We start from the raw sequence: 55,664 nt of genomic DNA, 5'->3' as shown, positions 1-55,664 counted from the left end.
CCCGCCTTGGCCGCGAGCAGCGCCTGGTTGGCGCTGAAACACAGCGTGACATTGACCATGGTGCCATCGCCGGTCAGCGCCTTGCAGGTCTTGAGCCCGTCGATCGTCAGCGGCACCTTGATGCAGACGTTGTCCGCAATCTTGCGCAGGACTTCGGCCTCTTTCATCATCGTGTCGTGATCGAGCGCGACGACTTCCGCCGAGACCGGACCATCGACGATGGCGCAGATTTCCTTCGTCACTTCCATGAAGTCGCGGCCCGACTTGTGGATCAGCGACGGGTTGGTGGTCACGCCGTCGAGCAGGCCGGTCGCCGCCAGCTCCTTGATGTCGGCGATTTCGGCGGTGTCGGCGAAGAATTTCATTGCGGGTACGCTCCAGCGTCAGGGTTTGCGATTCCCTGACGCTATAGCGCGCTCGCCGCGCGAGGCCACCCCGCCTGCGCGCCAAGTCTTGTGGGAATTGCACTTCGACGAGCGTGTAGCCAAGCCCGACGAACGACCGCCAGACCCCTTGATCGTTGGGCCTCAGCCTTTATGCAAAGACGCCCAACTACAGCTGTAGACGGAGAATTCGATGTCATTTCGCACAGCTTTCCTGATCGGTCTTTCCAGTCTTGCCGTACTCTCCCAGCCAGTGCTTGCGCAGGTAGAGGTGGAAACCTCTGGCACCCCGGAAGGCGCCGAGGCGGAGGAAGTTGTCCTGCGGAGCGACGGCCTAGAGAGCCAGCTGGACGCGATCTATGCGGAACATGATTTTGCAGGCGTTCTCTACATTAAGAAGGACGGCGAGGTCCTGCTGCAGAAGGCGTTTGGCGAGGCAGATCCCGCCAGCGGTAGATTCAATCAGGTCGATACGATCTTCGGCATCGGATCGCGACCGATCGATTTCACCATTGCCTCGATCTACCTTCTCGCACAGCGCGGCCAGCTCTCGCTCGATGACACACTAGCAAAGTACTACCCCCAAGCGCCTGCCGACCGCGCCGGGATGACGCTCCGCCACATGATGACCGGCAAATCGGGACTGCCCGACTTTCCTGCGCGGCCGGGTGTCGACTGGGACGCCGACCTGGCATGGATAGAACGCAGCGAGTTCGAGCGCCGCACGATGGAGATTCCCCTGCTTTTCGCACCCGGTGCTGGAGAGGAGCATTCGCATTGGGCCTTTGGCGTGCTGGCCGCGATCGTCGAGCGGGTGAGCGGCAAGACCTACGAGCAATTCCTGCAGTCCGAGTTCTTCGATCCGGCCGGCATGAGGCAAACGGGAAGCTACGGCCAACGCGGCGATCACAAGATCGAGGACTTCGCGGTCGGCGGCGGGGTACAGCGCGGATTGCCGAATATTCCCCCCAATTGGGGCCCGACCAGCTGGCTGGTGAAGGGCAGCGGCGGCATGTATTCCTCGCTCGGCGACCTGCTGAAATTCTATGCCTTCGTGACCGATGGCGGAGTGCTGGAAAAGCAGTATGCCGACCACTTTCGCCAGCCCGCAGCCAATGTCGACGGGTCGGAACGCGGCTTCGAGCTGTTCAGTTTCTCGAGCCAGGATCGCGACGACGTGACATTCGGCTTCTTCAACAAGAACGGCCAACAAGCGGTCGGAAAATTGCTGCGCCCGCTGATCGACTTCCTACGCGCCGACTAGATCACGCTTCCCGCGCCGAACACGCCGATAATCACCGGATCGCGCGTTTCGCGCGGATTGGCGCGGATCTGTTCTTCCTCGAAGCCCATCTCGTCCCAGATCGAATCGTTGATATTGCCTGCGAGGCGGTTGGCGATGCCGCTGATGTTCGTCCCGGCGGCTGCGTCGATCAGCTGGCCGACGAGCGGGTCGGAGGCGATCTCGATCGCGCGACCAAGCTCGGGCACCATCGCCTCGATCAAGCGCCCGCCCATTTCGCCGCGCAGGAAGCTGGTGGCCGCGCGCGGACCGCCGCGCACCAGGTCGACCGCGTTCTCGAAGCCGATCACGCGCACCGCGTCGGCGACCACCGGAGCGGCACGCTCCGATCCCTCGATCGCGATATCGGCAAAGGCGTCCTCAAGGCGGTCCTTGAACAGCGCCGAGGTGAGGATGCGGGTCAGCACATCGCCGCGCGTGCCGAGCAGATTGCCAAGCCCGACGCGTCCGACCTGCTGGTCCCAATAGCCGTCCGGCGCGGTCAGGCGGGCGAAGGCGCGCTCGCTCGACAGCAGCAGCATCCGGCGGATCGCATCGGTGAAGCTGAAGCCGGGGAGACTGCTGCAGGCTGGCAGCGCCAGCATGGCGCCACCCGCCAGCGCACCGGCAATAACGCTGCGGCGCCCAATCGGTCTGGCGGCGGACTGGGTCAAAAATCGGGACATTTCCTGTTCTCCTTCACTTGCCGTTTCCACCATGCGGCACTCATATGTGGCGCGGCAGATGAACCGCGTCCGACTCCTTGTTTTCAACGCCGCGCTCGGCGCGCTCGACTACCGTGTGCCCGAGGGCATGCGGGTCGAGCCGGGTTCGGTCGTGCTCGCCCCGCTCGGTCCGCGCCAGATCACGGGTATCGTTTGGGAGGAAGAACGGCTTCCTGCAAACGACGTTCCTGACAGCAAGCTGCGCCCGCTGCTCGAACTGATGCCGGTGCCGCCGCTGTCGGCGCCGCTGCGCCGCCTCGTCGAATGGACTGCCGACTATTATTGCGCGCCGATGAGCGCAGTCGCACGCATGGTGATTTCTTCGGGCGGCGCGCTCAATGGCCCCGCCACAATGACCGAATACCGGCTGTCGGGCGGAATGCCGGAGCGGATGACGCCGCAGCGCGAGCTCGCAATGGCAGCGCTCGAAGGCGAGCAGGCGACGATTCGCGAGCTGGCGGGGATAGCCGGGGTGTCGGAGGGCGTCTTGCGCGGGCTCGTGGGCCAGGGCGCGATCGAGCCGGTGACGGTGGCTATCGACCGCCCGTTCGAGCCTGCCGATCCAGACCACGACCTGCCCGAACTCTCGCCCGACCAGCGCGAGGTCGCCGACCGGCTGGTCGAAGCGGTCCGGGCGCGGAAATTCGCGCCCTTCCTGCTCGACGGTGTGACCGGATCGGGCAAGACCGAAACCTATTTCGAACCAGTCGCCGAATCGATCCGCCAGGGGCGGCAGGTGCTGGTGCTGCTGCCCGAAATCGCGCTGACCGAGAATTTCCTCAAGCGGTTCGAGCATCGCTTCGGCGCGCCTCCGGTGCTGTGGCACAGCTCGCTGAAATCGACCGAGCGCCGCCGCGCCTGGCGCGCGATCAGCGAAGGCACGGCGCAAGTCGTCGTGGGTGCGCGTTCGGCGCTGTTCCTGCCCTATCGCTACCTCGGCCTGATCGTGGTCGACGAGGCGCACGAGGTGAGCTTCAAGCAGGACGACGGCGTGCGCTACAACGCCCGCGACGTTTCGGTGATGCGTGCGCGCTTCGAAGGTTTCCCCGTGGTGCTCGCCAGCGCCACGCCTGCACTCGAGAGCCTGCAGATGGCCGAGAGCGGCATCTACGAGAAGCTCGATTTGCCGAGCCGGTTCGGCGGGGCCGAATTGCCCAGCATCGACACTGTCGACCTGACCGAGGAAAAGCCCGGATCGGGTCGCTGGCTCGCCCCGCGACTGGTTGAAGCGCTTGAGGACCGGCTGGCCAAGGGCGAGCAGTCATTGCTGTTCCTCAACCGGCGCGGCTTTGCACCGCTGACGCTGTGCCGCAATTGCGGGTTCCGCTTCAAATGCCCCAATTGCAGCGCCTGGCTGGTCGAGCACCGCCTCTCGCAGCGTCTCGCCTGCCATCACTGCGGGCACGAGACGACGCCGCCTGCGACCTGCCCCGAATGCGGTGAACCCGATTGCCTCGTCGCCTGCGGTCCCGGGGTCGAGCGCATCGCCGACGAGGTAGCCGAGCTGTTTCCCGAAGCGCGCGTCGCCATCGCCACTTCCGACACGCTCAATTCGCCCGAACGCGCCGCGCAGTTCATCGCCGAGGCCGAAGCGGGCGCGATCGACATTATCGTCGGCACCCAGCTCGTGACCAAGGGCTTCCATTTTCCCGAACTGACGCTGGTGGGCGTGGTCGATGCCGACCTCGGCCTCGAGGGCGGAGACCTGCGCGCGGGCGAGCGCACCTATCAGCAGGTGGCGCAGGTCGCCGGACGCGCAGGGCGCGGTTCGAAACCCGGCGAAGTGCTGATCCAGACCCGACACCCGACCGCCGCGGTGATCGCTGCGCTGGCGGAGGGCGACCGCGACGCCTTCTACGAAGCCGAGACCGAGGCACGGCGGATGGTCGGTGCCCCGCCCTTCGGCCGCTGGGCAGCCATCATCATCTCCGCCGAGGATGACAAGGAGGCGCGCGAGGCCGCCAATCGGCTTGGCGATAGCCGCCCGAACGAGGACGACCTGATGATCCTCGGCCCCGCTCCTGCCCCGCTCGCCCTGCTGCGGGGGCGCTATCGCTATCGATTCCTCGTCAACGCCCGCCGCAGCGTCGAATTGCAGAAGATCATCATGCGCTGGATCGGCACCCAGAACTTCGCGCCCGGGGTCCGCGTCGGCGTGGATATCGACCCCTACAGCTTCGTCTGATCAGCAGGCGTCTGCCTCGGCCGCGTCGAACTGGCTGCGCGCGGTTTCGATCGCCCCGATATTGTCCATCGCCCATTCGCCGAGCATCGCAACCGGCCCGGTCAGCGATGCGCCGAGCGAGGTAAGCGCGTAGTCCACGCGCGGCGGGACCGTGGGCGTCACGGTCCGGTCGACCAACCCGTCGCGTTCGAGCGCGCGCAGCGTGCGGGTCAGCATCCGCTGCGAGATGCTGTCGATCTCGCGCCGCAATTCGTTGAAGCGCTTCGAGCCCCTGGCAAGGCTCATCACCACGCGCACCGACCACTTGTCGCCAATGCGCGAAAGGACGTCGTTCACCGCGCGGCAACTGGGCTGGTCCGGGACATGCATGGTCACACCGGTGTTCCTATCGGACAAGAAAGTGCCTTCTTGCGCGTTCCGTGTAGCAGTATCCATATGGCCTCCAGGTTATCGAAAGTAACTATGGAGTACCGAATATGCAAATCCTTCGCATTGATAGCGCCACGACCGGCGAACAGTCGATCTCGCGCCGCCTGACGCAGATGATCACCGATCACTACGCCGCCAAAAACCCAGAGGCGCAAATCGTCACTCGCGACCTCGTTTCCGAACCCCTGCCCCACATCGATCCGATCACCACCAAGGCGATCCGTACACCGACCGAGACCCACGAAGAGGCAGTCCGGGCCGCCTATCCCGCCCAGCGCGCCGTGCTTGACGAGTTCCTCGCCTCCGACGTGGTGGTGATCGGTGCGCCGATGTACAATTTCTCGATCCCGAGCCAGCTCAAGGCATGGCTCGACCGCCTCGGCGTCCCCGGCGTCACCTTCAAATATTCCGAGAAAGGCCCCGAAGGCCTCGCCGGCGGCCGCAAGGTCGTGATCGCCTCCGCCCGCGGCGGCGCCTACGAAAACGGCACCATGGCCGAGAACCAGGAAAGCCTGCTCAAGACCTTCCTCGAATTCATCGGCGTCGACGATCTGACCTTCATCCGCGTCGAGAAGGCGGGCTTCGGGCCGGAGGCCATCGAGGCGGAATTCGCCGCGGCCAAGGGCGAAATCGCCAGGCTTTGAGGCACCGAACGGGCAGCCGGGCATTGGTTGAGCAATGCCCGGTTCCCCCGACAAGCCCATCCTCGTCCCCATCCTTGGCGACCAGTTGACCCGCACGCTCGCGAGCCTGCGCGGGCGCGCGAAGGACGACACCGTCATCCTGCTGATGGAGGTCTGGGACGAGGCAACTTACGTCAAGCACCACAAGCAGAAGATCGCGCTGATCTTCTCCGCCATGCGCCACTTCGCCGCCGAGCTGGCAGCTGCCGGTTGGAACGTCGACTATGTCAGGCTGACCGATGCGGACAACTCGGGCAGCTTCACCGGTGAGGTCGCGCGCGCGGTCGAGCGCCACGATCCCCGCGCGATCCATGTGGTCGGGGCGGGCGAATGGCGGGTCCTGCAGGCGCTCGAGGAATGGCCCGACAAGTTCGCCTGCGACGTCGAGATCTTCCCCGACGACCGCTTCCTGTGCAGCCACGATGAGTTTCGCGACTGGGCCGATGGGCGCGACCACCTGACGATGGAATATTTCTATCGCGAAATGCGCAAGAAAACCGGCCTGCTGATGGACGATGGCAAGCCGACTGGCGGAGAGTGGAATTACGACAAGCGGAACCGCGAGAGCCCCGACGGCGATCTGGCCCCGCCGCCGCGCCCGCTGTTCGAACCCGACGAAATCACGCGCGACTGCATCAAACTGGTCGAGGAGAAATTCCCCGACCACTTCGGCTCGCTGGAGAAATTCGCTTGGCCGGTCACCCGCGCCGAGGCCGAGCAAGCCGCCGATGCCTTCTTCGCAGAGCGGATCGAACAGTTCGGTCCCTATCAGGACGCGATGGTCCACGGGCAGGACGACCTCTACCACTCGATGCTCTCGACCAGCATCAATCTCGGGCTGCTCGACCCGCTCGAACTGTGCCAGCGCGCCGAGCAAGCCTACCGGGATAGCAAGGCGCCGCTCAATTCGGTCGAGGGCTTCATCCGCCAGATCATCGGCTGGCGCGAATATGTCCGCGGCTTCTACTGGTACTTCATGCCCGATCTTGAGCGCCGCAATGCGCTCAATGCCCAGCGTAGCCTGCCCGAGTTCTACTGGACCGGCGAAACCGACATGCGCTGCATGGCCGATTGCGTGCGCTCGACGCGCGACAATGCCCATGCCCATCACATCCAGCGGCTGATGGTGCTCGGCAATTTCGCCCTGCTCGCCGGGATCGACCCGCGCCAGGTGCAGGACTGGTATCTCGCGGTCTATGCCGATGCCTATGAATGGGTCGAAATGCCCAACGTGGTCGGCATGATCCTCTATGCCGATGGCGGGATACTCGCGACCAAGCCCTATGCCGCCTCGGGCAATTACATCAACAAGATGAGCGATTACTGCAAAGGTTGCCGCTACTCGGTCTCAAAGAAGACCGGCGACGGCGCCTGCCCCTTCAACCCGCTCTACTGGCATTTCATTCATCGCCACCGCGACAAGCTCGAAAGCAACCACCGGATCGGGCGGATTTACGCCAATTGGGACCGGATGGGCGAAGCGAAACAGCGCGAATATCTGGCGAGCGCGGAGAAATTCCTCGACTCATTGACGCCCGCCAGCAAGGGTTGGGCGAGATATTCCTAGGGAGAGCCATGCCATGCTGACCGTCCACCACCTGCGCCTGTCGCAATCCGAACGCATCGTCTGGCTGTGCGAGGAAATGGGCATCGACTACGAGGTCAAGCTCTACAACCGCCGCGAGGACAACCGGTTGGCACCCGACGAGTACAAGGCGCTGCACCCGATGGGCATCGCCCCGGTGATCACCGATGGCGAATTCGTGCTTGGCGAGAGCGGCGCGATCATCGACTGGATCGTGGCGCAATATGGCGACCGCGGGCTGATCCCCGACAAGAACCACCCCGATTTCGCCGACCACCTGTTCTATTACCACTGGGCCAATGCGACCTTCATGACCAACGGCATGATGGCGCTGGTGGCGAACTTCATGGGCGCCAAGGAACTGCCGCCCTTCGTCGCCGACCGGGTGCAGAAAGGCTGGGCGATCGTCGAGAAGCGGCTGGGCGAGGCCGACTATTTCGGCGGGTCGCAGCTCACCACGGCCGACATCATGATGGGCTTCCAGCTCACCACCAGCCGCGCGATGAGCGGGATGAACATCGAGGGGATGCCCAATTTGCAGGCGTACCTGAACCGGATCGGCGAGCGCGAGGCCTACCAGCGCGCGATGGCCAAGGCCGAACCGGGAATGCCGCCGAAACTGGATTGAGGTGCAGGTCTGCTTTTGGGTGGCAAGCGGACTTCGCTAGATATCGGCGACCAGGCATTTCGCCTGCGTCGAGCAATCGCAACCGGAAAGCGCTTCCAACTTGTCGGCTAGAACCGATAGCTCGGCGATGGAAGTTCGCAAAAACAATGCCTGCTCGTGCGCAAGTTCCTTCCTGCCATCCTGATCGAGATCGGCCAGTTCGCGCAATTTCGAAATCGAGAAGCCCAGCTTTCGGCCAGCTATTATCGTTTCGAGCCTAAGCAAGTCTTCCATATCGTAGATACGCCTGCCGGACCGCCTGGCCGGCCTCGGCAACAGGCCCTCGGATTCGTAATACCTAATCGCAGAGGGTTTTACCCCTAACTTCGTGGCAAGTTGCCCTATCCCTATCCCGCTTGACATGAAGTGTGCTTTAAGTGGCAACTGGGGTGTCCATCAACTGAAAGGTTTCTACAAATGGACACAATGGAGTTCGGTCAGCTGCCGTTTTTGGTGAAGTTCTCTTCCCTTCTAACGCTGTTCCTCGCATGGGTCGCATTCGCAGAGATCATCATCGATAGGCATGGTTTGGACAAGTACTTGCCATACTACCGGGTCGGCAATTTTTGCCCGTACGAATTGGTGGTCCTTGGCTTACTTGTCGTGGTCTGGATCGCTTTGCATCGGTGATGTTCTAGCTAAAGCAGAATGTCCGCAATCGCGTCGTTAGCGGACATCTCCAAATTTGCCGTCATCCCCGCGAAAGCGGGGAGCCAGACTAGCCACGGTGCAGGCTTGCCATGGATTCCCGCCGACGCGGGAACGACGAAGTGTAGCGGTGCGCGCATTTCCTACACGGGCGCGAGGCGATACCGTGCATGCCGCTCTTTGCCATTGTCTTTGCCATCTCGCGGTGCCGACCACCCGCCAATCGCGGGTCTCACTTTCGCAATGCGCGGGTGACACTTCGCGCGATGTAAGGTGACACTCTACCCCGCGTAGAGTCACACTTCGGCGCGCAGGGTGACACTTTGCCCCGCTACAGTCACGGAAAGGGGCTTTTCGCCTTTAGACCGTGTTCCATGTGTTCCATCGAGTAGGATTTCGCGTCCAGATTCAGCCCGCGTCGTAGGGCGGCGCATCTCCGTCCAGCACAAGCTTCGCCGCCTCCGCCAGCCAGTCCATCGCCGCCGCCCAGGGCCGGTGGCCGTGGCTGATCCGCGCGGCGCCAAGCTCGGCCAGTTCCTGCCGGCTGGCGTAGCCCCCCGCCGAGGCCGGGGTCCAGATGATGTTGACCGGCAGCGGCGAGCCTTCGCAGATCGCCGCGATGCATTGGCGATTGGTCGTGAAAGGTACGAACAGGCTGCCCGCGCCCGCATCGGCATAGGCCCGCCCGCGTTCGAGCGTCGCCTCGACCAGTTCCGGCCCGTGCGCCTCGGCCGGCTGGCCGCGAAACACGTCGCAGCGCGCATTGACGAACATGCCCGTATCGGCGGCGGCCCTGACTCGGCGCGCCTGCTCTTCCACCGGGATCAGTTCGGCCTCGCCCGGCATGCGGTCTTCCATATTGATGCCGACCGCACCCGCCTCTAAGGCCCGCGCAACCGAGCGCCCGACTTCCTCCGCCGTTCCGCCGTAACCCGATTCCATGTCGATCGAGACAGGCAGGTCCGTAACCCGCAGTACGCCCGCCAGCACCTCCAGCGCGCGGTCGAGCGGAAAGGTCTCGCCATCCTTGAAGCCCTGCGCCTCGGCCACGCCATAGCTGCCGGTGGCGATCGCCCTCGCCCCCGCTTCTGCCACCGCGCGGGCGCTCCCTGCATCCCAGATGTTGAACAGCACCAGCGGATCGCCGGGGACATGCAGCGCCCGGAATGTCTCGACCTTGTTACTCATTTCGCCTCCCTCTTGAGGAGTTCCTGCTTGATCGCGAGCCCATAGGCATAGCCGCCCAGGGTTCCGTCTGCGGCGATTACCCGGTGGCACGGGATCAGCACAGCGATATTGTTGGCGCCGTTGGCCCCGCCGACCGCGCGGCTCGCCTTGGGGTTGCCGAGCATAGCGGCCTGTTCGCCATAGCTGCGCGTCTCCCCCGCTGGGATCTCGCGCAGCGCTTGCCAGCAACGCTGCTGGAATGCGGTGCCCTTAACGTCGAGCGGAATATGCGAGTTGTCGAGCGCAGGCTCCTCGACTGCGGCCACGACCTGGTCGAATAGCGCGGCGAATTCGCCGGAGCCCTCGACCAGTTCGGCCTGGGGAAAACGGGCGCGCAGTTCCGCCTCGCCTTCGTTGAAGCTGAGGCAGCACACGCCCCGATCGGTCGCCGCGACGAGCATCTGCCCGAGAGAGGTTGCGATCTGCTTCCAACGGATCACCCGCCCCTTGCCGCCGTTCTTCCAGTCGCTTGGGCTCATGCCGAGCCTTCCTTTCGTGTCTTCGTAGAAGCGGCTCGGCGCCTCATATCCCGCATCGTAGATCGCGTCGGTCACCCGCCCTGCATTGCCCAGCGCATCGCGGACCCGCTCCTCGCGCAGCGCCCTGGCATAGGCATTGGGCGAAAGCCCGGTTGCGCGCTTGAACACGCGCTGGAAATGCGTCGGCGAATAACCGGTGATAGCGGCAAGCTCGTCGAGCGTAGGGCTTCCTTCCGACTGCTTGATCTCCTCGATCGCCGCCATCACCGCGGCCTCGTCGCGGCCGACATCATCGGGCAGGCAGCGCTTGCACGCCCTGAGGCCTGCCGCGCGCGCCTCGGCCCCGGTAGCAAAGAAGCGCACGTTCTGGCGCGAAGGATGGCGGGCAGCGCAGCTCGGTCGGCAATAGATGCCCGTGGTGAGCACGCCAGTGACAAAGCGCCCGTCAAAGCTGCGGTCGCGGCGGAGGACGGCGGCCCAGGCGGTGCTGGCTTCGGGGAGCTTACTCATCGTGACCACCATCATAGCGGTTGATGCGCGCAGCGAAACAGCCATGCATGGCATTGTGCGCGTCGATATAGGCGACTTCAGGTATTGTCAGGAGCGTCCGCAGTTGCGCATCGACATCGTCAGCGAGCGCGATCCCTGCGGCGACAAGATTGCCCGCCTCGCTATAGCAGCGCAGCGAGATCGGCCTCCCGCGAAGGATTGGCGGAACCCTGTCGATGTATCTCGCAGGCGCGCACGCCGCCTCGCGCACATAGATCGCAAAGCTGTTGCGATATGGCGTCTCGACATCGTGATTGGTGAAATGGACGAGCGCAAGTTCATCGCCGGGCGCAGCGTCTTCCAGGCTGACGCGGCAGGGATACTTTCCCTCTGCACCCGCCGCCATGCGAGTCGCGCGAGCATCTCGTAATTGGCCCGCATCCATCGCAAACAGCGGCCGGAACTTTTGCGGGTCGAGCCCTTCGATCATGTAGGCCATCTCTGTCTCCTTGGTTGGACCCAAGTGATGCCGCTATTCGTGGCCGGCCACATCCCGAAGCTTGCGATCAAAGTGATTGCCCGTCAAACACGCAGCCCATGACCCGTATTCTCTGCCTCCTGGCGCTGTTGCTGGCGCTAGCCTTCCCCCAGACCACCAATGCCGATCCTGCTGACATCGATGCAGCGGCGCGCGGCGTAGTGCGCGTGGTCATCATCGGCAGCAGCGGCGAAGAGGTCTATCCGGTCAGCCACGGCAGCGGCTTTGCCGTCAGCGCGACCAAGGTGGTGACCAATGCCCACGTCGTGCGCGAGGCGCTGCTCGACGACACGTTGCGGATCGGCATCGTGCCGAGCGAGGGCGAGGAAGCCGCCTATGGCAAGGCGGTATCGGTCAGCCCGCGCAACGACCTCGCCCTGATCGAGATCACCGAAGGCAGCCTGCGCCTGCCGCCGCTGACGATCGCCGGCGGCGCGGCGGGCGACATGGGCGAGGTTTCCTCGGTCGGCTACCCGATGAATGTCGATCGCGCGCAGGGACTCGACATCGGCGACATCTTTCGCGCCCAGCCCCCGGTCAAGAGCCGCGGCTTCCTGTCGGGCGCACGGCCCAGCCGCCAGTTCGACACTATCCTCCATACCGCGCCGATCGCACGCGGGAATTCCGGCGGGCCGCTGCTCGACGCATGCGGCAGAGTGCTCGGCGTCAACAGCTTCGGCGCGGATTCGGACGGTTCGGATGCGGAATTCTACTTCGCCGTCTCGAACCGCGAGCTGCTGCCGTTCCTGCGCGCCAATGAAGTCGAACCGCGCACCAATTCACTTCCCTGCAAGAGCATCGACGATCTCGACGCGGCCGAGCGGGCGCGGCTCGAACAGCAACGCTCCGACGCCCGTGAGCGGCTCGAGGCGCGGGAGAACGAACTGCGCGAGAAGCGCGATCGCGCCCGGTTCGAGGCGCAACTCTCGGTCATGGACGAGCGCGAGAACGCCCTGGCGCTGGCGCTGATCCTGCTGATGGTCGCATCGGCGGCGGGCTACATCGGCTGGAATGCCCGCCAGCAGGAGGAATCCGAACGCCGCGCAATGATCGGCTTCGCGGTGGCGGGCCTGTCGCTCGTCGGCGCGATCGTGTTGTGGATCACTCGCCCGGGCCTCGAGGAAATCGATCGCCGCGTGCAGGCGGCCACCGGCAGCGAGAACCAGGACGGCGGCCAGAACCCCGATTCACTTGCCAGCGAGGGGACCTTGCTGTGTTCGCTCCTTCCTGATCGCAGCCGCGTCACCAGCGCGCGGACCGACGATGTCGAATTCGACTGGGCGGCCGATGGCTGCGTTAACACCCGCACCCAGTACGGTTACCTCAACGGCGACTGGACGCGCGTGCTCGTGCCCGATGATGAAGACGCGGTTTCGGTCAACCACTACGACCCGAAGACGCGGACATTCCGTACCGATCGCTATTTGCTGGGGCGCGCGGCGATGTCGCAGGCGCGCGAAGCCCGCGGCGAGTATTCTCCGCCAAGCTGCGGGGTGACCGACGCCGCGCGGACCCTGGGCGAGCAGCAATCGGGCGTGCTCTCGTTGCTCCCCAATCGCCCGAACGAGCGGCTGGTCTATAGCTGCGAGCCTTCGCCGACGCGGCGAGCCACGTCCTCAACCGGGGACAGCGAAGAGTAGCTCAGCGAACGAGTACCTCGGGGCAAGCTAGGCGGCCAGCGCGTCCCCGCTCAACGTAATGCGGTGCATCTCGCGCGCGTGCCCCTGGTAGTCGTTCAGAGCATTGTGCCAGGTCGTCCGGTTGTCCCAGATCGCGACCGTGCCCGGCTGCCACACAACGCGGCACTGGTTGTCGGCACTCACCGCCGCATCGTAGAGCCGATGGAGCAGCGGCAGGCTTTCCTCGCGCGTGCGCCCAACGATGTTCACGGTGAAGGCAATGTTGACGTAAAGCAGCCTGCGCCCGGTGTGCGGATGGCGGATCACCACCGGATGGACAGCCCCGGTCTTGAGATCCTGCCCGCGTAGCTCGCCGCCCATGTCGGTCTGCGCATAGAGCCCGTCGGCCTTATATACATGGTCGGCGGTGTGAAACGCCTCCAGCCCTTCGATCTCCTTCTTCAGATCGTCCGGCAGCGAATCATAGGCCGCACCCATATGGGCATAGAGCGTGTCGCCCCCCTTGGGCGGGAGCACGCGCGCCACCAGGATCGATCCCATCGCCGGGATCTGGTCATAGGAATGGTCGGTGTGCCACGCCCCGCCGATATTGGTCTGCTGGTCGGGGGCCTTCCGCACGATCGCGATCTCGGGATGCTGATCCGTCAGCGGGAAATAGTTGTTGATGTCGATCCCGCCCCAGCGCTTTGCGAAAGCGATGTGTTCCTCTGGCGAGAAGTCCTGATCGCGGAAGACTGCGACCCCATGCTCGTAGATGGCGTGCTTGATCCGGCCCATCTCGGCATCGCTGCAATCGCTGAGCGAAACTCCGGAGATTTCGACCCCGCATTTGGGGGCCATCGGGGTAATTTCCATCATGCCTCTCCCGCGCTTGATCGCGCATTTCCGCTGCATCCTACGACATAGGTACAATGAGTCCATAGAATCGCCGCCAATCGGGTTGCATCGCAGCATGCTCGGTGCTAGGCGCGCGCCAGCTTTGCCGGGGTGCCTTCTGCGCACCCGGATCGGCCAAAGCGATGCATCGTTATTTTCCGGATCCAAGAGGACCTCAGACGCGTGGATATTTCCGCCGGTATTCAGGCTAGCCTGGCAGGGCGTTACGCAGTTGCCTTGTTCGAGCTCGCAGCCGAAGATGGCACCGTGACAGCGGTCGAATCGGACCTCGAGAAGCTCGAGGCCGCGCTCGCCGAATCGGTCGAGCTGCGCAACGTCACCACCAACCCCGAACTCAGCCGCAAGGCGCAAGGCGCCGCGATCGATGGCGTCGCCGGCGTGCTCGGCCTGACGCAGCTGACGCAGAAGTTCCTCGCCGTGCTGGCGCAGAACCGCCGCCTTGGCGCGCTGCCCGAAATGATCCGCGCCTTCCAGACCATCGCCGCTGCCCAGCGCGGCGAAGTGACTGCCGAAGTGACCAGCGCCCACGCGCTCACAGACGATCAGCTTGCCACGCTCAAGGACAAGCTGACCGCGCGCGAAGGCCGCACCGTAAAGCTCAAGCCGAGCGTCGACCCAGATCTTCTGGGCGGCCTCGTCGTAACCATTGGATCGCAGCGCATCGACGGCTCGATCCGCACCCGTTTGAATTCCCTCGCGAACGCGATGAAAGGCTAAATGATGGAAATCCGCGCCGCAGAAATCTCCAAGGTCATCAAGGACCAGATCGCCAATTTCGGCACCGAGGCCGAAGTCAGCGAAGTCGGCTCCGTTCTCTCGGTGGGTGACGGCATCGCCCGCATCCACGGCCTCGACAAGGTCCAGGCCGGTGAAATGGTCGAATTCGCCAATGGCGTTCAGGGCATGGCCCTCAACCTCGAAGCCGACAACGTTGGCGTCGTGATCTTCGGCTCCGACGCCGAAATCAAGGAAGGCGACAGCGTCAAGCGGACCGGCACCATCGTGGACGTCCCTGTCGGCAAGGGCCTGCTCGGCCGCGTGGTCGACGCGCTCGGCAATCCGATCGACGGCAAGGGCCCGATCGAGTCCACCGAGCGTCGCCTGGTCGAAACCAAGGCGCCCGGCATCATCCCGCGCAAGTCGGTGCACGAGCCCGTGCAGACCGGCCTCAAGGCGCTCGACGCACTGGTTCCCGTCGGCCGTGGCCAGCGCGAATTGATCATCGGCGACCGCCAGACCGGCAAGACGGCCGTCGCGATCGACACCTTCATCAACCAGAAGGAAGTCAACAAGTCGGACGACGAATCGAAGAAGCTCTATTGCATCTACGTCGCTGTCGGCCAGAAGCGTTCGACCGTCGCGCAGATCGTGCGCCAGCTCGAAGAAAACGGCGCGATGGAATATTCGATCGTCATCGCCGCGACCGCTTCGGAGCCAGCTCCGCTGCAGTATCTCGCGCCCTACACCGGCGCTGCGATGGGCGAGTTCTTCCGCGACAACGGCATGCACGCCGTGATCGTGTACGACGACCTTTCCAAGCAGGCCGTCGCCTACCGCCAGATGTCGCTGCTGCTGCGTCGTCCTCCGGGCCGCGAAGCCTATCCGGGCGACGTGTTCTACCTCCACAGCCGCCTGCTCGAGCGTGCGGCGAAGATGAACGAAGAGAATGGCGCCGGTTCGCTGACCGCCCTCCCCGTCATCGAAACGCAGGCAGGCGACGTGTCGGCCTACATTCCGACCAACGTGATCTCGATCACCGACGGCCAGATCTTCCTCGAAACCGACCTGTTCTACCAGGGCGTGCGTCCGGCGATTAACGTCGGCCTCTCGGTTAGCCGTGTGGGCGGTGCCGCCCAGACCAAGGCGATGAAGAAGGTGTCCGGCTCGATCAAGCTCGAGCTCGCGCAGTACCGTGAAATGGCCGCCTTCGCGCAGTTCGGCTCGGACCTCGACGCCGCGACGCAGAAGCTGCTCAACCGTGGTGCCCGCCTGACCGAGCTGCTCAAGCAGCCGCAGTTCCAGCCGATGCCGTTCGAGGAGCAGACCGTGTCGATCTATGCCGGTACCAACGGCTATCTTGATGCCGTCGCCGTCGACCGCGTCACCGAATACGAAGCCGCCATGCTGAGCTTCATGCGCTCGGAACATGCCGACGTGCTCAAGGAAATCCGCGAGACCGGCAAGTTCGAAGGTGAAGTCGCTGACAAGACGAAGGCTGCACTCGACGCCTTCGCCAAGCAGTTCGCCTGAGCCTGAGAGACACGATTAGGGAGCCGACATGGCCTCGCTGAAAGAACTCAAGGGTCGGATCAACTCGGTCAAATCGACCCAGAAGATCACCAAGGCCAAGCAGATGGTCGCTGCGGCCAAGCTGCGTCGTGCGCAGGCGGCTGCCGAAGCGGCGCGCCCCTATGCCGAACGGCTGTCGGGCGTGATGGCTTCGCTCGCCTCCAAGGTGAGCGGCGACAGCGCGCCCAAGCTGCTCGCAGGTACCGGTAGCGACCAGCGCCACCTGATGGTGGTGGTAAACACCGACAAGGGCCTGTGCGGCGGCCTCAACTCGAACATCGTCAAGGAAGCCAAGCTTCAGGCGAAGAAGCTGATTGCCGACGGCAAGGACGTGAAGTTCTACCTCATCGGCAAGAAGGGTCGTGCGCCGATCAAGCGCGATTACGAAAACCGCATCGCGAAGCTGTTCGATACGGCCCATGTGAAGAACCCCGGCTTCGAAGAGGCCGACGCAGCGGCCAACGAACTGATCGCGATGTTCGAGGCAGGCGATTTCGATGTCGCCCACCTCGTCTACCCGACATTCAAGAGCGCGCTGGCGCAGGACCCGACCACGGTTCAGCTGATCCCCGTCCCCTCGCCCGAAGTTGCAGACAGCAGCGATGCCGTTGTCGAATACGAGCCGGGCGAAGAGGAAATCCTCGAGGAATTGCTGCCGCGCTACGTCAAGACGCAGATCTTCGGCGCGTTGCTCGAACGCGAAGCTTCCGAACAGGGTGCCTCGATGACCGCGATGGACAATGCCACGCGCAACGCCGGCGACCTGATCAACAAGCTGACGATCCAGTACAACCGCAGCCGCCAGGCCGCGATCACCACCGAACTCATCGAAATCATTGCTGGCGCTGAAGCGCTCTAAGAGACCAGAAGGCTAAGGAAACCAACATGGCCACCGCACCCGTCCTCAACCAGACCACCAATGGCAGCATCAGCCAGGTCATCGGCGCCGTCGTCGACGTGACCTTCGAAGGCGAACTGCCCGCGATTCTCACCGCGCTCGAAACCAAGAACGGCGACAACACGCTGGTTCTCGAAGTTGCGCAGCACCTCGGCGAGAACACCGTCCGCACCATCGCGATGGACGGGACCGACGGCCTCACCCGCGGCCAGGAAGTTGTGAACACCGGCGCGCAGATCTCGGTGCCGGTGGGCCCGAAGACGCTCGGCCGCATCATGAACGTCATCGGCCAGCCGATCGACGAACGCGGCCCGATCGGCGCCGACATGTCCGCACCGATCCATGCCGAGGCTCCGCTGTTCGTCGACCAGTCGACCGAAGCGGCCATCCTCGTCACCGGGATCAAGGTCATCGACCTGCTCGCACCCTACGCACGTGGCGGCAAGATCGGCCTGTTCGGCGGTGCCGGCGTGGGCAAGACCGTGCTGATCCAGGAACTGATCAACAACATCGCGAAGGGCCACGGTGGTGTGTCTGTGTTCGCCGGTGTGGGTGAGCGTACCCGCGAAGGTAACGACCTCTACCACGAATTCCTCGACGCCGGCGTCATCGCCAAGGACGCCGACGGCAACGCAACCAGCGAAGGTTCGAAGGTGGCGCTCGTGTTCGGCCAGATGAACGAGCCTCCGGGCGCGCGTGCCCGCGTCGCTCTCTCAGGCCTGACCATGGCCGAGTACTTCCGTGACCAGGAAGGCCAGGACGTGCTGTTCTTCGTCGACAACATCTTCCGCTTCACCCAGGCGGGTTCGGAAGTGTCGGCACTGCTCGGCCGTATTCCTTCGGCCGTGGGCTATCAGCCGACCCTGTCGACCGACATGGGCAATCTGCAGGAACGCATCACCTCGACCACCAAGGGTTCGATTACCTCGGTGCAGGCGATCTACGTTCCGGCCGACGACCTTACCGACCCGGCCCCGGCAACTTCGTTCGCCCACTTGGACGCAACGACCACGCTGAGCCGCGCAATTTCGGAACTCGGCATCTACCCAGCGGTCGACCCGCTCGACTCGACCTCGCGCGTTCTCGAACCGCGCGTCGTCGGCCAGGAGCACTATGAAACCGCTCGCCGCGTCCAGGAAATCCTGCAGAAGTACAAGAGCCTGCAGGACATCATCGCCATTCTCGGCATGGATGAACTGTCGGAAGAAGATAAGCTGACCGTCGCCCGCGCGCGCAAGATCCAGCGCTTCCTGTCGCAGCCGTTCCACGTGGCCGAGGTGTTTACCAACATCCCGGGCAAGTTCGTGCAGCTCGAAGACACGATCAAGTCGTTCAAAGCTGTCGTCGACGGCGAATACGACCACCTGCCCGAAGCTGCCTTCTACATGGTTGGCGGGATCGACGAGGCGGTCGAGAAGGCCAAGCGCCTCGCCGAGGACGCGTAATCGCGATGGCTCTGCACTTCGAACTCGTTACGCCGGAACGGCTTGTCCGCAGCGAGGACGTCCACATGGTGGTCGTGCCCGGCGCGGAAGGCGAGTTCGGCGTGCTGGAGGGCCATGCGCCCTTCATGTCGACGATCCGCGACGGCGCAGTTCAGGTCTACAAGACCGACGGCGCCGCTCCGGAAGAGATCCAGGTCCGCGGCGGCTTCGCGGAAGTCGGCGATAACGGCCTGACGGTCCTCGCGGAACACGTCGACGCCTGATCGGCTCGACCTAAGCAGACACATCAAGGGCGGCCCCACGAACAGGTGGTGTCGCCCATTCTTGTTGACGCCTTGTATAGCTTAAGGCGAGTGCCTGTTCTTATTGGATAGTCTTGGGTAGGGTTTCGTTCTCAAATTCGGGAATCTTGGCTTTGAAACGAAACAGCCCTCAAGTTGACGAGCATGCGATTGCGGATTGGCCAATCGTCATCGTCGTGTTGTCTTTTTGCGCGCTAAGCTATTTTTTCCTTCTTCAACACGGCATCGTTCGCGATGTCGTTCGTTCAGCGTCAACCAACTTCACACTCTATTTTGCCATGTGGATCTTCATGGTCCTAGGAAGTGTCTTGTTTCGCTTGGCAATAGATCGCCCAAACTTTCCAATCAGTCATATACGCCTGTCAGTGCTGAACGCGACACTCTTCAAGCGCACGTTCGAATTTCTCGGGCTTCTTGGCTGTTTGACTTTATTCATGCCTCTATTCTCAGCATTCAAGAGCGCGATTCCACTATTCAATCCATACTCCTGGGATCCAACTTTTATCGCTTGGGACCGTGTAATATTTATGGGTTCCGATGCTTGGCAGGCTATTCACCCGTTTTTCGGTTTCCCTGTTGTCACATCCGCACTTTCACTTGGATATCATTTGTGGATCTTGCTGATTTTCGCGGGCTCAATCTTTATGGGAATCTACCAGCAGAATCCGGTCTTGCGACAAAGATATTTCATCGCCTACTTCCTCAGTTGGTCAATTATCGGCATAGGTTTCGCAAATGCGCTATCGTCGGTTGGACCGGTTTTCGCTGGGCCTCTTCTTGGATTGGATACCTTCGATGCACAAACTGCATATCTCCGGGAGGCGGACAAGCAGTGGCCGGTAATGGTGTTAAGCGTTCAGGAATCATTACTTGCGTGGCATCGGTCTGGTGATCATGGGCTTGGGCGTGGAATTACAGCCATGCCTTCCATGCACGTCGCGCTGGCTTTTCTTTTTTATCTCGCGATGCGCGAAGTTTCGAAACTCTGGTCGAGGCTTTCTCTTGCTTTTCTGATCATAATTTTCATTGGGTCGATCCACCTCGCATATCATTACGCCGTGGACGGGCTTGTCGCGATAATCCTTGTATTGCCGATTTGGTATCTGTCGGGAACTTTCGCTCGCGCACCGCAAAAGCGAGGGCTGAGTTGGCTCGGAGTACCTTTTTGGGATTTGATCCGCGAGAGAGGACAAACGCGAGCCTCGGTCTGAGGCGCCAAATACCGTTTCGCTACATTTCCAGAATCGGTACTCGTAGAAGGGGCTCACGCGAGGGCTTGGAATTTTCAAGGAGAGGACATTGAAACTTGGTCGCAAACTCGCTCTGGCTTTTCTCATGAGCACCGCCGCAAATTCCCCAAGCCTTGCCGACGATGGCGTCCCAGGCCCCGAGCAGGACCCGCATATCTGGCTCGAGGAAGCGCGCGCTCCCGAGGCGCTCGAGTGGGTGACCAAGGAAAATCAGCGCACGATCGCAGCGCTTGCGGGCGATGCGCGGTTCGAGCAGCTCAAGGCCGAAGCGCTGACGATCCTCGATAGCAATGACCGCATTCCCTTCGTCTCCTTCCGCCCCGACGGGCTCTACAATTTCTGGCAGGACAAGCAGAACCCGCGCGGCCTCGTGCGCCGCACTTCGCTCGAAAGCTATCGCACCGAAGAACCGGAGTGGGAGATCGTTCTCGATGTCGACAAGCTCGCAGCGCAGGAAGAGCGCGAGTGGGTCTACAAGGGTTCGACCTGCCTGCCCCCAGCGCTGCGTCATTGCATGATCGCGCTGAGCGACGGGGGCAAGGATGCGACCGTGCTGCGCGAATTCGACATGCACACCAAGAGTTTTGTTGAGGGCGGGTTCGAGCTCGAGGAGAGCCAAGGCGGCATCCAGTGGCTCGACCACGATACCTTGCTCGTCTCGCGCAATTTCAGCGAAGAGCTGATGACCGAGAGCGAATATCCCTACACCACGCGCATCTGGAAGCGCGGCCAGTCAATCGACGACGCGCAAGAGATCTTCCGCGGCGAGAAGACCGATGTTTCGGCCGGGGCGTACCTGCTGCGCGACAACGAAGCGACCATTCACGCCCGCGTAGCTTCGCGTGGACTCTCGTTTCACGAACGCGCCTACTACGTCTGGAAAAACGACGAGTGGGTGGAGTTGGACCTGCCCAGGAAAGCGGGCCCCTATGGCATCGTCGACGGGCACTTGCTCTTCAGCACCGACGTCGACTGGGAAACCACGGACGGCACCTTCCCGGCGGATTCGCTGGTCGCGGTCGACCTGGAGGAATGGAAAGCCGATCCCAACGGGGCAAGGAAGGTGCTGGTTTGGGCTCCCGGCGATCGCCAGACCAGGGAGAGCAGCGCGATCACCGGCAATTCCTTGTTCGTCGGATTGCTCGACAATGTTCGTGGCCGCGTGCTGCGGTTCGACTTCGAGGACGGCAGATGGACCAGCACTACGGTCGACCTGCCCGACAATGCCAGCGTCAGCATCGCCGCCTCATCGGATGAAACCGATCAGATCATGTATTCGGTGGCCGACTTCCTCACGCCGAGTACGCTCTACTACAGCGATGGGAGCGATGCGCCCGAGGTGATCAAGACATCGCCCGCCTACTTCGTCCCCGAAGGCATGGAGGTCGAGCAGCATGAGGCGATCAGCAAGGACGGCGCGAGGATTCCCTATTTCATCGTCAAGCCCAAGGGCATGGTCTTGGACGGCACGACCGCCACTTTGCTGACCGGCTACGGCGGTTTCCAGGTTTCACGGCTTCCCACCTATCTCGGAACGACCGGCAAGCTGTGGTTGGAGAACGGTGGCGCCTACGTTCTCGGCAACATGCGCGGCGGCGGCGAATTCGGCCCGAACTGGCACCAGACGGCGATCCGCGAGAACAAGCAGCGCACCTGGGACGATTTCATCGCGATTGCAGAAGACATGGTGGCGCGCGGCTTTACCTCGCCTGAGCACCTGGGCATCCAGGGCGGATCACAAGGCGGGCTGCTGGTTGGGACCGCGTTCACGCAGCGGCCCGACCTGTTCAATGCCGCGATCGTGCAGATCCCGTTGTTCGACATGCTGCGCTATCACCTGATCGGGCGCGGCGCTTCGTGGATCGGCGAGTATGGCGACCCCCGCATTCCCGAGCAGCGGGCCTGGATCGAAGGTTATTCGCCGTATCAGAAGATCGTGGAAGGGGTGGAATACCCCGCGCCCTTCCTGTGGGCTTCGACCGCAGACGATCGCACCCACCCCGCGCATGCGCGCAAGGGAGCGGCCAAGCTCAAGGCACTGGGTCAGCCGTATTATTACTACGAGGAGATGACCGGAGGGCACTCGGGCGGCGTCGACAACGAGCAGCGCGCACAGTTGCTGGCGTTGCAATACGTTTACTTGATGCAGCGATTGATGGGCGAATCGACTTCGGGCGAGGATTGAACCTCGCCCACCACCCACCTGTCGCAGCGTGTTCATGGCATTGATTTTCGGAGATAAGCGCGGTTCGTCGTGAAGATCGCACGGGTCAGATGATGAATCGACGCTAAGGGAAATCCGGATACTCGAAATTAACCGTCAAAACCCAGCAATTGAGCCATCGGGGGGCCAAAAGTTGGAGAACAGACGAAATGCCATATGCCCCACATGAAACCGTCGCCGACGCGATCAAGCGTGCCGGACTGCCGGAATCGCACGATGTTCACTGGTCCGATGCCCGCAAGGAGAAGGTCGTGCGGGCGGTTCGCGACAAGCTGATCAGCTTCGACGAGGCGCGCTGGCGCTACTTGCTCAGCCGCAACGAATTCGAAAGTTGGGAACGCAAGGTCGACCGCAAGGCCGGCGCACCGCGTCGTCAGCTCGAAACGCTGTAAGTTTCAGTATCGGTACCCTGAGGGGCGATCCCGCGAGGGGTCGCCCCTGCCCGTTCTGGGGGTCTTCAGCGCGTCGGAGCGTGAAAGTCGGGCGACTTGTCCTTCACCCAGTCGATAAACTTCGCCACCGTATCGTTTTCGACGACAGAATCCCGGTCATCGCCGATACGCGCGAGTTGCGAGTTGGTGAAATTGGCGTGGATCGCCTTGTGGCAGATCGGATGCACCGGGACAGTCCCGCGTCCTTTCTTGGCCTTTGGCACCGGATGATGCCACTGGATCAGCGTTTCGAACGGCCGCTCGCACAACCAGCAGGTCTGCTCCTCATCGGGCACCGCTGCGTCAGCCTTTTTTCTCGGCAGCTTTTTTCTTCTTCATCGTGTCGTGGAAACGGTCGGCCCAGCCAGGTTTGACCAATTGCTCACCGCGCACCATCCGCAGCTCACCCGGAGCAACATCGCGGCTGACCGCGCTGCCCGCAGCGACGATAGCGTCCGCTCCGATCTTGACGGGGGCAATGAGGGCGCTGTTCGAACCGATGAACGCGCGCTCGCCGATTTCGGTCTTGTATTTGAAATATCCATCGTAGTTGCAGGTAATCGTGCCAGCGCCGATGTTGGCATTGGCGCCCACGGTCGTATCGCCAAGATAGCTTAAATGGCTCGCCTTGGCTCCCGGACCGAGCACTGCCTTCTTCATCTCGACGAAGTTCCCGACGAAAGCCCCCTCTTCCATCACCGCGCCCGGCCTGAGGCGAGCGAATGGACCGACCTGCGCTTCCCGCCCGATCGTCGCGCCCTCAATGTGGCTAAAGGCCTTGATGTGCGCGCCATCGTCGATCTTCACGCCAGGGCCGAACACAACATTCGGCTCGATCGTCACGTCGCGACCGATCTCGGTATCCCAGCTGAAGAAGACCGTTTCGGGTGCCTTCAGGCTCACGCCTTCGGCCATCGCCTCCTCACGGCGGTATTCCTGCCATTGACGCTCGGCAGCAGCGAGTTCGGCGCGACTGTTGATGCCGGCGACCTCATCCGGCGTGTCGGTGGTGACCGCCGCGCACGTTCGACCGTCGCCGATAGCGATGTTGACGATATCGGGAAGGTAATACTCGCCCTGCGCATTGTCGTTGCCAACGCGGTCGAGCAGCGCCCACAGGTCCGAAGCCCGCGCGGCCATCAGGCCCGAATTGCACAACCGACAGGCGCGCTCTTCCTCGCTCGCGTCCTTGAACTCGACCATCTTGGAGATGCGCCCCTCGCCATCGGCGATCACCCGGCCATATTGCAGCGCTTCGTCCGGTTCGAAGCCAAGCACCACTGCGGCGGGTGCATCATCGCCGCGCAATCGATCGAGCATCGCCTGCATGGTCGCGGGGCGAACGAATGGAACGTCGCCATACATGACGAGGACGTCGCCCTCGAACCCTTCGAGCTGCGCCTGCGCCTGCTGCACGGCATGGCCCGTGCCTAGCTGGGGTTCCTGGAGGCATGTCGCCGCGCGGTCGCCCAAGGCTGTCTCGAGCTGCTCGCGCCCGGCGCCGACGACCACGACCTTGCGCGCAGGCGCCAGCTCGTCGACCGATGCCATCAGGTGGTCGATCATCGCCCGTCCGGCGATCGGGTGGAGCACCTTGTGGAGGTCGCTTTTCATTCGAGTACCCTTGCCCGCGGCAAGGATGATGGCGGCAAATTCTCTCATGACAACTCCTGCTACTGGGGCCAATGCCACCAAACGCTTGCGGATTGAAGCACCATCCGCCACGCATCCCCGCATGGCTGAACTCCGCTTTGACGCCGTCGGATTCGACCTCGACGGCACGCTGCTCGACACCTTCCGCGACCTGGGTGAGGCGGTAAACCATGCGCTCGAACTGGGCGGGTTCGATCCGGTGCCGATCGACAGTTCGAAAGATCTGATCGGCGGCGGCGCGAAGATCATGCTGGCGCGCGCCGTCGACCAGCAGGGCGGCATGCCGGAGGACGAATTCCGTACGCTCTACAAGCAGATGCTGCGCTACTATGCAGAGAACAACGCGGTGCATACCCGGCCCTTTCCCGGTGCGAAAGGCACGCTTGAGGAGCTTGCGCGGAGAGGCGTGCAGATGGCGGTGGTCACCAACAAGTTCGAGGAGTTCGCACGGGGGATCCTGACCGAGCTCGGCCTGATCGATCACTTCATCGGCGTGATCGGCGGGGATTCACTCGGCAAGGATGAGAACGGCGTGTTCCGCGCGAAACCTTCCCCCGATCCAGTCATTGAAGCCGCCCGAATCTGCGGCGATGGCCGGTTCGTGTTCGTCGGCGATTCGAGCTATGATGTGAAGGCGGCTCGCGGTGCCGGAGTTCCGGTGGTCGTGGCAGCATACGGCTATTGCGACCAGCCGCCGCACGAGCTTGGCGGAGACGCAGTCATCGATTCGCTCGATGGCCTGATTTCCGCCTTGGAAAGACTATAAGCGCCGCGCTTGACCCTACGGCATCGCTCGATTGAGCAAGTGCTGTTGCAACGCAGCAGAGAAAATGCCACCCACGCGGCAGATTACGTAAACGGAAGGCCTCGGAGAGTTCCCCCATGAGCATCGATTTCAAGGACAAGGTAGCAATCGTAACCGGCGCAGGCGGTGGCCTGGGCAGGGAATACGCGCTCGAACTGGCACGGCGTGGCGCGAAGGTCGTGGTCAACGATCTCGGCGGTGCACGCGACGGCACCGGCCATTCCGACATGGCGCTGCAGGTCGTCGAGGAAATCGAGAAGATGGGCGGCGAGGCCATGTCGAATGGCGGCTCGGTCACCGAGTACGAGCAGATGGAAAAGATGGTCGCCGACGCCAAGCAGAATTGGGGCGGCGTCCACGTATTGATCAACAACGCGGGCGTGTTGCGCGACAAGACCTTCGCCAAGATGGAACCGGCGGACTTCGAATTCGTGCTCAAGGTGCATCTAACCGGTTCGGCCTTCGTGACCAAGGCGTGCTGGGAAACCTTCCGCGAGCAGGCCTACGGCCGCATCCTGATGACCGCGTCCTCGACCGGCCTGTTCGGCAACTTCGGCCAGGCGAACTATGGCGCAGCCAAGCTCGGCCTCGCCGGCCTGACCAAGACGCTCCAGCTCGAAGGCGCCAAGTACAACATTCGCTGCAACACGCTGTCGCCGGTAGCGGGCACGCGCATGACCGAAGATCTCTTCCCCGAGGAAGCCTTCAAGCTGTTCGACCCGGTAAACGTGGTCCCCGCAGCGCTTTTCCTCGTCAGCGAGGACGCCCCGACCAATGCCATCGTTGGCGCGGGTGCAGGCGGCTATCACTCGGCCTGGACCGTGATGAACGACGCCGTGTGGCTGCCCGATGGCGAACGCACGGTCGAAGGCTTTGCCGCCAACTGGGACAAGATCAGCGAGTTCTCCAACCTCAAGGCGCCACAGTCGGGTTCGGAACAGTCGGGCGCGATTCTCACGGCAATGCAGAAAGTTACGGGCACCGGCCCCTCTTCGGCACGCGGGTAAATCGCACACTGTATTGACACACTAATACACTAGGCGTAGTTCTCCCTCATCAACAGGGAGAGCTACGTCCATGTATACAGAAGACGACCTGCGCACTGCGGTCGCTTCCGGCGCGATCAGCGCCGAGGCGGCCGACGCGCTGAGGAACTCGGTCCGCGCGAGCCGCGAGGCTCCAGCGACCGATGAAGAGCATTTCCGGCTCATCAACAGCTTCAACGACATTTTCGTCACCATCGCGGCAGTGCTGCTGCTGGTTGCCATGGCCGGGATCGGCCAGTCTTTCACACCCAACATCGACGGACCTCCGCCCTCTTCCGGGCTACTGATCGCCGCGGCGGCCTGGGGAATGGCCGAGTTCTTTACCCGCCGGCGACGCATGGCGCTGCCCAGCATCGTGCTGTTGCTGGCGTTTGTCGGCGGCGTGTTCGAGATGCTGCTCGGCTTCATCGTACTGGGTTTCAGCGGCGACAACTTCGAGCAGAACCAGGTCCTCGCCGGGCTGTTCATCGCAGGCGCAGGTCTGGCTACGGCCGGTGCCGCCTACATGCATTGGCGCCGCTTCATGGTCCCGATCACTGTGGCCGCCGGTGCTGCCGCGCTGACCGTCACCGTGATCGCATTGATCGTGACCGCGCTGGGCCCGAAAACCATTGATGACCCTCAGACGGTGTTCATGCCACTGGTGTTCATCGCAGGTCTCGCGATCTTCGCCTTCGCCATGCGCTGGGACATCAGCGACCTCGGCCGCCAGACCCGGCGCAGCGATGTCGCCTTCTGGCTGCACCTCCTTGCCGCACCGATGATCGCGCATCCGCTGTTCCATTGGCTCGGCGTGACCGAGGGCCAGAATATCGGCATGGGCGCCGCCATCGGCGTGCTCGTGGTCTATGTCGCGATGGGTTTCGTAGCCCTGGCAATCGACCGCCGCGCATTGCTCGTTTCGGCGCTGGCATATGTGCTGTTTGCCCTGGGATCGCTGTTCGAGCGGTTCGGCGCTGTCGAACTCAACGTCGCGCTGACGGCGCTGGTGATCGGCTCGGCGCTGCTGACGCTCTCGGCTTTCTGGACGCCGATCCGGCGGCAGGTTGTGAGCGCGCTACCCGGCGATCTCAGTGCACGCGTCCCCGCCACCGCGATCGCTGCGAACTAGGGCCGGAATATCACCGACGGGAGGATGGGCTCGCACGCAAGTGCGGGCCCATTTTATTGGAGGAATGCATGTCGATGAAAGAATTCCTGGCGGAAACGCACGCATGGCAATCGGTTGTTCTGCGCCTGGTCGTACTAATCCCTGCAGGCCTGCTGGTCTTCTACCACCTGACCATGATCTACGACGTCTTGATGGGGCGCGGTCTTTCCAGCAACGCCACATACAACTTTGTCCAGTTGGCTCTCCGCCTGTCGATTGTCGTCAGCCTTGTTGCAGTTGTTGTCGGCAAACGGGTAGCGCTATTGGCCATGTGGGCGAGCATCGCAGGACTTATTGCCACCCAGTACTTCGCACATCTCGGTTGGGTGCAGGCGGACTTCACCGCCGGCAGGCATCCGCTTTCCTATCTTAAGGGCTTTATTTTTCCATCGATCATCACCGCAGCGGAACTCCTGCGCGCAAGGCTGAAGAGCTAGTCGCCGACAGATTTGACCAGGCGACGTTCGACCGGTGCCAGCACCCCGCCAAGCTCATGCCCGCGCTTGAGGATCTGCCCATGCTCGCCGAACAGGGTCCACATGCCCTGCCGGTTGCGCAGGCTCGGGCGCTTCTCGATCCGGGTTTGCGGGCGTTCGGCAGTACGACGAAACGCCGCGAAAACGGCGAAGTCGCGGGTGAAGTCCATCGCGTAATCGCGCCACTCGCCCGCGGCGACCATGCGGCCATAGAGGTCGAGGATGCGCTGCAGCTCGTCGCGCGCAAAGCCGACCTGGCCTTGAACACGTCCCGGAAAAGCAATGATCGAGCCGCTCGTGCCGGACCCGAAGCCGGACGACATCAGTCGTCGGTCCCGCTACGCTGCGGGACGCTCTGTCCCTCTTGCGCCGCCTTCAGCGCCTCGAACTCGGCGCGCAGCGACTTGAGCTCGTTCTCGAGCTTCTCGACGCAGTCGCGGCCCGAATTGCGCATTTCCTCGCAGGGATCGTCGCAGGGCGTGCCGTAGGGGATGAATTCCTTGATCCACTCCTCTGCCGGGACGAGCGTCGAACGGGCCTTGAGCCCGATCATGGTCGCGCCTTCGGGAACGTCATCGGTGACGACCGCATTGGCACCGATCCGGGCTCGGTCGCCGATCGTGATCGGCCCGATGATCTGCGCCCCGGAACCGATGATAACATTGCTGCGGATGGTGGGGTGGCGCTTGCCCCCCTGGCCATTGGTCGGATTGGTTCCACCGAGCGTCACGCATTGGTAGATCGTGACGTCGTCGCCGATCTCGGCCGTCTCCCCAATCACGGTGAAGCCGTGATCTATGAACAGGTTCTTGCCGATCGTCGCACCCGGATGGATGTCGATCGCGGTCAGGAATCGCGCAAAATGGTTCACGAAGCGCGCGAGGAAGAACAGCTTTGCCTCGAACAGCCAATGCGCCACGCGATGCATGCCAAGAGCGAGTACGCCTGGGTAGAGCAATATCTCCCACCGCGACCGGGGGGCGGGATCGCGGGCCCTGACGGAGTCCAGATAGGCCTTCAGACCTTCAAACATGGTGTTTTTCTCCCACCAATCGGCGGTCAAAGCAAGCGTTGCTGCTCTGGCCCCTGCACCTGATCCAGCGCATCGCGCCATATCGACATGGTGGCTGGCGCTTTACGTTCAAGACTCAATCGGTCGATCGCCGCGACCAGATTTTCTATCCCGGCGAAACTGCGTTCTATCCGGGGCACGAGATATTGGGTCGCCCCATCGGAAAGTGACAACCCACGTTGTTCCGCCACTATCTCAATCAGTTGAGCGACCATCTTGTCATCGGGTGTGAGGATTTCGAGTTGTAGTGACCCGCCGAGGCGAGACCGCAGGTCCGGCAAGGAAATTTCCCAGGGTTGCCGGTCAGAAATCAACAGCAGCGGCTCCCCGCTTTCCTGGGCTGCGTTCCAGCGGTGGAAAAGTTCGGTCTCATCGACAGTATCCGCCCCGTCGATCACCTTGACGCCCTGCCCGCTAGCCCAGCGACCGATCAGGCTCTTGCCTGAACGCGGCGGCCCAGTGAGGACAGCGGTCCGGAACGGCCACGACTTGGGGTCTGCCAAGGCTTCGTAAACAGCCAAATTTGCGTTGCCGATGACGATCCGGTCGGGATCCGACTGGCCTCTCAATTCGAGCGGAAGGGCGATCTGCGACACGCGCGACCCCTTAGCGGCTGATGGCGAGCGCGTTGCTCCCCTGCGTGACGTTGAAGCCGCGCTGCCGCAGGGCCGCCGCCAGTTGATCGAGCGAACCGCCAAAGCTGACGGTCATGACCGATGTACCACCGATCGCGAGGCTTGTGGTGGCTGCACCGCGCACGCCCGGGGTCGAACGAACCGCGCCGAGCGTTGCGTCGATGCTAGCCGCATCGGGGCTGGCGAATTGCACGACATAGGATGAGACGACCGCCGCCTGGGTCGGCGCTGCAGTGGGCGTCGCGACCGGAACATCGCCCTCGCCCGCCAGTTCCGCAGCTTCACGCCGCTGGATCGCGCGGCCGATCTCGATCAAGCGCTGCAACGCCGGGTCGATGTCGCCGCCACCTCCTTCGCGCAGTGTCGGGTCGGGCCGCAGCTTGCCGTCAGCCAGGGCCTGTTCGAAGATATCGTCGAAGCGACGCACGGCCTGACCGAGCATGGCGGGCAGTTCGGCCGGATTGTCAGCCGTGAGCGTGAAGCCGTCGAGATAGCGGCTGTCGGGGCCATAGCGTGCGGTAAAGGTCCCCTCGACCGGACCACCCGGCCAGCGATAGCGCAGTTCAGCCAGCGGGATGAGGACGTCGGCGGCCCCGAATTGGTCGAGTACGGCACGCCACCAGGTGCGGCTGCGCCGCCCGGTCTGGCCATAGGTCAACAGCAGCGAATCCCCGCCGGCGCCCGACGGACGGACGTAATCGATCAGGCTGGTGCCGGGATTGAATTCGGCCCACGCCCGCTGCCACGGATTGCGGACCTCGTACATGGTCGTGGTGCCCGCGCTCACCGTGACCGGCAGCAGCAGCATCGGGGCCGAGCGTTGGCCCTGTGCAGCGCCGCCGAGATATCCGCCCGCGCGCGCGCGATCGAAGATCACGCCCAGCGTCGCTATATAACGCCTGGGCCCGATCCGTTCGCGTTCGATCACGACGGCGGAGACCAATCCTTCAAGCTGGCTGTCGGATATCTTCGGCCCGCCGATCTTCTCCCACGCCAGGCGCTGCGCCTCGCGCCAACCCTTCTCGCGTGCCTCCTCGGCAGTATCGCCGCGGACATCGACCTCGATCCCGCCGACATCGATGTCGCTGCTCGACGCGACCGGTGCGATGCCGCGCTCGCCCTCGACCTGTGCCCAAACGGCAATTGCCGCTGCCAGCAACGCCAGTACGCCGAGCGCCCACAGCAACCGGGCTGCGGCGATTCGCCGGGTCGTGGGCAACGGGCTCGAAGGGGAAAAAGTGAGGGCCATCGGGGAAAATCTGGTGCCTTTTGCCGAAATGCTGATGCGATTCCAAGCGCTATTGCCTAAGGGAGCGCCATGAGTGGAGAGAATCCTTCCTACACCTACGCCGATGCAGGCGTTTCGATCGATGCAGGCAATGCCCTGGTCAAGGCAATCGGGCCGCTGGTGAAGGCCACCCGGCGCCCCGGCGCAGATGGCGAGATCGGCGGTTTCGGCGGGTTTTTCGATCCCAAGGCGGCTGGCTACAAGGATCCGCTGCTGGTCGCCGGCAATGACGGCGTCGGCACGAAGCTCAAACTGGCGATCGATCACGACCGGCACGACACCGTCGGGATCGACCTCGTCGCCATGTGCGTCAACGACCTGATCGTCCAGGGTGCAGAGCCGCTGTTCTTCCTCGACTATTTTGCCACCGGCAAACTTGAGAATGGGGTGGCCGAGCGCGTGATCGCGGGGATCGCGCAGGGTTGCCAGCAGGCTGGCTGCGCTCTGATTGGCGGCGAGACCGCCGAGATGCCCGGCATGTATGCCGCGGGCGACTACGACCTCGCCGGGTTCTGCGTTGGCGCGGTCGAGCGTGGTGAGCAACTGACCGGCGACAGGGTCGCAGAAGGCCATGTGCTGGTTGGCCTTGCGTCTTCGGGCGTGCACTCCAACGGCTATTCCCTGGTCCGACGGCTGGCCGCCGACAAGCGATGGAAGCTCGATCGTCCGGCGATCTTCGACCAAGAGCGGCTGCTTATCGAAGCGCTGATCGAACCGACAAAGATTTACGTGAAGAGCCTGCTGCCGCTGATCCGCGCAGGCCAGATCGACGCCCTCGCACATATTACCGGTGGCGGGCTGCTCGAGAATATCCCGCGCATCCTGCCCGATGGCGCGCATGCCGTGGTCGATGCGGACTTGTGGGAGCAGCCGCGGCTTATGGCGTTCCTGCAGGCGCAAGGGAACATCGAACCAGCCGAAATGGCGCGAACCTTCAACTGCGGTGTCGGCATGGTGCTGGCGGTCACCGAAGACAAGGTCGACGGCGTGATGACCCAGCTGGCCGAAGCCGGGGAGGTGGCGTTTCGCGTGGGCGTGATCGAGGCCGGCGAGTGCGGGTGCACGGTCCGCGGATCGCAAGGAACCTGGAGCGCGCGCACGGATTGGGAGGCCGAGCACTTTGCCTGATGCCGGTTCGGACCGGGCCAAAGTCGCCATCTTCATCTCGGGCAGCGGGACCAACATGGGGGCGCTGCTCTATGCCAGCCGCCAACCCGGTTCCGCCTATGAGGTCGTGCTGGTCGCCAGCAACAATCCCGACGCTGGTGGCCTGAAGCTGGCCGAGGCCGAGGGTGTCCCGACATTCGTCCAGCCGCACAAGGGCATGGCGCGCGCCGACCACGATGCAGCGATGGAGCAAGCGGCAAGGAAGGCCGGCGCCGAATATATCGCGCTCGCCGGCTACATGCGCATCCTCGGGGAGGAGTTCGTCCGGCGCTGGGCCGGACGGATGCTCAACATCCATCCGTCGCTGCTGCCCAGGTACAAGGGGCTCGACACGCACGCGCGGGCGATTGCCGCCGGCGACAGCCATGGCGGCGCGAGCGTCCATATCGTCACGCCCGAACTCGACGATGGCGAGGTTCTGGGCCAGGCGAAGGTCGCGATCCTGCCGGACGACACGGCCGATAGCCTGGCGGCACGGGTGCTGCTCGCCGAGCACCAGCTCTATCCCCGAGCGCTGGGCGCCTATGTCTCGCGCGGGAGCGATCCCGACCACCTGCTCGAACGCGTGCGCAGGCTCGCGCTGGCACTGCCGCAGACTCATGAACGCGAAAGCCATGGCGCGCCGGGCTGGCGCGCGGGCAGCGAGAAAAGCGGGAAGTATTTCGCCTATTTCAGCGATTGCCACCATGGCGAACCGCACGTAGCTCTGCTGGCGAAGACCAGCGGTACCGACGAGATGACCGCGTTGATCGAGCGCGATCCCGAGACCTTCTACCGTCCCGCCTATTACGGCGCGAGCGGCTGGGTCGGCATCGTGCTCAACCGGCGCGACACCGACTGGAGCCAGGTCGAGCATTGGCTCGAACGCAGCTGGCGAGCGGTCGCGCCCAAGAGCGCGACCAAGCTCTTAGACGCTGCAGACGAGTTCTAGGCTTTCTTGCCCAGCCCCGGAATGAAGCTGCCCACGCGCCGCCGGTATTCGGCATATTCGTCACCGAACGCCGAGAGCAGGTCCTTCTCCTCGTAGTGAATCCCGATCACGATGTAGATTGTGAAGCCCACCGCTGCGAGCAAGTGGCTGTAGGTCATGTCGGGAGTCGCCCAGAAGGCGATGAAGAATCCCGTATAGAGCGGGTGGCGCACTGCCTTGTAAAACAGCGGCGTGCGCATCTTCATTGGCGGGATTTCCTGCCCGCGCATGTGATACCAGGCCTGCTGCAATCCGAAGAGTTCGAAGTGGTTGAGAAGCCATGTCGAAATGAACAGGACTCCCCAACCGATCCAGAACAGGCCCCAGATCACCATGCGAGCGGCCTCGTTCTCCACCGACCAGAGGTTGCCTTCGACCGGGTGCCAAAAAAGGAACAACAACACCAGAACGGCGACCGTCGCGAGCAGATAGACGCTGCGTTCGATCGGTGCAGGAATGATCCTGGTCCAGGCTTGCTTGAAGCCCTGCCGCGCCATGACCGAATGCTGAATGCCGAACAGCGCTATCAAGCCGAGATTGATGATGACTGCGGTCGCGGTGCCGGCGCCGAGGCCCTTGTCGACGCTCGTCGGCATGAATTCGAAGCCGCCGACCCAGCCAACCAGGTAAAGAAATGATCCGAAAAACGCGAAATAGCTCGCGATCGCAATGAGCATCAAGGGTGCTCGCCCCATAAGTCCTCTCCTCCCCAAGAGCGACCCCATCTTGGTGGAATGTAACCCGAATGGAGCGAGTCTCCAAATCTGGGAATTTGCGCCCAGATCAAAAAAAGGCCCCGCCGCATCGCTGCGGTAGGGCCTTCGAATTCTCAGGATGTCGAGTTTAGCCGACGATCTCGTCTTCGTTGAAGAAGAAGTCGATCTCGATCTTGGCGTTTTCCTCGCTGTCCGAACCGTGGACCGTGTTTTCGCCGATCGACAGCGCATGGGTCTTGCGGATCGTGCCTTCGGCCGCTTCTGCCGGGTTGGTCGCACCCATGATGTCGCGGTTGCGAGCGACGGCGTCTTCGCCTTCGAGCACCTGCACCACCACCGGCTCGCTCATCATGAACTCGACCAGTTCACCGAAGAAGGGGCGTTCCTTGTGGACCGCATAAAAGCCTTCGGCCTGTTCGCGGGTCATGTGGATGCGCTTCGAAGCGACGACGCGCAGGCCGGCTTCTTCCAGCATCTTGGTGACGGCACCGGTCAGGTTGCGGCGCGTGGCGTCGGGCTTGATGATCGAAAAGGTGCGGGTAACCGCCATGATTGTTTCCTTGAGTGAATTGGGGGAGAGGTAATTCCGGCGCGCAACTAGCGCCGCGACGCCGCTTCTTCAAGCCCGTTCGCGATAGCCTACGCGCGCGACTGGTCCGCACGGCAGGGCGACATCCAGTCCGGCGAGGCACGCCGGGCACTGGAGCGACGCGATATCATGGCAGGTTCGGCGCCGTCGGCACCCCTGCTCGTTCACCTTATCTGCGCAACCGAAGGGCCTTTACAGCCTTGCTTTCACGAGAAAAACTATCAGGCGATTGGGCATAGGGCTAGCCGCCGGCTCGCCATTTTCCACTGTCATCCTGCTTGTGAATTTCGCGGGTGACCTCGTCCTGCCCATCGAGTTCCCGCCAGAGCGCTCGCGCCGCCTCGGTATCTTCGGGTCCGAACAACAGCAGAGCGCGTTCGAAGCCCAGCGCTTCGGGTCGCCACTTGCCATCAGCGATCAGCACCATGCTGGCCCCATTCGCTGCGTCCGGAGTTTCGGACAGCAGGATCGGTTGCCGCTCGACATTGGGCTGCGCGGCATCGCCATTGGCGAGGAATTCCTCAGGGCCGGCGCGCCAAAGTTCTTTCGACAATGCCTCGCGCTGCTCCGCATCGGCACTGAGCACCAGCAAACGCTTGCCCGCCTGCAGTACCTTGCGCGCCAGCATGGCCGTGACCCGTTCGACCGGGTCGCGGCTCAATTGGTAGAAGTCGACACGCACGGGAATGGCTCCCCGCTATCAGCCCTGCACGGTGGAGCGAATGAAGTCGTCCAGCAGGCGGGTGCCGAAGCCGGTCGCGCCCTTGTCCCAGGTGTGTCCGGCCTTGTCGGCCCACACCATGCCCGCGATATCGAGATGCGCCCACGGAGTGTCGTTCTCGATGAATCGCTTGAGGAACTGCGCCGCCGTGATCGAACCGGCTCCGCGCGGTCCGATGTTCTGCATGTCGGCGATCGGGCTGTTGATCAGCTTGTCGTAGGCTGGCGACAGCGGGAAGCGCCACAGCTTGTCATCGACCCGCCGGCCGGCAGCGAGCAGGTCTTCGGCAAGCACGTCATCGTTCGAGAACAATCCGCCATGTTCGTTACCGAGCGAGATGATCATCGCGCCGGTCAGTGTGGCCAGGTCGATAATCCTGGTGGGTTTGAACTCGCGCTGTACCCAGGTCAGCACGTCGCACAGCACCAGCCGCCCTTCGGCGTCGGTATTGAGCACTTCGATCGTCTGGCCCGACATGCTGGTCACGATATCGCCGGGGCGCTGGGCCTTGCCATCGGGCATGTTCTCGACCAGCCCGACCGCGCCGATCACATTGGCCTTGGCCTTGCGCCTGGCCAGCGTCAGCATGGCGCCGACCACCGCGCCCGAGCCGCCCATGTCCCATTTCATGTCGCCCATGCCCGGTCCGGGCTTGAGCGAAATTCCGCCCGTGTCGAAGGTAACGCCCTTGCCGACAAAGGCGATCGGGGCGTCGCTTTTCTTGCCGCCCATCCACTTGATGCAGAGAATGCGCGAGGGCTGCTCGCTGCCCTGGCCGACGCCGAGCAGGGCACCCATCCCGAGCTTTTCCATCTGGGCGTCATCGAGCACGACGAGTTCGGCACCCGTACCCTTGAAAGCCTTCTTGCAGCGCTCGACGAAGCTGACCGGATAGATCTTGTTGGCCGGTTCCGCGACGAGATCGCGGGTCAACTCCACGCCTTCGGCGACCGCTGCGGCATCCGCCCAGGCATCCTTGATGCCATTGGGCGCGTTGACGACAGTGATCTTGGCCAGCGATTTCTTCTGCTCGTCCTTGAGCTTGGTCCGGTAGGCATCGTGGCGCCATGCGCGAAGGCGCAGACCCAGCAACACCGACGCCGCCTGTTCCGCCGACAGCTTGGCTGCGCCGAGATCGAGCGTCATCGATTCCTCGCCCGAGGTCAGATATTTTGCCGCGAGGGCCGCGCCGGCTTTCTCGAGATTTAGCGTCCGCTTCTTCGCACCGCCCTCGCCCGCGCCCGACAATGCGACGCGAACGATCTTGCCATTGCGTTCGACAAATCCTTCGAACAATTGCCCGGGCTTCGCCTTGAAGCGCGCGGCCGAGGCTCCTTCGGTCAAGGTCGCCTCGAGATCTGCGGGCATGGCGCCCTCATTGACCACGACGGCATGGAAGCGGGTGTCACCGGAAGCTTTGTCGCTGAAGTGGATTTGCATGAATTCTCCGCACAATCTGGAATTTCGTGGCGCTGCAACGGCCAGCGTGTTTGCCACGCTCACCTTGTCCAATGGCGATTGCGATTAGGCGCGAGCGGTGCGATAGGCAAGCCATGTCCCCGAAGTCGCAGCCTTGCCTGCAAGCATGTCATGGCCGCTTGTGCCGCTCAGCTGCACTCCCGCTTGCGATCGCGGGGGGCCTGGCGCTGGCCGCGCCAGTATCGGCGCAGGACGCGGTGGATTCGGCGGTCGCCGCGGAAGCCCTAACCCCGGAATTGCCCGCACCAGTTGCCGGCGAAACGCAGCGCACGATCGACTTCGAAGCCGACGAGTTGGCCTACGACAACGAGAGCGATGTCGTCACTGCCAGCGGCAATGTCGTGCTTCGCAGCGAGGATCGCTCGGTCCGCGCCGACCAGGTCAGATGGGACCGTCAGGCCAAGACGATCTGGGCGACCGGCAATGTCCGCTTCGTCGATGAGCGGGGCAACCAGCTCTATACCGAAAGCGTCGAGCTCTCCGATACGTTCGAGGCAGGCGCGATGGACGACCTGCTGCTCGCGTTGCGGGCGGGTGGGCGCCTTGCGGCACGTTCGGGCGAGCGCGGGGACGATGGCACGGTGGTGCTAACCGACGCGGCCTACAGCGCCTGCGCAGTTCACGATGCATCGGGCTGCGACAAGAACCCGAGTTGGCGAATCACCGCGGATCGCGTGATCTACGATCCCGAGTCGAACCGCATCCGCTTCAAGGGCGCCATGCTCGAGCTGTTCGGCGCGCGGCTGATCCCCTTGCCGGGTCTGGCCGTGCGGACCGACGGCCGCGCGATCTCGGGGTTCCTGGTGCCCGATCTCCGCGTCTCGGAATCCAATGGTCTCGAAGTCAGCGGCAGCTACTACACGCGGCTCGACGACAATCGCGACCTGACGCTCGGCGCCTACCTCTATTCCCAGACCAAGCCGATGGTGTCGGCGCAATGGCGCCACCTGACCTCGATCGGGGCCTATCAGATCACCGGCTATGCCACCCACAGCAGCCGCATCTCGGACTTTACCGGGGTGCCCTCGTCCGAAGCCGACCCGCGCGGCTACCTGTTTGCCAATGGTCGCTTCCAGTTCTCGCCCGAGTGGAGCCTGACCAGCTCGATCAGGGTGGCGAGCGACCGGACCTTCCTGCGCCGCTATGACATCAGCCGCGACGACCGGTTGCGCTCGACCTTCAATCTCGAGCGGATCGACGAGCAGTCCTATCTTTCTGTGGCAGGCTGGGCGACGCAGACGCTGCGACTAGGCGCACCGCAGGGGCAGGTTCCCGTGGCCCTACCGGTGATCGATTATCGTAGGCGCCTCGAAGATCCGGTGGTGGGCGGGACTGTCGAGCTGCAGGCAAACACGCTCGCCATCGCCCGCACCAATGGGCAGGACACCCAACGAGCATTCGCCGGGGCACGCTGGGATCTGCGTCGACTGACCGGTCTGGGGCAGGTCGTGACGCTTACCGGCCTGGTACGCGGAGATGTATACCACACTGATGAGACCGGCCTCACGGCTACCGAGATCTATCGCGGCAATCCGGGCTGGGAAACGCGTGGAATCGCGCTGGGCGCGATCGATGTCGAATGGCCGTTCGTGGGCGAAGCCTTTGGCGGAACACAGATTTTCAAGCCGCGGCTCCAACTCGTGGCATCGCCCGATATTCGCAATCTGTCCGTCCCTAATGAAGATGCCCGGGCGATCGACCTGGAGGATTCGAACCTGTTCGCGCTCAACCGCTTCCCCGGTTACGACCGGGTCGAAGACGGTGCGCGGCTAACCTACGGTTTCGATTGGGAACTCTACCGCCCGGGTTGGCGCATCAAGTCCACCATCGGGCAATCCTATAGCTTCGACGCCAACCGCGCGATCCTGCCCGACGGGACCGGGCTTTCCGAACGGGTCTCCGACTTCGTCGGCCGCACCGAGGTGCGCTTCCGCGATTTCGTCAAGCTCACGCACCGCTTCCGGCTCGACAAGGACAATCTGGCAGTACGCCGCAACGAATTCGATGCGACTGTTGGCAATCGCCGGACTTATGCCGAGGTCGGTTATCTCCGCCTCAATCGCGACATCACCGGGCTTGAGGACTTGCAGGATCGCGAGGAATTGCGCGCCGCGGTCCGCGTGGCCTTCGCCCGCTACTGGTCGCTGTTCGGCGCCGGGGTGTTCAACCTTACCGACCGCGACGAGGATCCGTCGTTCAGTTCGGATGGATTCGAACCGATCAGGACGCGCCTCGGCATCGCCTACCAGGATGACTGCCTGGAATTCGGCCTGACCTGGCGGCGCGATTATTCCGAACAGGGTGACGCGAGGAAGGGGGACACGTTCCAGCTGTTCTTCTCGCTCCGCAACCTCGGCCTACGCTAAGTTCGACGTCTGCAACGCAACCCCCTGAAATTGGCGAATGCGGCGTTGGCTTGGCCGGATAAACGCGCTATCCGGCCCACCGAACTCAGCAATCGTTAAGCCGGGGCTTGTCACCGGCTGGACCGAACCCGGCGCCTGATTTTGCGCTGCAAATGGATTGATCGCGTGACACGTAAGATTTTCTCGAACTGCCTCGCTTCGCTTGCCGTCATGGCTGTTGCTGCAACGCCCATCGCGGCGCAGGATGCGGCCGAGGAGGCCGATCCGCTCGGCCTGCCCAGCAACATCACCATCCTCAAGAACGACAATCCCAACGTTCGCACCGCCACGGCCATCGTGAACGGGCACGTCGTCACCGGTACCGATGTGGACCAGCGGCTGGCCTTGCTGCTCGCGGCCAATCGCAACGAGCCTTCGGCCGAAGAATTGCAGCAGCTCCGCATGCAGGTGCTGCGCAATCTGATCGACGAAACGCTGCAGATCCAGGCGGCTGAGGCACAGGAGATCGAAGTATCCCAGGCCGATATCGATCAGACCTATGCCCGCGTGGCAGCGCAGAATTTCGGTCAGGAAACTGCCGCGATGGACGAGTATTTGCGCAGCGTCGGCTCGTCCCCGGCCTCGCTCAAGCGCCAGATCCAGGGCGAGATGGCTTGGCAGCGCATCCTTGGCCGAAACGTGACGCCGTTCGTCAACGTCTCCGAAGAGGAGGTCAACGAACTGCTCCAGCGGCTCGAACAGGCGCGCGGGACGGAGGAGTACCGCCTCGGCGAGATCTATCTTTCCGCGAATGCGGAGAACAAGCAGGCCGTCTTCCAGAACGCGCAGCGGATCATGGAACAGCTGCGCCAGGGCGGTAACTTCGTTGGTTATGCCCGCCAGTTCTCCGAAGCTTCGACTGCGGCTGTCGGCGGCGACCTCGGCTTCGTCCGTTTGGCCCAGTTGCCGAGCGAGATGGCGACCGTGGCACGCGAGATGCAGCCCGGCCAGTTGGTTGGGCCGATCGAGATCCCCGGCGGCTTTACGATCATGTACCTGATCGACAAGCGCCAGGTCCTCACCGCCGATCCACGCGATGCCGTCCTCAGCCTCAAGCAGATCTCGATCGATTTCGCCCCCGGCACGACCGAGGAACAGGCTACCGCCCGGGTCGAGACTTTCACGCAGGGCGTTCAGACCATGCGCGGCTGTGGCGACGCGGAGAACGTCGCGGCAGGCATCGGGGCCAATGTGGTGACCAATGACCAGATTCGTGCCCGCGCCCTGCCCGAACAGCTTCAGGCGCTGGTTCTCAACCTTCAGGTTGGCCAGACGACCCCGCCCTTCGGCTCGATCGAGGAAGGCGTGCGCGTGCTGATGCTGTGTGGTCGCGACGATCCCAGGGTCGAAGGTGGCCCGACATTCGACCAGCTGATGGACCAGCTTACTGACGAGCGTGTCGGCAAGCGCGCCCAGCGTTACCTGCGCGACCTGCGCAACGACGCCTATATCGAGTACAATTGACGCAGCCCGTGGCTCCCCTCGCCGTTTCCATCGGTGATCCGGCGGGGATCGGGCCAGAGTTGATCGGCGACGCCTGGCTGCAACGAGAAGCAGCTTCGCTTTCTCCCTTTTTCGTCGTCGGCGGAGCGCAGGTGCTGCAACAGGCTTGCGCTCAGCGGAGCCTGGCCGTGCCGCTGATCGAGATCGCTGCGGCAGCAGAGGCAGCGACCGCTTTTGCTCGCGGCCTCCCGGTCCTGACCGACCTCGATTGCGAATACCACCCCGGTCGACCGAGCGAAGAGGGTGCGGCACTTGCCCTGAACTCGCTTGAGCGTGCCAGCGCACATGCCAAGAGCGGCGAGGCCAGCGGCCTGGTGACAGCGCCGATTGCCAAGTCGGAACTAGCCAAGGTCGGCTTCAATTACCCGGGCCAGACCGAGTATCTGGCACATGTCTGCGATCTCGCGGCCCGCGACGCGGTGATGATGCTGGCCAGTCCCTCTCTCAGGACTGTACCGCTGACGGTCCATTGTGCCTTGGCCGACGTACCTCGGCTGCTGAGCGTAGACCTGATTTGCCACAAGGCGCGGATCGTACACGCTTCGCTCGAACGCGATTTCGGCATCGAGCGACCGCGCCTCGCGATCTGCGGACTGAACCCGCATGCCGGTGAAGACGGCAAGTTCGGCGACGAGGAACACAGGATCATCCTCCCCGCCATTGCCGCGCTGCGCGAAGAGGGGATCGATGCCACCGGTCCCCACCCGGCCGACGCGCTCTTCACTCCCCGCGCGCGGGCCAACTACCATGCTGCCATATGCATGTACCACGATCAGGCCCTGATCCCGCTCAAGGCGCTGGAATTCGACGAAGGGGTGAATGTCACGCTCGGCCTGCCGATCATCCGCACCTCGCCGGACCATGGCACCGCCTTCGACATCGCTGGTACCGGCTTGGCCGATCCGGGCGCGATGATCGCCGCGATTCGAATGGCTGGCGAATGCGCCGCGCGGCGGGCGGCACATGGCTGACCTTCCGCCACTGCGCGAGGTCATCGCGAAACATGGATTGAGCGCGTCGAAGGCGCTGGGACAGAACTTCCTGTTCGATGCGCAACTGCTTGACCGGATCGCCGCGCTACCAGGAGACTTGCAGGACAGGCCGGTGCTGGAAATCGGGCCCGGTCCGGGCGGATTGACGCGTGCGTTGCTCAAGGCCGGGGCGCGCGTGACCGCGATCGAGATGGACCGGCGCTGCCTTCCGGCACTCGATGATTTGGCTCAAGCCTACCCGGGCCAGCTTCGCGTGATTGAGGGAGACGCGCTGAAGATCGATCACAATGAACTTATGGGCGAGCCCTTCGCCATCGTCGCCAACCTCCCGTACAATGTCGGGACAGCGCTGTTCACGCGCTGGCTGGGTGGCGAGGGTTGGCCGCCGCAATGGACTTCGCTGACCTTGATGTTTCAGCTTGAGGTCGCCCAGCGGATCGTCGCAGCGACCGGTTCGGGCGCTTATGGCCGCCTCGCCGTGCTGGCCCAGTGGCGCAGCGACGCAAAGCTGGCGATGAAGGTCCATCGCAGCGCCTTTACACCGCCGCCCAAGGTGATGAGTGCGATCGTCCATGTGACCCCGGCCGAGATGCCGGATGGCGTATCTGCGCGAATTCTCGAACGGCTCACCGAAGCCGCCTTCGGCCAGCGGCGCAAGATGCTGCGCCAAAGCCTCAAAGCGGTACCAGGCGCGGTCGAGGCGCTGGAGGCGCTCGGCATCGATCCGCAGCGACGCGCCGAAACCCTTGCGGTCGGCGATTTCGTCGCGCTCGCGCGTGCAATTGGTTAATTTGGGTTAAACACGCTTCCCAACCATTCATCATTCGGATTTTGCGACCATGCTCCGTCACGAAAAGGAAACCGTGCGGATGAGCGATCTCGAATCGAAGTCGGAGGCATTGCAGCAAGACCGCCGCCAGGCGGCGCGCTTTGCTATCAAATGCTCAGCCTGCTTTCGCAGCGTCAGCGGCGAACGCCGCGGTGTGGTCGAGAATGTCTCCGAACTGGGCGCACGCTTTACTGCCCCCTCGCTGCCCGCGAAGGGCGTCACCGGCTTGCTGATCTTCGGCGGGAACGAAGTCTTCTGCAAGGTCGCCTGGACCAGCACCGAAGCCTGCGGTGTGGTTTTCGATCACCCGATCTCGCTCGAAGACGTGGCGGCGCTCGCCGGCAAGGAGATGCGCGTGCAGGGTCCGGTGGCAAGCGCCGGGAACATCCCGATGGGGCGCAAGCGCTCGGGTCGCCTGGTTTCAGGCGACGACTGACGCCGATCGGCGCGCGTTCAGCTCGCCTTCTTCACCTGCCTCCAGCGATGCAACAGCGGTTCGGTATATCCGGACGGCTGGTCGACACCCTTGAACACCAGATCGCATGCCGCACGAAAGGCCGGTCCGTCCTCGTTCTCGAGCAGCGGCTCGTAGAACGGATCGCCCGCATTCTGCTGGTCGACCTTGGCCGCCATTCGGCGCAGCGAATCCATCACCTGCTCTTCGGTGACAACACCGTGCAGCAGCCAGTTCGCCATATGCTGCGATGAAATACGCAGCGTGGCGCGGTCTTCCATCAATCCGACGTCGTTGATGTCGGGCACCTTCGAGCAACCGACACCCTGGTCGATCCAGCGCACGACGTAGCCGAGCAGGCCCTGGGCGTTGTTGTCGAGTTCCTCGCGCAGTTCATCGTCCGACCAATTGGTCCCCTTTGCGAGCGGGATGGTCAGCAAGTCCTCGAGCGGGGGTACCTCGGTCAGCCCTGATTGCTCGGCAAATACATTGCACTGGTGATAATGGAGTGCGTGCAGCGTGGCTGCAGTGGGCGAAGGCACCCAGGCGGTGTTGGCCCCTGCCTTGAGATGGCCGATCTTCTCCGCCATCATCTGGCCCATCAGATCGGGTGCCGGCCACATGCCCTTGCCGATCTGGGCACGGCCCGAGAGTCCATGCCTGAGGCCGATCGCCACATTGCGCTTCTCGTAGGCCGCCAGCCACTCGCTCGACTTCATCTGCGCCTTGCGAACCATCGGCCCGGCTTGCATCGAAGTGTGAATCTCGTCGCCGGTGCGGTCGAGGAAGCCGGTGTTGATGAACACGATCCGGTCGCGCACGGCGTGAATGCAGGCACCGAGGTTGGCGCTGGTGCGCCGCTCCTCGTCCATCACGCCGACCTTGATGGTGTGCCGCCGGAGGCCGAGCAGGTCCTCCACCGCGTCGAACAAATCATTGGTGAAGGCGCATTCTTCAGGCCCATGCATCTTGGGCTTCACGATGTAGATGCTGCCACACCGGCTGTTGCCGTATTGTGCATGGCCCTCGACATCGAGCGCACCGATCGCACTGGTGAAGACGGCGTCCATGATACCTTCTGGGATCTCATGCCCATCGGCCAGCCAGATCGCAGGATTGGTCATCAGATGTCCGACGTTGCGGACAAATAGAAGGCTGCGACCGGACAGGCTGGCACTCGATCCGTCAGGCGCCGTGTACACCTTGTCACCCTCGAGCTTCCGCGTGACCCGAGTGGTGCCTTTGTCGAAGCTTTCTTCCAGGTCGCCGCGGATCAGGCCGAGCCAGTTGGTATAGGCGAGCAGCTTGTCCTCGGCGTCGACCGCCGCAACCGAATCCTCGCAGTCGCAGATGGTCGTGAGCGCCGCTTCGACATTGATGTCGCTGATCCCGGCCTTGTCCTCGCTGCCGATGGAACTCTCAGGATCGAACACAACTTCGATGTGCAAGCCGTTGTTCTTGAACAGGCGACCCTTCTCGGTCGCCCCTAGGTACTGGCGTTCGTCGGAAATCGCGATGCCATTTGCCACGACGTCGGCCAGTTCGAGATCGGCCCAGCTGCCGTTCTTGAGCGGTACCGCCTGGTCGAGGAATTCCCGACCGCGCGCAATCACCGCATCGCCGCGATCCTTGTCATAGCCACCCGGCTTTGCCGGCGGCGCGTCGAGCGCATCGGTGCCGTAGAACGCGTCATACAGGCTCCCCCAACGCGCGTTGGCAGCGTTGAGCAGGAACCGGGCATTGAGGATCGGGACCACCAGCTGCGGTCCGGCCATTGTCGCGATCTCCGGATCGACGTTCTGCGTCCCGATGGTGAATTCGCCCGGCTCGGGGACGAGGTAGCCGATCTCCCGCAGGAACGTCTGGTATTCGCCCTGATCGATCCGCTGGCCCCGACGATCCTTGTGCCAGTTGTCGATCTTCGCCTGCAGATCCTCGCGGGTTGCCAGAAGGGCGCGGTTGCGCGGGGCAAACTCGGCCAGGAGGGCGGCAAGACCCTCCCAGAAGGACGCGACGTCGCGGCCCAGGACAGAGAGCACTTCGTTTTCGATGAATCTGGCCAACTCGGCATCGACGGCGATACCGGCGCGGGTAACTGAATCGGTCACGCATTCCTCGCATTTTGCGCCCGCACGGAGCTCGGCAGGCGAATGAAACGACTGGTTTCCCGGGGAGGAATGGCCTGCCTATGGCCAAACCAGATTGCTTTTGCAACCGCCCGCAATCGTCCAGCCAGATGCCGGGTTGGCCTAATGCTCGGCCCCGGCTAAGGCGGTTGCGAATGAAACTGGATGCAACCCAAACCAAGCTGGTCGAACCGATCGATCAGGATGCGATGCTCGTGCATGCGCAGGGCTGGAGCGCGATCAATACCGGAACGGCAAACCTGCCCGGCCTCGCCCAGATGGCGGGCCTGCTGGCAGACGCATTTGCCGAGCTTCCCGGCCAGATCGAATTGGTAGACCCTGCGCCTGTGACCGCGATCGACGCCTCAGGGCGCGAAGTCGAGCGCCAGTTTGGGCAACATATGGTCCTGCGGGTTAGACCGGGGGCGGAACGCCGCCTCCTGTTCACCGGGCACATGGATACAGTGTTCCCGGTCGATCACCCTTTCCAGGAACAGCAATGGCTCGATGAAGAAACGCTCAACGGTCCCGGCCTGGCCGATATGAAGGGCGGGATCGCCGTAATCCTGCATGCGTTGAAAGCTTTCGAGCAGAGCGAGGTTGCCAGTCGCATCGGCTACGACGTGATGATCAATTCTGACGAGGAGACGGGGTCACTCGCTTCGGCCCCGCTGATCGAGGAACTGGCCCGCGGGAAGTATGCGGCGCTTACCTACGAACCCTCCGCCCTCCCCGACGGTACGCTTGCGCACGCGCGCGGCGGCAGCGGCAATTACTCGCTGACCATCTCCGGCAAGAGCGCCCATGCCGGGCGCAACCCGCAGGATGGCCGCAATGCCATCGTCGCGGCAGCAGCTCTCGTGCTGGGCCTCAAGGAGGTGCAGAGCGATGAGTGCCCGATCAATCCGGCCAAGATCGATGGCGGTTCCGCCAACAACGTCGTCCCGGATCATGCGGTCCTGCGCTTCAACATCCGGCCCAAGAGCCCCGATGCGGCTGAAAGATTCGAGAGTGCCCTCGCGCGCCTCGTCGGCGATGTGCAGCAAGCGCATGAGGTGTCGATCCATCGCCATGGTGGAATCACCCGTCCCCCCAAGCCGGTGGACCGCAAGGCGCAAAAGCTGTTCGATCTGGTGCGCGACTGCGGCGCCTCGCTTGGCCACGACATCGGCTGGCAGTCGACCGGCGGGGTGTGCGACGGCAACAATATCGCGGCAACCGGCGTCCCGGTTGTCGACACCATGGGCGTGCGCGGCGGTGCAATTCACAGCCCCCAGGAATTCATGATCGTACCATCGCTTTGGGAGCGCGCCGCACTGTCGGCCTTGGTGCTTCACAAACTTGCTTCGGAGGATTTGCTTTGACTTTTCGCCTGCGCGCGGCCCGCGCCGACGACCTCGAACATCTTTACGAGATGGCCAAGCTCACCGGCGGCGGCTTCACCAATTTGCCGCCCGATCGCAATGCCCTGGGCGCGAAGCTGGCGCGCGCGAGCGAGGCATTTGCGCGTGACGAAGACGAACTGGCCGACGAGCAGTTCGTCCTGATCCTTGAAGACACCGCCACCGGAGCGATCCGCGGCACCTGCCAATTGATGACCCAGGTCGGTCAGCAATGGCCATTCTATTCCTATCGTCTGAACACGCTGACCCAGTACAGCCAAGAGCTCGACCGCACGGTGCGTGCCGAGATGCTCAGTCTCGTCACGGACCTTGAAGGTTCGAGCGAAGTCGGCGGGCTCTTTCTCCACCCCAACGAACGCGCGGGTGGGCTTGGACTGCTCCTTGCTCGCAGTCGCTACCTCTTCATTGCGATGCACCGCGAACGGTTCGGCGACCGCGTGCTGGCGGAGCTGCGTGGCATCATCGACGAACGCGGCGGGTCGCCCTTCTGGGACGGTGTCGCTGGCCGCTTCTTCGGCATGGGGTTCCAGGAAGCCGATTATTTCAACGCCATCAATGGCAACCAGTTTATCGCGGATTTAATGCCCAAGCACCCGGTCTATGTCGCCATGCTCGACGAAGAGGCCAAGAAGGTGATCGGCATGCCCCACCCCACCGGCCGGGCGGCCATGCGCATGCTCGAGAATGAAGGGTTCCGCTATGACGGCTATGTCGACATCTTCGACGGCGGCCCGACGATGGTGGCGCGCACCGATGATGTGAAAAGCGTCAAGGAAGCCAAGCCGCTCAAGATCACCTCGACCACGCTCGAGGAAGGGGAGCGGGCCCTCCTCGCCACCGGCAGGCTCAGCAGCTTCCGCAGCTGCTACGGGGCGCGGGCACTCGGTGACGAGGGAGAGATCGCAATCGATGCGCAGGCGGCCGACGTTCTGGACGTGAAGATCGGCGATACCGTGTGGAGCGTCGCACGATGAGCCTGACGGAGATCAATTTCGACGGCATCGTCGGGCCGAGCCACAATTACGCCGGTCTAAGCCTCGGGAATATCGCCAGTGCCAGCCACAAGGGCGATGTCTCCTATCCGCGCGCCGCAGCGCTGCAGGGCGTGGAGAAGATGCGCGGCAATTTGGCTCGCTTCGGCGCACAAGGGTTCCTGCTGCCGCTGCCCCGCCCGAACAACTCGCTGCTCGATAGCCTTGCCGTCGATCCGGCGGTCGACCGTGCGCTGCTGGCAGCCGCCTGGTCCGCCTCGAGCATGTGGACCGCCAATGCCGCGACCGTCAGCCCGGCGCCCGACACTGCCGACGGCAAATGCCACCTGACACCCGCCAATCTGGTCACCATGATCCACCGTGCCCAGGAGTGGCCGGATACGAAGCGAATGCTCGATGTCGCATTCGGCAATGGTGACCATTTCGTCGTGCACGATGCCGTGCCGCCGACCTTTGGCGATGAAGGTGCGGCCAATCACATGCGGCTGTGCGATGGGCATGGAGCGCAGGGCGTCGAGGTGTTCGTCTATGGTCGCCCGGGCGGCAAGTTCCCGGCGCGCCAGCACGAACAGGCCAGTCGCGCCGTTGCGCGGCTCCACGGCCTCGCCCCCGAGCGCGCCGTATTCATCGAACAGAACCCGGTCGCGATCGAAGCGGGGGCATTCCACAACGATGTCGTTGCAGTCGCCAACGAGACCGTCATTTTCGCGCACGAGTTGGCATTTGCCGACCGCCAGGGTGCCTATGACGCGATGCGCAAAGCTTTCTCCGCGCTGCAGGTCGTCGAAGTACCCGACAGCGCGGTGAGCCTATCCGAAGCTATCAAGACTTATCTCTTCAACGCCCAGCTCGTCACGCGCCCGCAAGGCGGCATGGCGCTGGTCGTTCCCGATGAATGCCGTGAAAGCGGTGCGGTATGGGGCTGGCTAGAAGGCATGCTTGCAACCAACGGCCCGATCCGCGAAGTGGTCCCGGTGGATGTGCGCCAGTCGATGGCCAATGGCGGAGGACCTGCCTGTCTGCGCCTGCGTGTCGTTGCAGATCCTGCGACGGTCGATCCGCGCTTCATGCTCGACGATGAAAAGGCCGACACGCTGGAACAGACCATCGCGTCCCATTGGCCCGAACAGATCGACCCGGCCGATCTCGGCAGCGAAACGCTGGCAAACAGTGTCAAATCGGCACGCGGGGCACTTCTCGACCGGCTCGGGCTCTCCGAACTGGGTTAATGCGCTGGACAGCAGGCCGGTTTTTCGTAAACTTTACATCTCGTTAACCCCCAAAGTGTCGGAAATCCTTGGGTTTCCTGATTTCTGCGGGCCGAGTCGTAAAGGCAATGGCGAAGATGCTGCGCAAGATTGGCCGGCTGTTTGTGATCAAGACGCGTTTCGAAGCGTATCTGATTATCTACGCCCTGGCCCTCGGCGCGATGACGCGCGGCGTGCATTACACGCTCGAGTATCCCGGCGTCGGCGGCTACCTCTTGTGGGCAGCGACAGCGGGCGCGGTGTTCCTCGGCGGCGCGAAGATCCTCGATGCCATCCGTTACGAACAGGATGCGAAAGCGCGCCGGGACGCGCAGGACGATCCCGTCACCTGACTGTGCCTTTTTGACGCACGTCTGCCCCATTTGGGTTGTTGCCGTTGCACGGGTTAGCTGCTTCCCTAAGATGTAACACCTAGGGCTTGGAGGAGCAGCCATGGAGAGTCACGGCGCATTAGTCGGCTGGACCCACCACGATTTGGGCAATCGCGTGATGCTGAAGATGGAGAGCTACCATTCGGCAGAGGACGTCGACCGGGTGAAGCCGGACCAATTCCGGTTCCTGATGACCAAGCAGCAAGCTGCGGTTCTCGGCAACTACCTGATGGAGATTTCCGGGGAATCGAGCGCTCGCGGCAAGGAGCGCGGATGGTTCCGGCGGCTGTTCGGGTAGCGGAGAAACAACTTCGCCGGGCTAGCCAAGAAAGCGCGAAGTCTGTGCGATCGAGTTCGCTAGGCCGTGTGTCAGGATGAGCGGCAGGATGTTGCGGCGCCCAATCCAGACATAGATCAAACCAAACACCAGCCCGATCATGCCGGTCACAAATGCACCGTGCAGCCCCTGGTAGTAATAATGGCGATAGCCAAAGAAGATCGCGCCGATCACCACCGCGCCGATGGTCGCCCAGCGGGCGCCGCCCAAGGCCCCTTCCGTCTTGGTAATCACAAAGGCCCTGAACAAGAGCTCTTCGAAGAACGAACCATGGGTCCAGACCAGAGCCATGACGGTCAGGTAACCCAACCAGCTACCTTCGACGAAATCGAACCGACCGCTGGTACCGATGTCTTCTGCGAACTGATCGGCCAGGACGCTGGAAAGCCCCGCCGTCGCCAGGAACACCGCAAAGATTGCCGCAGTCCAGCCCAACGTCTTCAGCCAACTCTCGGGCCAGACGAGCCCGAGGTCAGCCCAGCGCATACCTCTCCGATAGAGCAGGAATGTTGCAACGATCATGGCGGAGAAAGTCGACGCGGGCCCCGCGTAGACCACCGAGAACGGCAGCACGGCTTGCTTCACGCTCACCAACACGCCCACCACCACGAGCAGGTCGACCAGCGCCGCCTGTCGTCCACCGCCCCGGTCTTCGCTCACGGAAAAATTGTCCAAAACTGGCCCCTATGCTTCGAGAATCGCTGATCGCAGATGTTCGGCGCAGGCGCAGCCTACCATACCGATCAGGTTCAAAGACCTTCGTCGTTCTACCAACGGATCGACCGCAGCGGTCCGAGCCGACGAATTGCATGAGGGTGCGGGGAACGGTGGGGGATTCTGTTGCTAGGCTCCCCCGGGCCCCCGGTATCCGCTTCTGTTGCCCCGTGGGTCCAACGGCGCTCATAGCTTTGTAATTTCAGGCCGTTAGGCCGTCAGGTTACGCAGCGAGAGCGAGTGCTTCATTGTCATTGGCACTTGTGTGTTTTGAGCCTTTAACGGGTTACTCAGCCCGGACGAAAACACTGCCTTTCAACACACGTCGATCCTGGTTCGGCCCCGTCAAAATCCCCTGATATCAGGGCTTTATGGTGGAGCCGCCGGGTACTGCCCCCGGGTCCGTTGTGCCTATTACACAGCGCAATTTATCGCCATAGCCCGCAAAAACGGGCACGCCCTATATAGGCCGCGCCCGCTTAATGTGAAGTGACCGCGCAAAAGCGCAGTGGATTCAGCTACTTCTTCAGGGCATCCCTGATTTCGGTCAGCAGGTCGATCTCGGTCGGACCGGCAGGAGCCTCGTCTTCCTTCTTTTCGAACTGTGCCGTTACCTTGTTGGCATAGCGAACCAGCATGAAGATGATGATGGCCAGGATCAGGAAGTTGATCACTGTTGAAATGAAGCTGCCCCAGGCGAGTACGTTGGCGCCCGCTTCACGCGCCGCTTCGAGGCTCGCGCCCGCAGCCACGTCACCACTCAACACCATGTACTTATCGCTGAAATCTACATCGCCGAAGATCATCCCGACGACAGGCATGATCAGGTCGTCGGTCATCGAACCAACAATCGTTGCGAAGGCGCCGCCAATTATGACGGCGACTGCCAGTTCCATGACATTGCCCTTGGCAATGAATTCCTTGAATTCCGAAAGCATCGCGTCCCTCCCCGCTGCGACCCGGTTGAGGCGGGCAATCTTGCACCCTCCATTCGCCTTGCCAAGTACCGTATGCGCTTGAATATCCACAGAGGTGTGCCATATTGCTAACACAGATCGCGCGGGCACCCCCTGCCCGCCCCTTTGGGAGATTTCGATGAATTTTGCTGCTGTTCGCCGCTTCGCTCTCGTGGCGGCCGCTTCGCTGGGCCTGGCTGCCTGCGGTATCAACTCCGTCCCGGCTGCCGAAGAAAACGCCAAGGCCAAGTGGGCCGATGTGGAGGCGCAGTTCCAGCGCCGCGCCAACCTCATTCCCAACCTCGTCGAAGTTGCGCAAGGCGCAGCCGAGAACGAGCGAGCCATCCTTACCGAAGTGACCGAAGCACGCGCACGCGCGACCAGCATCAACGTCAGCGCCGATGACCTTGGCGATGCGCAGAAGATGCAGGAATTTGCAGCAGCCCAGGGGCAGTTGGGCCAAGGCCTCGGCCGCCTGCTGGCCAGCTTCGAAGCATATCCGCAGATCCAGTCGAACCAGAACTATCTGGCACTGCAGAGCCAGCTTGAAGGCACCGAGAACCGCATCGCCGTTGCAATCCGCGACTATAACGAAGCGGTGCGCCAGTATAACACCACGATCCGCACTTTCCCCGACACCATCGGCGCGAACATCATCCACGGCGCAGAACCGCTCGCTCCCTATGAGGCCGCTACCGAAGGTGCCGAGGTAGCACCCACAATCGACATGACCTCAAACTGAGCTTCGTGGCTCGCCTTTTCTTCATCTGGAGCGCCGCCCTCGCGGCGCTCCTTGCCGCGCCTCTTTCCGCGCAGGAATTCCCGGCGCTGACAGGGCGCGTCGTCGATCAGGCAGACCTGCTTTCGCCGGCCGAAGAGGCAGCGCTTACGCAAAAGCTCGAGACTCTCGAAGCGCAGTCGCAGCGCCAGCTGGTCGTGGCCACAATCCCGGACCTTCAGGGCTACGACATTGCGGATTACGGTTATCGCCTCGGACGCGAGTGGGGCATCGGCGATGCCGAGCGCAATGACGGCGCACTGCTGATCGTTGCCCCCAATGACCGCAAGACCCGGATCGAGGTGGGATACGGCCTTGAAGGGATCATGACCGATGCCCTTTCCTCGCTGATCATCCAGCAGCAGCTCCTGCCCCGCTTCCGCAACGGAGATTTCGCGGGTGGGATCGATGCGGGTGTCGATTCGATCATAACCCAGCTGCAACTGCCCGAAGACGAGGCCCGCCGGGTCGCGCAGGAGGCCGGTCAACGGCGCGAAAGCGACAGCGGCGATGGCTTCGGCTTCCTCATCTGGCTCGGCTTCATTTTCTTCTTCTTCATCCTGCCGATGATGCGCGGACGGCGGCGCAGGCGGCGTTACGGTGTCGGCGGCGCAATCGGCGACATCATCTTGTGGGAAGTCGGAAAAGGCATTGCCCGCGGGATCAGCGATGGCGGAGGCGGCGGCTGGGGCGGCAGTGGCGGCGGCTTCGGCGGAGGAGGGTTCTCCGGCGGCGGCGGCAGTTTCGGGGGCGGTGGCGCCTCCGGGGGGTGGTAGATGGCAAGCTATCTCAATTCCGAGCAACATCAGATTGTAACCGCGGCGGTGGCCGAGGCCGAGCTCTCCACTTCCGGAGAGATCGTCACCGTCCTTGCTGACCGGTCCGACGGCTATACCGACGTCGTGCTGCTGTGGGCGATCGGGCTGGCTTTTTCGGTGATGAGCCTGTTTGCCGTCTTTCCCTTGCCGTTCATGGACCTGTGGGACCGCCTCGTCGGCGGCTGGACGCACGAATGGACGAATGGCGAGCTTGCCAGCATGACCATCGGCCTTGGTCTCATCGCCTTTATCGCGAGTTGGGCCGTGCAGCTGTGGAATCCGCTGAAAATCCTGCTCATACCCGGTCCCGTCAAGACCGCGCGCGTCCACGAGCAGGCGATCAAGCATTTCAAGGTCGGGGCCGAACGGCGCACCCACGGGCGGACCGGGGTGCTCATCTATCTCTCGATGCGCGAGCACCGGGCCGAGATCGTCGCCGATGAACCGATCGCCGAGAAAGTGCCGGCGGAAGTCTGGGGCGAGGCGATGGCCGACATGCTTGTCGAAATCAAACAGGGTCGAATCGCCGAAGGCATGGCAGCAGGCGTGCGCGATGTCGGCCGGGTTCTCTCCGAACATTTCCCGCGGCACGAAGACGACCAGAACGAGCTTCCCGACCGGCTGATCGAAGTCTAACGCCTGACCGCATGAGCTATCCCGATGCAGACCAGCCGGAAGAGATCATCTGGCAGGGCAATTTCGTCGTCTCCAAGCGCCGCGGGCGGTGGGAATACGTCAGCCGGGCGCGCGACATCCGCGCAGCAGTAATCCTGGCGATCGAGGATGGGTATGTCCTGCTGGTGCAGCAATACCGCGTGCCGTTGGGCCGCGATTGCATCGAACTTCCTGCCGGACTGATCGGCGATCACGAAGGCGAAGATGGCGAGGACGATCTCGGCGCGGCCGGGCGCGAGCTCGAAGAGGAAACCGGCTATCGCGCCGGCAAGCTCGAGGATCTCGGCAATTTTTACTCCTCGCCGGGCATGCTCAGCGAAAGCTTCACGCTTGTGCGCGCGACGAAGCTTGAGAAGGTCGGCGATGGCGGCGGTGTCGAAGGCGAGAACATCACCGTCCACCGCGTCGCACTCGCGAACCTTTCCAGCTTTCTGGTTGCAAAGCGAAACGAAGGTTGCGGCATCGACGTGCGGCTGCTCTTGTTGCTGGGCAACGAAATTCTCACGGGAGTATGAGCATGGCTGGACGTGTCGCCGGCAAGATGGCGCTGATAACTGGTGCTGCCCAAGGGCTTGGAGCAGCGCATTCCGCCCTCCTCGCGCAAGAAGGTGCCCGCGTGCTGTGCACTGACATCAACGGGGATGGCGCTGCCGAAACGGCGGCCGCCATCAATGATGCGCTTGGAGCTGGAACTGCCTTCTCCATCCAGCACGATGTCACCGATCGCTCCCACTGGGACGCGGCAGTAGCCCTGGCACGCGACGCGATGGGTGGCTTGAATGTGCTCGTCAATAATGCCGGAATCGGCGTTGCCGGGAACATCGAGACCTGCAAGTTCGAAGATTGGAAGCGATGCTACGCGATTAACGTCGATGGCATCTTCCATGGCTGCCAGGCTGCTCTGCCGCTGATGCGCGAGCATGCGCCTGGCTCAATCGTCAACATCTCGTCGATTGCCGGGCTGATCGCGAGCGACACCATGCCAGCCTACAATTCGTCAAAGGCGGCGGTCTGGATGCTGTCGAAGTCGATCGCACTGCATTGCGCCAAGAACAACATGCAGATCCGCTGCAACTCGGTTCACCCGACCTTCGTCGATACGCCGATCCTCGATGGCACGGCGAAGCACCACAATCTCGACAAGCAGGTCCTGCTGGAAAAACTGGCGCGTCAGATTCCGCTGAAATTCGTCGGAGAGCCGAACGACATTGCCAATGCAGTGCTTTATCTGGCGAGTGACGAGAGCCGTTTCATGACCGGAGCGGAACTGAAGCTCGACGGCGGCATCTCGGCGATGTGACAGCGGCCACTGCCGCGAAAACGAAGAAGGGGCCAGATGTGGCCCCTCCCGGTTTGTTCAGAATGTTGAGGCGCGGCTGCCCCTGAAACCGGGAACAGCTGAGAGGTGCCGCGTCTCAATCCGCGATCAGGGCGATCGCGAGGTAGACCAGGATCAGCGATCCAAAGCCGATGATAGTGCCGGCAGCAAAGCCGATGCGAACCCACATGGCATTGATCCCGAAGTAATCGGCGATCCCTGCGCACACGCCGAAGATCTTGGCATCGCGCTTGTCGAGGTGGAAGCCGCGCTTGGCCGGGCGGCTGTCGGTGCTGCGAATGACGTCGTTCATGCCAGCATTCCCAGGCCAGGAGTTGCGGGGACGATCGCAGTGGCCATGAAGACCGCCGAGATGGCGAGCGCGGCAATGGCAGCGGCGAAACGGTTGCCAGTGTCCGAGAGAGCAAACATTCTATCTATCCTTTCAGTTTGTCGTGTTGGCGATCAGGCGAACAGCGTGGGGCTGGCGGGGACGATCGCGGTGGCCATGAAAACCGCCGAAATGGCAAGGGCGAAAGCAGCGGCGAAGAGACGGCTGCCGGTGTCGGAATTCGTAAACATCACTTGGAACCTCTTTCATTTTGTTTCCGGTGAGCCAGTCCCACCGGATGCCAACTACTCTGCATGGGGTGTGCCAAAAACGAAAAATGGCTGAAATCTGCGGTTTTCTGAGTTTTCGTTCATGAATGCCCCGTTCATCGATCCGAAAGGTTGGTAAAATTCCCTAACATTCGGGATCGTGGAATTCGCCGCGCATTTGCATGGTGAATTCGGTGGCTTTTGCTAGGGCAAGGGCGATGGCGCTCGACCGAATAACGCTGCAGAATTTTCGCAACCACCGCGCCACGGAACTGGCGGGAACCTGCCAGTTCAACCTGCTGGTCGGCGAGAACGGAGCGGGCAAGACCAATGTGCTGGAGGCGCTATCGCTGCTTGCACCGGGCCGCGGCCTGCGCCGCGCCGCGCTCGATGAAATGGCGGGTCAGGCCGGCGGTGGGGGCTTCGCCATCGGCGCCAGCCTCAAGGAACAGGGTCATGAGAGCGCGCGGCTCGGTACCTATGTCGAAAGCGAGCGGGCCGGCCGCAGGCTGGTAAGGATCAACGGTGCGGAGGCGAGCGCCGCCAGCCTCGGAGAATGGTTCGCCATCGGGTGGCTGACACCGGCACAGGACCGGCTGTTCGCCGATAGCGCGGGCGCCCGGAGACGGCATGTCGACCGCATGGCGCTGGCACTCGACCCC

The 55,664-nt window shown here is 62.9% G+C and carries 59 protein-coding genes and 1 other RNA gene (2 of these 60 running past the window's edge); 37 read left to right on the top strand and 23 right to left on the bottom strand.

Going from position 1 to position 55,664, the window contains the following annotated elements:
- Positions 1-365, bottom strand: the 5' portion of a protein-coding gene (gene fsa, locus P7228_RS11030; protein ID WP_278015293.1) for a fructose-6-phosphate aldolase. 289 nt of this gene lie to the left of the window's left edge; the window shows 365 of its 654 coding nt (coding positions 1-365); it begins with the start codon at positions 363-365; the stop codon falls past the left edge of the window.
- A 211-nt stretch (positions 366-576) separates the two neighbouring features.
- On the opposite strand from fsa, the gene P7228_RS11025 reads away from it, so the two are divergent.
- A complete protein-coding gene (locus P7228_RS11025) occupies positions 577-1,647 on the top strand; it encodes a serine hydrolase domain-containing protein (RefSeq protein ID WP_278015292.1) in 1,071 nt (356 codons plus the stop codon).
- On the opposite strand, the gene P7228_RS11020 is transcribed toward P7228_RS11025, so the two are convergent.
- On the bottom strand, positions 1,644-2,351 hold the full coding sequence (locus P7228_RS11020; RefSeq protein WP_278015291.1) for a DUF4197 domain-containing protein: 708 nt from the start codon (positions 2,349-2,351) through the stop codon (positions 1,644-1,646). The two genes, P7228_RS11025 and P7228_RS11020, sit on opposite strands and share 4 nt — an antisense overlap.
- Before the next feature lie 58 nt (positions 2,352-2,409).
- Between P7228_RS11020 and P7228_RS11015 the strand changes: the two genes are divergently transcribed.
- On the top strand, positions 2,410-4,575 hold the full coding sequence (locus tag P7228_RS11015) for a primosomal protein N' (RefSeq protein ID WP_278015290.1): 2,166 nt from the start codon (positions 2,410-2,412) through the stop codon (positions 4,573-4,575).
- Here P7228_RS11015 and P7228_RS11010 read toward each other — a convergent pair whose 3' ends face one another.
- Positions 4,576-4,971 (bottom strand): winged helix-turn-helix transcriptional regulator, encoded by a 396-nt coding sequence (locus P7228_RS11010; protein ID WP_347402837.1) that lies wholly within the window; start codon positions 4,969-4,971, stop codon positions 4,576-4,578.
- Between the two features lie 80 nt (positions 4,972-5,051).
- Between P7228_RS11010 and P7228_RS11005 the strand changes: the two genes are divergently transcribed.
- From P7228_RS11005 to P7228_RS10995, 3 genes are read left to right on the top strand one after another with little or no spacing between them, the layout of a single operon-like run.
- Complete coding sequence (locus tag P7228_RS11005) at positions 5,052-5,648, top strand: FMN-dependent NADH-azoreductase (RefSeq protein WP_278015289.1); 597 nt, start codon at positions 5,052-5,054, stop codon at positions 5,646-5,648.
- Between the two features lie 34 nt (positions 5,649-5,682).
- Positions 5,683-7,254 (top strand): cryptochrome/photolyase family protein, encoded by a 1,572-nt coding sequence (locus tag P7228_RS11000; RefSeq protein ID WP_278015288.1) that lies wholly within the window; start codon positions 5,683-5,685, stop codon positions 7,252-7,254.
- 13 nt (positions 7,255-7,267) lie between these two features.
- On the top strand, positions 7,268-7,900 hold the full coding sequence (locus P7228_RS10995; protein ID WP_278015287.1) for a glutathione S-transferase family protein: 633 nt from the start codon (positions 7,268-7,270) through the stop codon (positions 7,898-7,900).
- A 36-nt stretch (positions 7,901-7,936) separates the two neighbouring features.
- On the opposite strand, the gene P7228_RS10990 is transcribed toward P7228_RS10995, so the two are convergent.
- From P7228_RS10990 to P7228_RS10975, 4 genes are all read right to left on the bottom strand, one after another.
- The gene (locus P7228_RS10990) at positions 7,937-8,302 is read right to left on the bottom strand and encodes a helix-turn-helix domain-containing protein (RefSeq protein WP_278017755.1); all 366 of its coding nucleotides are present in this window, start codon (positions 8,300-8,302) and stop codon (positions 7,937-7,939) included.
- Between the two features lie 693 nt (positions 8,303-8,995).
- Positions 8,996-9,775 (bottom strand): isocitrate lyase/PEP mutase family protein, encoded by a 780-nt coding sequence (locus P7228_RS10985; protein WP_278015286.1) that lies wholly within the window; start codon positions 9,773-9,775, stop codon positions 8,996-8,998.
- A complete protein-coding gene (locus P7228_RS10980) occupies positions 9,772-10,803 on the bottom strand; it encodes a bifunctional transcriptional activator/DNA repair enzyme AdaA (RefSeq protein WP_278015285.1) in 1,032 nt (343 codons plus the stop codon). Before P7228_RS10980 ends, P7228_RS10985 begins: the two co-directional genes overlap by 4 nt.
- Positions 10,796-11,281, bottom strand: a complete 486-nt coding sequence (locus tag P7228_RS10975; protein ID WP_278015284.1) for a DUF1203 domain-containing protein — start codon at positions 11,279-11,281, stop codon at positions 10,796-10,798. Before P7228_RS10975 ends, P7228_RS10980 begins: the two co-directional genes overlap by 8 nt.
- A gap of 98 nt (positions 11,282-11,379) precedes the next feature.
- Between P7228_RS10975 and P7228_RS10970 the strand changes: the two genes are divergently transcribed.
- The gene (locus tag P7228_RS10970) at positions 11,380-12,960 is read left to right on the top strand and encodes a trypsin-like peptidase domain-containing protein (protein ID WP_278015283.1); all 1,581 of its coding nucleotides are present in this window, start codon (positions 11,380-11,382) and stop codon (positions 12,958-12,960) included.
- A 27-nt stretch (positions 12,961-12,987) separates the two neighbouring features.
- Here P7228_RS10970 and P7228_RS10965 read toward each other — a convergent pair whose 3' ends face one another.
- Positions 12,988-13,818, bottom strand: coding sequence for a TauD/TfdA dioxygenase family protein (locus tag P7228_RS10965; protein WP_278015282.1), 831 nt, complete (start codon positions 13,816-13,818; stop codon positions 12,988-12,990).
- 201 nt (positions 13,819-14,019) lie between these two features.
- On the opposite strand from P7228_RS10965, the gene P7228_RS10960 reads away from it, so the two are divergent.
- The 8 genes from P7228_RS10960 to P7228_RS10925 all read left to right on the top strand — a co-directional run bounded on the left by P7228_RS10960 (position 14,020) and on the right by P7228_RS10925 (position 22,657).
- On the top strand, positions 14,020-14,574 hold the full coding sequence (locus P7228_RS10960; RefSeq protein ID WP_278015281.1) for a F0F1 ATP synthase subunit delta: 555 nt from the start codon (positions 14,020-14,022) through the stop codon (positions 14,572-14,574).
- A 3-nt stretch (positions 14,575-14,577) separates the two neighbouring features.
- Entirely contained in the window at positions 14,578-16,107 is a 1,530-nt protein-coding gene (gene atpA, locus P7228_RS10955) for a F0F1 ATP synthase subunit alpha (RefSeq protein WP_278017754.1), read from the top strand.
- A gap of 28 nt (positions 16,108-16,135) precedes the next feature.
- A complete protein-coding gene (locus P7228_RS10950; RefSeq protein WP_278015280.1) occupies positions 16,136-17,005 on the top strand; it encodes a F0F1 ATP synthase subunit gamma in 870 nt (289 codons plus the stop codon).
- Between the two features lie 26 nt (positions 17,006-17,031).
- Positions 17,032-18,489 (top strand): F0F1 ATP synthase subunit beta, encoded by a 1,458-nt coding sequence (gene atpD, locus P7228_RS10945; RefSeq protein WP_278015279.1) that lies wholly within the window; start codon positions 17,032-17,034, stop codon positions 18,487-18,489.
- Positions 18,490-18,494: 5 nt separating this feature from the next.
- Positions 18,495-18,752 (top strand): ATP synthase F1 subunit epsilon, encoded by a 258-nt coding sequence (locus tag P7228_RS10940; RefSeq protein ID WP_278015278.1) that lies wholly within the window; start codon positions 18,495-18,497, stop codon positions 18,750-18,752.
- Between the two features lie 152 nt (positions 18,753-18,904).
- Positions 18,905-20,002, top strand: a complete 1,098-nt coding sequence (locus P7228_RS10935) for a phosphatase PAP2 family protein (protein WP_278015277.1) — start codon at positions 18,905-18,907, stop codon at positions 20,000-20,002.
- A gap of 124 nt (positions 20,003-20,126) precedes the next feature.
- Complete coding sequence (locus P7228_RS10930; protein ID WP_278015276.1) at positions 20,127-22,226, top strand: prolyl oligopeptidase family serine peptidase; 2,100 nt, start codon at positions 20,127-20,129, stop codon at positions 22,224-22,226.
- 188 nt (positions 22,227-22,414) lie between these two features.
- A complete protein-coding gene (locus tag P7228_RS10925) occupies positions 22,415-22,657 on the top strand; it encodes a DUF1153 domain-containing protein (RefSeq protein WP_278015275.1) in 243 nt (80 codons plus the stop codon).
- A 65-nt stretch (positions 22,658-22,722) separates the two neighbouring features.
- Here the strand turns inward: P7228_RS10925 and P7228_RS10920 are convergent, their stop codons facing one another.
- The gene (locus P7228_RS10920; protein ID WP_278015274.1) at positions 22,723-22,992 is read right to left on the bottom strand and encodes an HNH endonuclease; all 270 of its coding nucleotides are present in this window, start codon (positions 22,990-22,992) and stop codon (positions 22,723-22,725) included.
- A 7-nt stretch (positions 22,993-22,999) separates the two neighbouring features.
- Positions 23,000-24,358 (bottom strand): bifunctional UDP-N-acetylglucosamine diphosphorylase/glucosamine-1-phosphate N-acetyltransferase GlmU, encoded by a 1,359-nt coding sequence (gene glmU, locus P7228_RS10915; protein ID WP_278015273.1) that lies wholly within the window; start codon positions 24,356-24,358, stop codon positions 23,000-23,002.
- Between the two features lie 73 nt (positions 24,359-24,431).
- On the opposite strand from glmU, the gene P7228_RS10910 reads away from it, so the two are divergent.
- The 4 genes from P7228_RS10910 to P7228_RS10895 all read left to right on the top strand — a co-directional run bounded on the left by P7228_RS10910 (position 24,432) and on the right by P7228_RS10895 (position 27,787).
- Positions 24,432-25,115, top strand: coding sequence for an HAD hydrolase-like protein (locus P7228_RS10910; protein WP_278015272.1), 684 nt, complete (start codon positions 24,432-24,434; stop codon positions 25,113-25,115).
- 116 nt (positions 25,116-25,231) lie between these two features.
- A complete protein-coding gene (locus tag P7228_RS10905; RefSeq protein ID WP_278015271.1) occupies positions 25,232-26,161 on the top strand; it encodes an SDR family NAD(P)-dependent oxidoreductase in 930 nt (309 codons plus the stop codon).
- A 70-nt stretch (positions 26,162-26,231) separates the two neighbouring features.
- Positions 26,232-27,311 (top strand): hypothetical protein, encoded by a 1,080-nt coding sequence (locus tag P7228_RS10900; protein WP_278015270.1) that lies wholly within the window; start codon positions 26,232-26,234, stop codon positions 27,309-27,311.
- A 68-nt stretch (positions 27,312-27,379) separates the two neighbouring features.
- A complete protein-coding gene (locus P7228_RS10895; RefSeq protein WP_278015269.1) occupies positions 27,380-27,787 on the top strand; it encodes a hypothetical protein in 408 nt (135 codons plus the stop codon).
- On the opposite strand, the gene P7228_RS10890 is transcribed toward P7228_RS10895, so the two are convergent.
- From P7228_RS10890 to P7228_RS10875, 4 genes are read right to left on the bottom strand one after another with little or no spacing between them, the layout of a single operon-like run.
- Positions 27,784-28,149 carry a DUF2794 domain-containing protein gene (locus P7228_RS10890; RefSeq protein WP_278015268.1) on the bottom strand — a complete coding sequence of 122 codons (366 nt, stop codon included), beginning with the start codon at positions 28,147-28,149 and terminating at the stop codon, positions 27,784-27,786. The two genes, P7228_RS10895 and P7228_RS10890, sit on opposite strands and share 4 nt — an antisense overlap.
- Entirely contained in the window at positions 28,149-28,859 is a 711-nt protein-coding gene (epsC, locus tag P7228_RS10885; protein WP_278015267.1) for a serine O-acetyltransferase EpsC, read from the bottom strand. The genes P7228_RS10890 and epsC overlap by 1 nt, the downstream gene beginning before the upstream one ends.
- 26 nt (positions 28,860-28,885) lie before the next feature.
- Positions 28,886-29,494 (bottom strand): HdaA/DnaA family protein, encoded by a 609-nt coding sequence (locus P7228_RS10880; protein ID WP_278015266.1) that lies wholly within the window; start codon positions 29,492-29,494, stop codon positions 28,886-28,888.
- Positions 29,495-29,504: 10 nt separating this feature from the next.
- Positions 29,505-30,782, bottom strand: a complete 1,278-nt coding sequence (locus P7228_RS10875) for a heavy-metal-associated domain-containing protein (RefSeq protein ID WP_278015265.1) — start codon at positions 30,780-30,782, stop codon at positions 29,505-29,507.
- 69 nt (positions 30,783-30,851) lie between these two features.
- Here P7228_RS10875 and purM point away from each other — a divergent pair, with 69 nt between their 5' ends.
- Both purM and purN read left to right on the top strand, forming a co-directional pair.
- A complete protein-coding gene (gene purM / locus P7228_RS10870; protein WP_278015264.1) occupies positions 30,852-31,949 on the top strand; it encodes a phosphoribosylformylglycinamidine cyclo-ligase in 1,098 nt (365 codons plus the stop codon).
- Complete coding sequence (gene purN, locus P7228_RS10865) at positions 31,942-32,919, top strand: phosphoribosylglycinamide formyltransferase (RefSeq protein ID WP_278015263.1); 978 nt, start codon at positions 31,942-31,944, stop codon at positions 32,917-32,919. Before purM ends, purN begins: the two co-directional genes overlap by 8 nt.
- On the opposite strand, the gene mddA is transcribed toward purN, so the two are convergent.
- From mddA to P7228_RS10845, 4 genes are all read right to left on the bottom strand, one after another.
- Positions 32,916-33,653, bottom strand: a complete 738-nt coding sequence (mddA, locus tag P7228_RS10860) for a methanethiol S-methyltransferase (protein WP_278015262.1) — start codon at positions 33,651-33,653, stop codon at positions 32,916-32,918. The genes purN and mddA overlap by 4 nt on opposite strands.
- A 148-nt stretch (positions 33,654-33,801) precedes the next feature.
- Positions 33,802-34,224: a nucleoside-diphosphate kinase gene (gene ndk / locus P7228_RS10855; RefSeq protein WP_278015261.1), complete on the bottom strand. Its 423-nt coding sequence runs from the start codon at positions 34,222-34,224 to the stop codon at positions 33,802-33,804.
- A 280-nt stretch (positions 34,225-34,504) separates the two neighbouring features.
- Complete coding sequence (locus P7228_RS10850) at positions 34,505-34,945, bottom strand: DNA polymerase III subunit chi (protein ID WP_278015260.1); 441 nt, start codon at positions 34,943-34,945, stop codon at positions 34,505-34,507.
- Positions 34,946-34,963: 18 nt separating this feature from the next.
- Entirely contained in the window at positions 34,964-36,424 is a 1,461-nt protein-coding gene (locus P7228_RS10845) for a leucyl aminopeptidase (RefSeq protein ID WP_278015259.1), read from the bottom strand.
- A 113-nt stretch (positions 36,425-36,537) separates the two neighbouring features.
- Here P7228_RS10845 and P7228_RS10840 point away from each other — a divergent pair, with 113 nt between their 5' ends.
- The 5 genes from P7228_RS10840 to P7228_RS10820 all read left to right on the top strand — a co-directional run bounded on the left by P7228_RS10840 (position 36,538) and on the right by P7228_RS10820 (position 42,628).
- The gene (locus tag P7228_RS10840; RefSeq protein WP_278015258.1) at positions 36,538-38,829 is read left to right on the top strand and encodes an LPS-assembly protein LptD; all 2,292 of its coding nucleotides are present in this window, start codon (positions 36,538-36,540) and stop codon (positions 38,827-38,829) included.
- Positions 38,830-38,994: 165 nt separating this feature from the next.
- The gene (locus P7228_RS10835; protein WP_278015257.1) at positions 38,995-40,332 is read left to right on the top strand and encodes a peptidylprolyl isomerase; all 1,338 of its coding nucleotides are present in this window, start codon (positions 38,995-38,997) and stop codon (positions 40,330-40,332) included.
- On the top strand, positions 40,329-41,342 hold the full coding sequence (gene pdxA / locus P7228_RS10830; RefSeq protein WP_278015256.1) for a 4-hydroxythreonine-4-phosphate dehydrogenase PdxA: 1,014 nt from the start codon (positions 40,329-40,331) through the stop codon (positions 41,340-41,342). The genes P7228_RS10835 and pdxA overlap by 4 nt, the downstream gene beginning before the upstream one ends.
- The gene (gene rsmA, locus P7228_RS10825) at positions 41,335-42,153 is read left to right on the top strand and encodes a 16S rRNA (adenine(1518)-N(6)/adenine(1519)-N(6))-dimethyltransferase RsmA (protein ID WP_278015255.1); all 819 of its coding nucleotides are present in this window, start codon (positions 41,335-41,337) and stop codon (positions 42,151-42,153) included. Before pdxA ends, rsmA begins: the two co-directional genes overlap by 8 nt.
- A 79-nt stretch (positions 42,154-42,232) precedes the next feature.
- Positions 42,233-42,628 (top strand): PilZ domain-containing protein, encoded by a 396-nt coding sequence (locus tag P7228_RS10820; protein ID WP_278015254.1) that lies wholly within the window; start codon positions 42,233-42,235, stop codon positions 42,626-42,628.
- A gap of 17 nt (positions 42,629-42,645) precedes the next feature.
- On the opposite strand, the gene P7228_RS10815 is transcribed toward P7228_RS10820, so the two are convergent.
- Entirely contained in the window at positions 42,646-44,754 is a 2,109-nt protein-coding gene (locus P7228_RS10815; RefSeq protein ID WP_278015253.1) for a malate synthase G, read from the bottom strand.
- Positions 44,755-44,927: 173 nt separating this feature from the next.
- On the opposite strand from P7228_RS10815, the gene P7228_RS10810 reads away from it, so the two are divergent.
- From P7228_RS10810 to P7228_RS10790, 5 genes are all read left to right on the top strand, one after another.
- Positions 44,928-46,136: a hydrolase gene (locus P7228_RS10810; protein WP_278015252.1), complete on the top strand. Its 1,209-nt coding sequence runs from the start codon at positions 44,928-44,930 to the stop codon at positions 46,134-46,136.
- Positions 46,133-47,149: an arginine N-succinyltransferase gene (locus tag P7228_RS10805; RefSeq protein WP_278015251.1), complete on the top strand. Its 1,017-nt coding sequence runs from the start codon at positions 46,133-46,135 to the stop codon at positions 47,147-47,149. Before P7228_RS10810 ends, P7228_RS10805 begins: the two co-directional genes overlap by 4 nt.
- Positions 47,146-48,396, top strand: coding sequence for an N-succinylarginine dihydrolase (locus P7228_RS10800; RefSeq protein WP_278015250.1), 1,251 nt, complete (start codon positions 47,146-47,148; stop codon positions 48,394-48,396). Before P7228_RS10805 ends, P7228_RS10800 begins: the two co-directional genes overlap by 4 nt.
- A 116-nt stretch (positions 48,397-48,512) precedes the next feature.
- Positions 48,513-48,767 (top strand): hypothetical protein, encoded by a 255-nt coding sequence (locus tag P7228_RS10795; protein WP_278015249.1) that lies wholly within the window; start codon positions 48,513-48,515, stop codon positions 48,765-48,767.
- Positions 48,768-48,867: 100 nt separating this feature from the next.
- Positions 48,868-49,104, top strand: coding sequence for a hypothetical protein (locus P7228_RS10790; protein ID WP_278015248.1), 237 nt, complete (start codon positions 48,868-48,870; stop codon positions 49,102-49,104).
- A 21-nt stretch (positions 49,105-49,125) separates the two neighbouring features.
- Here the strand turns inward: P7228_RS10790 and P7228_RS10785 are convergent, their stop codons facing one another.
- From P7228_RS10785 to mscL, 3 genes are all read right to left on the bottom strand, one after another.
- Entirely contained in the window at positions 49,126-49,803 is a 678-nt protein-coding gene (locus P7228_RS10785) for a CPBP family intramembrane glutamic endopeptidase (protein WP_278015247.1), read from the bottom strand.
- A gap of 203 nt (positions 49,804-50,006) precedes the next feature.
- Positions 50,007-50,350: a transfer-messenger RNA gene (gene ssrA, locus P7228_RS10780) on the bottom strand.
- A gap of 25 nt (positions 50,351-50,375) precedes the next feature.
- Positions 50,376-50,795, bottom strand: coding sequence for a large conductance mechanosensitive channel protein MscL (gene mscL, locus P7228_RS10775; protein ID WP_278015246.1), 420 nt, complete (start codon positions 50,793-50,795; stop codon positions 50,376-50,378).
- A gap of 157 nt (positions 50,796-50,952) precedes the next feature.
- Between mscL and P7228_RS10770 the strand changes: the two genes are divergently transcribed.
- From P7228_RS10770 to P7228_RS10750, 5 genes are read left to right on the top strand one after another with little or no spacing between them, the layout of a single operon-like run.
- A complete protein-coding gene (locus P7228_RS10770; protein WP_278015245.1) occupies positions 50,953-51,555 on the top strand; it encodes a LemA family protein in 603 nt (200 codons plus the stop codon).
- 5 nt (positions 51,556-51,560) lie between these two features.
- Positions 51,561-52,367: a TPM domain-containing protein gene (locus tag P7228_RS10765; RefSeq protein WP_430732470.1), complete on the top strand. Its 807-nt coding sequence runs from the start codon at positions 51,561-51,563 to the stop codon at positions 52,365-52,367.
- The gene (locus P7228_RS10760) at positions 52,368-53,045 is read left to right on the top strand and encodes a TPM domain-containing protein (protein WP_278015244.1); all 678 of its coding nucleotides are present in this window, start codon (positions 52,368-52,370) and stop codon (positions 53,043-53,045) included.
- 11 nt (positions 53,046-53,056) lie between these two features.
- A complete protein-coding gene (locus P7228_RS10755) occupies positions 53,057-53,599 on the top strand; it encodes an NUDIX hydrolase (protein ID WP_278015243.1) in 543 nt (180 codons plus the stop codon).
- A gap of 2 nt (positions 53,600-53,601) precedes the next feature.
- Positions 53,602-54,384: an SDR family oxidoreductase gene (locus P7228_RS10750; RefSeq protein ID WP_278015242.1), complete on the top strand. Its 783-nt coding sequence runs from the start codon at positions 53,602-53,604 to the stop codon at positions 54,382-54,384.
- Positions 54,385-54,499: 115 nt separating this feature from the next.
- On the opposite strand, the gene P7228_RS10745 is transcribed toward P7228_RS10750, so the two are convergent.
- A complete protein-coding gene (locus P7228_RS10745) occupies positions 54,500-54,715 on the bottom strand; it encodes a PspC domain-containing protein (protein WP_278015241.1) in 216 nt (71 codons plus the stop codon).
- A gap of 45 nt (positions 54,716-54,760) precedes the next feature.
- On the opposite strand from P7228_RS10745, the gene P7228_RS10740 reads away from it, so the two are divergent.
- Together P7228_RS10740 and recF are read left to right on the top strand one after the other, a co-directional pair.
- On the top strand, positions 54,761-55,078 hold the full coding sequence (locus P7228_RS10740; protein ID WP_278015240.1) for a hypothetical protein: 318 nt from the start codon (positions 54,761-54,763) through the stop codon (positions 55,076-55,078).
- A gap of 142 nt (positions 55,079-55,220) precedes the next feature.
- A protein-coding gene (gene recF / locus P7228_RS10735; RefSeq protein ID WP_278015239.1) for a DNA replication/repair protein RecF crosses the window boundary here: on the top strand, positions 55,221-55,664 show its 5' portion. The gene runs 633 nt beyond the window's last position; 444 of the gene's 1,077 nt are visible here — the first part of the coding sequence; the start codon lies at positions 55,221-55,223; the stop codon falls past the right edge of the window.

The organism is Altererythrobacter sp. CAU 1644, assembly GCF_029623755.1.
Classification (GTDB): Bacteria; Pseudomonadota; Alphaproteobacteria; order Sphingomonadales; family Sphingomonadaceae; genus Erythrobacter; species Erythrobacter arenosus.
This window is presented reverse-complemented; position numbering and strand designations above follow the sequence as displayed.

What these genes read in the sequence shown, in the direction of transcription:
- P7228_RS11025 (WP_278015292.1), top strand. Translation starts at nt 577, where the DNA reads ATGTCATTTCGCACAGCTTTCCTGATCGGTCTTTCCAGTCTTGCCGTA.
- P7228_RS11020 (WP_278015291.1), bottom strand. Translation starts at nt 2,351, where the DNA reads ATGTCCCGATTTTTGACCCAGTCCGCCGCCAGACCGATTGGGCGCCGC.
- P7228_RS11015 (WP_278015290.1), top strand. Translation starts at nt 2,410, where the DNA reads ATGAACCGCGTCCGACTCCTTGTTTTCAACGCCGCGCTCGGCGCGCTC.
- P7228_RS11005 (WP_278015289.1), top strand. Translation starts at nt 5,052, where the DNA reads ATGCAAATCCTTCGCATTGATAGCGCCACGACCGGCGAACAGTCGATC.
- P7228_RS11000 (WP_278015288.1), top strand. Translation starts at nt 5,683, where the DNA reads ATGCCCGGTTCCCCCGACAAGCCCATCCTCGTCCCCATCCTTGGCGAC.
- P7228_RS10995 (WP_278015287.1), top strand. Translation starts at nt 7,268, where the DNA reads ATGCTGACCGTCCACCACCTGCGCCTGTCGCAATCCGAACGCATCGTC.
- P7228_RS10990 (WP_278017755.1), bottom strand. Translation starts at nt 8,302, where the DNA reads ATGTCAAGCGGGATAGGGATAGGGCAACTTGCCACGAAGTTAGGGGTA.
- P7228_RS10985 (WP_278015286.1), bottom strand. Translation starts at nt 9,775, where the DNA reads ATGAGTAACAAGGTCGAGACATTCCGGGCGCTGCATGTCCCCGGCGAT.
- P7228_RS10980 (WP_278015285.1), bottom strand. Translation starts at nt 10,803, where the DNA reads ATGAGTAAGCTCCCCGAAGCCAGCACCGCCTGGGCCGCCGTCCTCCGC.
- P7228_RS10975 (WP_278015284.1), bottom strand. Translation starts at nt 11,281, where the DNA reads ATGGCCTACATGATCGAAGGGCTCGACCCGCAAAAGTTCCGGCCGCTG.
- P7228_RS10970 (WP_278015283.1), top strand. Translation starts at nt 11,380, where the DNA reads ATGACCCGTATTCTCTGCCTCCTGGCGCTGTTGCTGGCGCTAGCCTTC.
- P7228_RS10965 (WP_278015282.1), bottom strand. Translation starts at nt 13,818, where the DNA reads ATGATGGAAATTACCCCGATGGCCCCCAAATGCGGGGTCGAAATCTCC.
- atpA (WP_278017754.1), top strand. Translation starts at nt 14,578, where the DNA reads ATGGAAATCCGCGCCGCAGAAATCTCCAAGGTCATCAAGGACCAGATC.
- P7228_RS10950 (WP_278015280.1), top strand. Translation starts at nt 16,136, where the DNA reads ATGGCCTCGCTGAAAGAACTCAAGGGTCGGATCAACTCGGTCAAATCG.
- atpD (WP_278015279.1), top strand. Translation starts at nt 17,032, where the DNA reads ATGGCCACCGCACCCGTCCTCAACCAGACCACCAATGGCAGCATCAGC.
- P7228_RS10940 (WP_278015278.1), top strand. Translation starts at nt 18,495, where the DNA reads ATGGCTCTGCACTTCGAACTCGTTACGCCGGAACGGCTTGTCCGCAGC.
- P7228_RS10930 (WP_278015276.1), top strand. Translation starts at nt 20,127, where the DNA reads ATGAGCACCGCCGCAAATTCCCCAAGCCTTGCCGACGATGGCGTCCCA.
- P7228_RS10925 (WP_278015275.1), top strand. Translation starts at nt 22,415, where the DNA reads ATGCCATATGCCCCACATGAAACCGTCGCCGACGCGATCAAGCGTGCC.
- glmU (WP_278015273.1), bottom strand. Translation starts at nt 24,358, where the DNA reads ATGAGAGAATTTGCCGCCATCATCCTTGCCGCGGGCAAGGGTACTCGA.
- P7228_RS10910 (WP_278015272.1), top strand. Translation starts at nt 24,432, where the DNA reads ATGGCTGAACTCCGCTTTGACGCCGTCGGATTCGACCTCGACGGCACG.
- P7228_RS10905 (WP_278015271.1), top strand. Translation starts at nt 25,232, where the DNA reads ATGAGCATCGATTTCAAGGACAAGGTAGCAATCGTAACCGGCGCAGGC.
- P7228_RS10900 (WP_278015270.1), top strand. Translation starts at nt 26,232, where the DNA reads ATGTATACAGAAGACGACCTGCGCACTGCGGTCGCTTCCGGCGCGATC.
- P7228_RS10895 (WP_278015269.1), top strand. Translation starts at nt 27,380, where the DNA reads ATGTCGATGAAAGAATTCCTGGCGGAAACGCACGCATGGCAATCGGTT.
- P7228_RS10890 (WP_278015268.1), bottom strand. Translation starts at nt 28,149, where the DNA reads ATGTCGTCCGGCTTCGGGTCCGGCACGAGCGGCTCGATCATTGCTTTT.
- epsC (WP_278015267.1), bottom strand. Translation starts at nt 28,859, where the DNA reads ATGTTTGAAGGTCTGAAGGCCTATCTGGACTCCGTCAGGGCCCGCGAT.
- P7228_RS10875 (WP_278015265.1), bottom strand. Translation starts at nt 30,782, where the DNA reads ATGGCCCTCACTTTTTCCCCTTCGAGCCCGTTGCCCACGACCCGGCGA.
- purM (WP_278015264.1), top strand. Translation starts at nt 30,852, where the DNA reads ATGAGTGGAGAGAATCCTTCCTACACCTACGCCGATGCAGGCGTTTCG.
- mddA (WP_278015262.1), bottom strand. Translation starts at nt 33,653, where the DNA reads ATGGGGCGAGCACCCTTGATGCTCATTGCGATCGCGAGCTATTTCGCG.
- ndk (WP_278015261.1), bottom strand. Translation starts at nt 34,224, where the DNA reads ATGGCGGTTACCCGCACCTTTTCGATCATCAAGCCCGACGCCACGCGC.
- P7228_RS10845 (WP_278015259.1), bottom strand. Translation starts at nt 36,424, where the DNA reads ATGCAAATCCACTTCAGCGACAAAGCTTCCGGTGACACCCGCTTCCAT.
- P7228_RS10840 (WP_278015258.1), top strand. Translation starts at nt 36,538, where the DNA reads ATGTCCCCGAAGTCGCAGCCTTGCCTGCAAGCATGTCATGGCCGCTTG.
- rsmA (WP_278015255.1), top strand. Translation starts at nt 41,335, where the DNA reads ATGGCTGACCTTCCGCCACTGCGCGAGGTCATCGCGAAACATGGATTG.
- P7228_RS10820 (WP_278015254.1), top strand. Translation starts at nt 42,233, where the DNA reads ATGAGCGATCTCGAATCGAAGTCGGAGGCATTGCAGCAAGACCGCCGC.
- P7228_RS10810 (WP_278015252.1), top strand. Translation starts at nt 44,928, where the DNA reads ATGAAACTGGATGCAACCCAAACCAAGCTGGTCGAACCGATCGATCAG.
- P7228_RS10800 (WP_278015250.1), top strand. Translation starts at nt 47,146, where the DNA reads ATGAGCCTGACGGAGATCAATTTCGACGGCATCGTCGGGCCGAGCCAC.
- P7228_RS10795 (WP_278015249.1), top strand. Translation starts at nt 48,513, where the DNA reads ATGCTGCGCAAGATTGGCCGGCTGTTTGTGATCAAGACGCGTTTCGAA.
- P7228_RS10790 (WP_278015248.1), top strand. Translation starts at nt 48,868, where the DNA reads ATGGAGAGTCACGGCGCATTAGTCGGCTGGACCCACCACGATTTGGGC.
- mscL (WP_278015246.1), bottom strand. Translation starts at nt 50,795, where the DNA reads ATGCTTTCGGAATTCAAGGAATTCATTGCCAAGGGCAATGTCATGGAA.
- P7228_RS10770 (WP_278015245.1), top strand. Translation starts at nt 50,953, where the DNA reads ATGAATTTTGCTGCTGTTCGCCGCTTCGCTCTCGTGGCGGCCGCTTCG.
- P7228_RS10760 (WP_278015244.1), top strand. Translation starts at nt 52,368, where the DNA reads ATGGCAAGCTATCTCAATTCCGAGCAACATCAGATTGTAACCGCGGCG.
- P7228_RS10755 (WP_278015243.1), top strand. Translation starts at nt 53,057, where the DNA reads ATGAGCTATCCCGATGCAGACCAGCCGGAAGAGATCATCTGGCAGGGC.
- P7228_RS10750 (WP_278015242.1), top strand. Translation starts at nt 53,602, where the DNA reads ATGGCTGGACGTGTCGCCGGCAAGATGGCGCTGATAACTGGTGCTGCC.
- P7228_RS10745 (WP_278015241.1), bottom strand. Translation starts at nt 54,715, where the DNA reads ATGAACGACGTCATTCGCAGCACCGACAGCCGCCCGGCCAAGCGCGGC.
- P7228_RS10740 (WP_278015240.1), top strand. Translation starts at nt 54,761, where the DNA reads ATGAAGACCGCCGAGATGGCGAGCGCGGCAATGGCAGCGGCGAAACGG.